General features: G+C 69.9%; 53 protein-coding genes and 1 pseudogene (1 of these 54 only partly in view). 29 read left to right on the top strand and 25 right to left on the bottom strand.

Annotation, left to right across the window (positions count from 1 at the left end):
* Both ACFVH0_RS31090 and ACFVH0_RS31085 read right to left on the bottom strand, forming a co-directional pair.
* Positions 1-96: the start of a DUF397 domain-containing protein gene (locus tag ACFVH0_RS31090; protein ID WP_124717024.1), read on the bottom strand. It extends 105 nt beyond the left edge of the window; the window shows 96 of its 201 coding nt (coding positions 1-96); the start codon lies at positions 94-96; its stop codon lies beyond the left edge, outside the window.
* 10 nt (positions 97-106) lie between these two features.
* Positions 107-955: a helix-turn-helix domain-containing protein gene (locus ACFVH0_RS31085; protein WP_385825610.1), complete on the bottom strand. Its 849-nt coding sequence runs from the start codon at positions 953-955 to the stop codon at positions 107-109.
* Between the two features lie 257 nt (positions 956-1,212).
* On the opposite strand from ACFVH0_RS31085, the gene ACFVH0_RS31080 reads away from it, so the two are divergent.
* From ACFVH0_RS31080 to ACFVH0_RS31070, 3 genes are all read left to right on the top strand, one after another.
* Positions 1,213-1,680: an ATP-binding protein gene (locus ACFVH0_RS31080; RefSeq protein WP_385825608.1), complete on the top strand. Its 468-nt coding sequence runs from the start codon at positions 1,213-1,215 to the stop codon at positions 1,678-1,680.
* A gap of 71 nt (positions 1,681-1,751) precedes the next feature.
* Complete coding sequence (locus tag ACFVH0_RS31075; protein WP_317863764.1) at positions 1,752-2,141, top strand: hypothetical protein; 390 nt, start codon at positions 1,752-1,754, stop codon at positions 2,139-2,141.
* On the top strand, positions 2,141-2,728 hold the full coding sequence (locus ACFVH0_RS31070) for a TetR/AcrR family transcriptional regulator (protein ID WP_385825606.1): 588 nt from the start codon (positions 2,141-2,143) through the stop codon (positions 2,726-2,728). Before ACFVH0_RS31075 ends, ACFVH0_RS31070 begins: the two co-directional genes overlap by 1 nt.
* Positions 2,729-2,794: 66 nt before the next feature.
* Here ACFVH0_RS31070 and ACFVH0_RS31065 read toward each other — a convergent pair whose 3' ends face one another.
* Positions 2,795-4,153: an acyltransferase gene (locus tag ACFVH0_RS31065; protein ID WP_385825605.1), complete on the bottom strand. Its 1,359-nt coding sequence runs from the start codon at positions 4,151-4,153 to the stop codon at positions 2,795-2,797.
* A gap of 151 nt (positions 4,154-4,304) precedes the next feature.
* Here ACFVH0_RS31065 and ACFVH0_RS31060 point away from each other — a divergent pair, with 151 nt between their 5' ends.
* Positions 4,305-4,721 (top strand): hypothetical protein, encoded by a 417-nt coding sequence (locus ACFVH0_RS31060; protein WP_385825603.1) that lies wholly within the window; start codon positions 4,305-4,307, stop codon positions 4,719-4,721.
* An 86-nt stretch (positions 4,722-4,807) separates the two neighbouring features.
* Here the strand turns inward: ACFVH0_RS31060 and ACFVH0_RS31055 are convergent, their stop codons facing one another.
* Both ACFVH0_RS31055 and ACFVH0_RS31050 read right to left on the bottom strand, forming a co-directional pair.
* On the bottom strand, positions 4,808-6,016 hold the full coding sequence (locus tag ACFVH0_RS31055) for an MFS transporter (RefSeq protein ID WP_385825601.1): 1,209 nt from the start codon (positions 6,014-6,016) through the stop codon (positions 4,808-4,810).
* 258 nt (positions 6,017-6,274) lie between these two features.
* Positions 6,275-7,108 carry a C40 family peptidase gene (locus ACFVH0_RS31050; RefSeq protein WP_385825599.1) on the bottom strand — a complete coding sequence of 278 codons (834 nt, stop codon included), beginning with the start codon at positions 7,106-7,108 and terminating at the stop codon, positions 6,275-6,277.
* 817 nt (positions 7,109-7,925) lie between these two features.
* On the opposite strand from ACFVH0_RS31050, the gene ACFVH0_RS31045 reads away from it, so the two are divergent.
* The 15 genes from ACFVH0_RS31045 to recQ all read left to right on the top strand — a co-directional run bounded on the left by ACFVH0_RS31045 (position 7,926) and on the right by recQ (position 26,098).
* The gene (locus tag ACFVH0_RS31045) at positions 7,926-8,285 is read left to right on the top strand and encodes an NADH-quinone oxidoreductase subunit A (protein WP_003992243.1); all 360 of its coding nucleotides are present in this window, start codon (positions 7,926-7,928) and stop codon (positions 8,283-8,285) included.
* 18 nt (positions 8,286-8,303) lie between these two features.
* The gene (locus ACFVH0_RS31040; RefSeq protein WP_030926341.1) at positions 8,304-8,858 is read left to right on the top strand and encodes an NADH-quinone oxidoreductase subunit B family protein; all 555 of its coding nucleotides are present in this window, start codon (positions 8,304-8,306) and stop codon (positions 8,856-8,858) included.
* Complete coding sequence (locus ACFVH0_RS31035) at positions 8,855-9,580, top strand: NADH-quinone oxidoreductase subunit C (protein WP_385825597.1); 726 nt, start codon at positions 8,855-8,857, stop codon at positions 9,578-9,580. The genes ACFVH0_RS31040 and ACFVH0_RS31035 overlap by 4 nt, the downstream gene beginning before the upstream one ends.
* Entirely contained in the window at positions 9,580-10,956 is a 1,377-nt protein-coding gene (locus tag ACFVH0_RS31030) for an NADH-quinone oxidoreductase subunit D (RefSeq protein WP_385825595.1), read from the top strand. Before ACFVH0_RS31035 ends, ACFVH0_RS31030 begins: the two co-directional genes overlap by 1 nt.
* Positions 10,957-10,985: 29 nt before the next feature.
* Positions 10,986-11,759, top strand: coding sequence for an NADH-quinone oxidoreductase subunit NuoE (gene nuoE / locus ACFVH0_RS31025; protein WP_385825635.1), 774 nt, complete (start codon positions 10,986-10,988; stop codon positions 11,757-11,759).
* Entirely contained in the window at positions 11,756-13,141 is a 1,386-nt protein-coding gene (nuoF, locus tag ACFVH0_RS31020) for an NADH-quinone oxidoreductase subunit NuoF (protein WP_385825593.1), read from the top strand. The genes nuoE and nuoF overlap by 4 nt, the downstream gene beginning before the upstream one ends.
* The gene (locus ACFVH0_RS31015) at positions 13,138-15,645 is read left to right on the top strand and encodes an NADH-quinone oxidoreductase subunit G (RefSeq protein ID WP_385825591.1); all 2,508 of its coding nucleotides are present in this window, start codon (positions 13,138-13,140) and stop codon (positions 15,643-15,645) included. Before nuoF ends, ACFVH0_RS31015 begins: the two co-directional genes overlap by 4 nt.
* Positions 15,642-17,045, top strand: a complete 1,404-nt coding sequence (gene nuoH, locus ACFVH0_RS31010) for an NADH-quinone oxidoreductase subunit NuoH (protein WP_385825589.1) — start codon at positions 15,642-15,644, stop codon at positions 17,043-17,045. Before ACFVH0_RS31015 ends, nuoH begins: the two co-directional genes overlap by 4 nt.
* Positions 17,038-17,703 (top strand): NADH-quinone oxidoreductase subunit NuoI, encoded by a 666-nt coding sequence (gene nuoI / locus ACFVH0_RS31005; protein WP_385825587.1) that lies wholly within the window; start codon positions 17,038-17,040, stop codon positions 17,701-17,703. Before nuoH ends, nuoI begins: the two co-directional genes overlap by 8 nt.
* A complete protein-coding gene (locus ACFVH0_RS31000; protein WP_385825585.1) occupies positions 17,700-18,527 on the top strand; it encodes an NADH-quinone oxidoreductase subunit J in 828 nt (275 codons plus the stop codon). The genes nuoI and ACFVH0_RS31000 overlap by 4 nt, the downstream gene beginning before the upstream one ends.
* Positions 18,524-18,823 (top strand): NADH-quinone oxidoreductase subunit NuoK, encoded by a 300-nt coding sequence (gene nuoK, locus ACFVH0_RS30995; RefSeq protein ID WP_093543641.1) that lies wholly within the window; start codon positions 18,524-18,526, stop codon positions 18,821-18,823. The genes ACFVH0_RS31000 and nuoK overlap by 4 nt, the downstream gene beginning before the upstream one ends.
* Before the next feature lie 14 nt (positions 18,824-18,837).
* Entirely contained in the window at positions 18,838-20,733 is a 1,896-nt protein-coding gene (gene nuoL, locus ACFVH0_RS30990) for an NADH-quinone oxidoreductase subunit L (protein WP_385825584.1), read from the top strand.
* A 5-nt stretch (positions 20,734-20,738) separates the two neighbouring features.
* Positions 20,739-22,310 (top strand): NADH-quinone oxidoreductase subunit M, encoded by a 1,572-nt coding sequence (locus ACFVH0_RS30985; RefSeq protein ID WP_385825582.1) that lies wholly within the window; start codon positions 20,739-20,741, stop codon positions 22,308-22,310.
* Positions 22,307-23,971 carry an NADH-quinone oxidoreductase subunit NuoN gene (gene nuoN / locus ACFVH0_RS30980; protein ID WP_376629759.1) on the top strand — a complete coding sequence of 555 codons (1,665 nt, stop codon included), beginning with the start codon at positions 22,307-22,309 and terminating at the stop codon, positions 23,969-23,971. The genes ACFVH0_RS30985 and nuoN overlap by 4 nt, the downstream gene beginning before the upstream one ends.
* 162 nt (positions 23,972-24,133) lie before the next feature.
* A complete protein-coding gene (gene recQ, locus ACFVH0_RS30975; RefSeq protein ID WP_385825633.1) occupies positions 24,134-26,098 on the top strand; it encodes a DNA helicase RecQ in 1,965 nt (654 codons plus the stop codon).
* 30 nt (positions 26,099-26,128) lie between these two features.
* Here recQ and ACFVH0_RS30970 read toward each other — a convergent pair whose 3' ends face one another.
* The 5 genes from ACFVH0_RS30970 to ACFVH0_RS30950 form a co-directional block, all read right to left on the bottom strand.
* The gene (locus tag ACFVH0_RS30970; RefSeq protein ID WP_385825580.1) at positions 26,129-26,749 is read right to left on the bottom strand and encodes a Uma2 family endonuclease; all 621 of its coding nucleotides are present in this window, start codon (positions 26,747-26,749) and stop codon (positions 26,129-26,131) included.
* A gap of 108 nt (positions 26,750-26,857) precedes the next feature.
* Positions 26,858-27,544: a GPP34 family phosphoprotein gene (locus ACFVH0_RS30965; protein ID WP_259928608.1), complete on the bottom strand. Its 687-nt coding sequence runs from the start codon at positions 27,542-27,544 to the stop codon at positions 26,858-26,860.
* On the bottom strand, positions 27,541-28,770 hold the full coding sequence (gene fahA / locus ACFVH0_RS30960) for a fumarylacetoacetase (protein ID WP_385825578.1): 1,230 nt from the start codon (positions 28,768-28,770) through the stop codon (positions 27,541-27,543). The genes ACFVH0_RS30965 and fahA overlap by 4 nt, the downstream gene beginning before the upstream one ends.
* A gap of 148 nt (positions 28,771-28,918) precedes the next feature.
* Entirely contained in the window at positions 28,919-30,913 is a 1,995-nt protein-coding gene (locus ACFVH0_RS30955; RefSeq protein ID WP_385825576.1) for a CocE/NonD family hydrolase, read from the bottom strand.
* A gap of 8 nt (positions 30,914-30,921) precedes the next feature.
* Positions 30,922-32,421: a peptide MFS transporter gene (locus ACFVH0_RS30950; RefSeq protein WP_385825574.1), complete on the bottom strand. Its 1,500-nt coding sequence runs from the start codon at positions 32,419-32,421 to the stop codon at positions 30,922-30,924.
* Between the two features lie 156 nt (positions 32,422-32,577).
* Here ACFVH0_RS30950 and ACFVH0_RS30945 point away from each other — a divergent pair, with 156 nt between their 5' ends.
* The 6 genes from ACFVH0_RS30945 to ACFVH0_RS30920 all read left to right on the top strand — a co-directional run bounded on the left by ACFVH0_RS30945 (position 32,578) and on the right by ACFVH0_RS30920 (position 38,335).
* The gene (locus ACFVH0_RS30945) at positions 32,578-33,588 is read left to right on the top strand and encodes a polyprenyl synthetase family protein (RefSeq protein WP_385825572.1); all 1,011 of its coding nucleotides are present in this window, start codon (positions 32,578-32,580) and stop codon (positions 33,586-33,588) included.
* 217 nt (positions 33,589-33,805) lie between these two features.
* Positions 33,806-35,074: an outer membrane lipoprotein carrier protein LolA gene (locus ACFVH0_RS30940; protein ID WP_385825570.1), complete on the top strand. Its 1,269-nt coding sequence runs from the start codon at positions 33,806-33,808 to the stop codon at positions 35,072-35,074.
* A gap of 106 nt (positions 35,075-35,180) precedes the next feature.
* Entirely contained in the window at positions 35,181-36,164 is a 984-nt protein-coding gene (locus ACFVH0_RS30935; protein ID WP_385825568.1) for an ATP-binding cassette domain-containing protein, read from the top strand.
* Positions 36,151-37,038 (top strand): ABC transporter permease, encoded by an 888-nt coding sequence (locus ACFVH0_RS30930; RefSeq protein WP_385825566.1) that lies wholly within the window; start codon positions 36,151-36,153, stop codon positions 37,036-37,038. The genes ACFVH0_RS30935 and ACFVH0_RS30930 overlap by 14 nt, the downstream gene beginning before the upstream one ends.
* Positions 37,039-37,253: 215 nt before the next feature.
* Complete coding sequence (locus ACFVH0_RS30925; protein ID WP_385825564.1) at positions 37,254-37,847, top strand: TetR/AcrR family transcriptional regulator; 594 nt, start codon at positions 37,254-37,256, stop codon at positions 37,845-37,847.
* Between the two features lie 41 nt (positions 37,848-37,888).
* Entirely contained in the window at positions 37,889-38,335 is a 447-nt protein-coding gene (locus tag ACFVH0_RS30920; protein ID WP_385825562.1) for a hypothetical protein, read from the top strand.
* On the opposite strand, the gene ACFVH0_RS30915 is transcribed toward ACFVH0_RS30920, so the two are convergent.
* Positions 38,314-39,174, bottom strand: coding sequence for an HAD family hydrolase (locus ACFVH0_RS30915; protein WP_385825560.1), 861 nt, complete (start codon positions 39,172-39,174; stop codon positions 38,314-38,316). The genes ACFVH0_RS30920 and ACFVH0_RS30915 overlap by 22 nt on opposite strands.
* Positions 39,175-39,478: 304 nt before the next feature.
* Here ACFVH0_RS30915 and ACFVH0_RS30910 point away from each other — a divergent pair, with 304 nt between their 5' ends.
* Positions 39,479-40,408, top strand: a complete 930-nt coding sequence (locus ACFVH0_RS30910; protein WP_385825559.1) for a nitroreductase/quinone reductase family protein — start codon at positions 39,479-39,481, stop codon at positions 40,406-40,408.
* 36 nt (positions 40,409-40,444) lie between these two features.
* The gene (locus tag ACFVH0_RS30905) at positions 40,445-40,834 is read left to right on the top strand and encodes a VOC family protein (protein ID WP_385825631.1); all 390 of its coding nucleotides are present in this window, start codon (positions 40,445-40,447) and stop codon (positions 40,832-40,834) included.
* A 44-nt stretch (positions 40,835-40,878) separates the two neighbouring features.
* Here the strand turns inward: ACFVH0_RS30905 and ACFVH0_RS30900 are convergent, their stop codons facing one another.
* From ACFVH0_RS30900 to ACFVH0_RS30865, 8 genes and pseudogenes are all read right to left on the bottom strand, one after another.
* Entirely contained in the window at positions 40,879-41,745 is an 867-nt protein-coding gene (locus tag ACFVH0_RS30900) for an urease accessory protein UreD (protein WP_385825557.1), read from the bottom strand.
* Positions 41,742-42,437: an urease accessory protein UreG gene (gene ureG, locus ACFVH0_RS30895; RefSeq protein WP_385825555.1), complete on the bottom strand. Its 696-nt coding sequence runs from the start codon at positions 42,435-42,437 to the stop codon at positions 41,742-41,744. Before ureG ends, ACFVH0_RS30900 begins: the two co-directional genes overlap by 4 nt.
* A gap of 25 nt (positions 42,438-42,462) precedes the next feature.
* The gene (locus tag ACFVH0_RS30890) at positions 42,463-43,137 is read right to left on the bottom strand and encodes an urease accessory protein UreF (protein ID WP_385825553.1); all 675 of its coding nucleotides are present in this window, start codon (positions 43,135-43,137) and stop codon (positions 42,463-42,465) included.
* Positions 43,138-43,249: 112 nt separating this feature from the next.
* A complete protein-coding gene (locus tag ACFVH0_RS30885; RefSeq protein ID WP_385825551.1) occupies positions 43,250-45,250 on the bottom strand; it encodes an urease subunit alpha in 2,001 nt (666 codons plus the stop codon).
* A complete protein-coding gene (locus tag ACFVH0_RS30880) occupies positions 45,247-45,516 on the bottom strand; it encodes an urease subunit beta (protein WP_385825629.1) in 270 nt (89 codons plus the stop codon). Before ACFVH0_RS30880 ends, ACFVH0_RS30885 begins: the two co-directional genes overlap by 4 nt.
* A 240-nt stretch (positions 45,517-45,756) precedes the next feature.
* Positions 45,757-46,050 (bottom strand): annotated as a pseudogene (locus tag ACFVH0_RS30875) (urease subunit gamma); the annotation flags it as partial.
* Between the two features lie 748 nt (positions 46,051-46,798).
* Positions 46,799-47,278, bottom strand: coding sequence for a hypothetical protein (locus tag ACFVH0_RS30870; RefSeq protein WP_385825549.1), 480 nt, complete (start codon positions 47,276-47,278; stop codon positions 46,799-46,801).
* A 135-nt stretch (positions 47,279-47,413) separates the two neighbouring features.
* On the bottom strand, positions 47,414-47,863 hold the full coding sequence (locus ACFVH0_RS30865) for a VOC family protein (protein ID WP_385825547.1): 450 nt from the start codon (positions 47,861-47,863) through the stop codon (positions 47,414-47,416).
* Positions 47,864-47,885: 22 nt separating this feature from the next.
* Between ACFVH0_RS30865 and ACFVH0_RS30860 the strand changes: the two genes are divergently transcribed.
* Positions 47,886-48,521 (top strand): CGNR zinc finger domain-containing protein, encoded by a 636-nt coding sequence (locus ACFVH0_RS30860; protein WP_385825545.1) that lies wholly within the window; start codon positions 47,886-47,888, stop codon positions 48,519-48,521.
* A 13-nt stretch (positions 48,522-48,534) separates the two neighbouring features.
* Here ACFVH0_RS30860 and ACFVH0_RS30855 read toward each other — a convergent pair whose 3' ends face one another.
* The 3 genes from ACFVH0_RS30855 to ACFVH0_RS30845 form a co-directional block, all read right to left on the bottom strand.
* Positions 48,535-50,091, bottom strand: coding sequence for an FAD-dependent monooxygenase (locus ACFVH0_RS30855; protein ID WP_385825543.1), 1,557 nt, complete (start codon positions 50,089-50,091; stop codon positions 48,535-48,537).
* 70 nt (positions 50,092-50,161) lie between these two features.
* Positions 50,162-51,142 carry an EamA family transporter RarD gene (rarD, locus tag ACFVH0_RS30850; protein ID WP_385825541.1) on the bottom strand — a complete coding sequence of 327 codons (981 nt, stop codon included), beginning with the start codon at positions 51,140-51,142 and terminating at the stop codon, positions 50,162-50,164.
* A gap of 118 nt (positions 51,143-51,260) precedes the next feature.
* Positions 51,261-52,121 (bottom strand): SDR family oxidoreductase, encoded by an 861-nt coding sequence (locus ACFVH0_RS30845; RefSeq protein ID WP_385825539.1) that lies wholly within the window; start codon positions 52,119-52,121, stop codon positions 51,261-51,263.
* 206 nt (positions 52,122-52,327) lie between these two features.
* Between ACFVH0_RS30845 and ACFVH0_RS30840 the strand changes: the two genes are divergently transcribed.
* Entirely contained in the window at positions 52,328-52,672 is a 345-nt protein-coding gene (locus ACFVH0_RS30840; protein WP_385825627.1) for a winged helix-turn-helix transcriptional regulator, read from the top strand.
* A gap of 11 nt (positions 52,673-52,683) precedes the next feature.
* Here the strand turns inward: ACFVH0_RS30840 and ACFVH0_RS30835 are convergent, their stop codons facing one another.
* From ACFVH0_RS30835 to ACFVH0_RS30825, 3 genes are all read right to left on the bottom strand, one after another.
* Positions 52,684-54,639, bottom strand: coding sequence for an APC family permease (locus ACFVH0_RS30835; protein ID WP_385825537.1), 1,956 nt, complete (start codon positions 54,637-54,639; stop codon positions 52,684-52,686).
* A gap of 111 nt (positions 54,640-54,750) precedes the next feature.
* Entirely contained in the window at positions 54,751-55,809 is a 1,059-nt protein-coding gene (locus ACFVH0_RS30830; protein WP_385825535.1) for a 2-oxoacid:ferredoxin oxidoreductase subunit beta, read from the bottom strand.
* Positions 55,802-55,986 (bottom strand): hypothetical protein (locus ACFVH0_RS30825; RefSeq protein ID WP_385825534.1); only part of this gene is annotated, 185 nt, incomplete at its 5' end. The genes ACFVH0_RS30825 and ACFVH0_RS30830, both read right to left, overlap by 8 nt.

Here is a 55,986-nt window from a genome sequence, read left to right as displayed (position 1 = left end):
CTTGATCGAGCCGTCGACGGGTGCCAGCTCGATGCAGCTCTGATTGTTGTCCGCTCCGGAGAAGGAGGACTTCTGCCAGTTGATTGCGTCGGTCATGCGGGTGGACTCACATTTCCTGTGCGATGTGTTGAATGAATTGTGCGGACTCCTTCGTGTCGAGGGAGACGGACTCGATGGAGTCGAGGAGGGCTCGATATCGCACCAGCTGGGCCTCGGCGTCCAGGAATCCCGCGTCGAAGGCGCTGTCCAGCTGAACGGTGTCGAGTGCCGGGATTTCGGCCCCGGCGTACAGCGTCGAGTGCACTGAGCCGGTGATCTGCCTGGTGAACGGGATGATGCGGATGGTCACGGACGGCCAGGTGGAAACCTCGTGCAGGAAGGCGAGTTGCGCCCGCATGGTCTCGGGCTCGCAGTACCGCATGCGCAGCGCGGCCTCGTGGATGAACGCCTCGAACGGGGTCGGCCTGGGGCGGTCGAAAATGTCGCGCCGTCTGGTGCGGTGCTCGACGCGGGCATTCAGTTCGTCGGTGGGAAGGTCGGAGATCCCGCTCCGGATGATGGCCCGTGCATACGACTCCGTCTGGAACACGCCGGGGATGTTGAGCATCTGGATGGCTCGGATGTAGGACGCCTTGTGCTCCAGCTCGGCCAGATCCAGGAAACCGGGCGAAAGTATTCCGCGGTAGTCGTCCCACCATCCCTTGGTGCGTTCCTCGGCCATCTCGGCCAGGGCGTCGACCAGGTGCTTGTCGGTGGCCGAGTAGTGAGCAGCGAGCCGGCGCACCCGCTCGCTGCTCACTCCGTACCGACCGGACTCGATGTGGCTGATCTGGGCTCGCTCGCCGCCCAGATACGCGGCCGCCTCGCTCCCGGACATTCCCGCACGCTCGCGTAGCTTGCGAAGTTCCGCACCCAACCGCCGCTGCCTGGCGGTCGGGTAGCTCCTCGGTGGCATGTGCCCTCCCCTTCGTGCGGGTACGAGTCTGCCGCCCAACGGTGCCACTGGTCCACTCGTATGGGTGCTACGGCCGTCCCATTGTTGCACCGTCCCATTGTTGTGCCCTAACGTCCCGTGGTGTCGAGCCGAGGCTCGACCGGACCGAAGTGCAGCCACCCGCAAGCGAGTTGAGCGCAAACGGGAGTCGGCCAATGCCACGGACCGTGCCCACCGCACGACGCCCCGGAGACCGTCTCACGCAGGGAGACCGCGCCATGACCCCCGTAATCGCTCCTCCGTCACCCACCCCCTACCTCCCCCGGCGCGGCGAGCGATACCGGCTCGTCGTGCCGAACGCCCCCACCGCCCCCAGGATCGTGCGGGACTTCGTGGCGACGGTGTTCTGGGCCGCCGGGCACGCCTCCCTCGTCGACGACGCCCGGCTCTGTGCGAGCGAGGTCGTCTCCAACGTGTACTGCCATACGGACTCGCCGCGGATCCGGGTGGAGGTCACCGTCGACCGCCGGCAGGTGACGGTGTGCGTGACGGACGACGAACCCGGCCACCTGCCCGTGCCGCCGCCCCCGCGCACCCCCGGCGCGGACGAGGGTGGCCGGGGGCTGTTCCTGGTCGACGCGCTCGCCGCCCGGTGGGGGTCCATCGCGTACGGGGCGCGGTCGCCGCACTCGAAGACCGTGTGGTTCACCCTCTCCGCCGTGAGCGCGGCTCACCCCTCCATTTGATTTGGACGACCGTCCAGGACTATCGTCCAAAGAGACGGAGACTCCCGCACGTACACATCTCGGAGAGCGTGATGAACCAATCCTTGCTGGCGACCGTGACCGCGGCACTCCTGGTCTGGGAGGCGCTTCTGCTGATCCCCATGGTTCCGGGGAAGCTGATCGATACGAGGGACTTCTCGCCGCTCCCTCGGTGGCAGTACAACAGCTTCAACGTGTTCCTGACCTCTCTCGGGCTCGCCAGCTTCGTGGTGGCCGGGTTCGCCATGGCCGGTCAGCACTGGGCCTTCGTGGCTGCACTGGTGCTGAGCCTCGGCTACATCGCGGTTTTCGCGGCCGACCTCGGCGCGGTCTTCCCCGTCGTGCCCGACCCCCTGCCGGTGCAGCTGCTCGTCCTCGAAGCGATCGCGCTGGCCTCGGCCGGTGTGATCGCCGTGATCGCGATCCAGGGGGTACGGCTGTGATGAGCGAGTCGACGAGCCCCGCGCGCCGGACGGATACGCGAGAGAAGATCATCGAAGCCGCTGCCTCCCTCATTCCCGAGCTGGGCTGGGGCGATGTGAGCAGTCGGCGGGTGGCGGAGCGCGCAGGCGTGAACACCGGAGTGATCCACTACCACGTGGGGAGCATCGGCGAACTCCGGCGCATCGCCGCGGTACGGAAGATCCGGACGTTCTTCCTCGACCGGATCGGCGAGGCGCTGGCGCAGGAGGATCCGGCCGTGGCCGTCGAAACCATGCTCCGCGCGCTGTCCGCCAACGATCCCCGTGATCCGGAACTGCTGCTGCTGTACGAGTCCCTCGTCGCCGCGAGCCGGGACGACGAGCTGCGTGCCGAGATCGCCGGCTTGCTGGCCGAGCTGCGGCAGCGGCTGTGCGACTGGTTCGCGGACCGGGGGATCGCGCATCCGCTCACCCTCGCCGTCACCCTCACGGCGGCGATCGACGGATACCTCCTCCAGCGGTCGCTCGACCCGTCCCTTGAGCCCGGCCCCCTCATCGAGGGACTGGTCGGCCTGGTCCGGCAACAGCTCGCAGCCGACGGCTCATGAGATGCAGAAGCGCGAGAGCCGCCTCGCGTACGGGGCGCGTGGGCGCCGTACGCGAGGCGGCCCTCATCAGCTGCCCTGCCGGGAGAGAACCCGGGCACCTTCATGGCGCACCACCGGCCGAACGGGCACGGTGCGAATGCCCTGCGCGGCGTCAGCCTTCGGAGCGCCCTTCTCCCGTACGACGAGCAGTCCGGTCAGTACCAGTGCCACGCAGAGCACCGGACCGAGCGGGTTTCCGGGGGAAATGAAACCCTGCGCGGCGAGGCCGAGGAGACCACCGGCGGAAAGCACGGCCGCGAGAACGACCTTGCCGAGGCTCATGTCCGATGCCCCACCGGAGGGGCGACGGAATTCGAACCGGCCGAAAATTCGAGTGAAGCTGACCAGGAAGAATCCCGAAACGCCGACCCACAGCGGTGCCACCGCGAACCACATGGGGCTGCCGGGCGTCGGCGTCGCGAATCCGAGTCCGACAATCGCGATTCCCGCCGTCATCACGAGCGCGGGCATGTGCCAGAGATACAGCGTCATGAAACGGGCTCCGCACCACTGAAGTACGGCGGTGGCCATGGGGCGTTCCGCGAATCGCGTAATTGCCGGCTTGAGCGTCAGCCAGAGTCCGAGCTGGCCGATGGTCAGCGACATCATCAACGCGGTCGGCGGGCTCATGTTGGAGACCGGGGCCCCGGGCATTCCGATCATGGATGCCGGATAGGGGCCGAAGAACACGGCGGCCGCGGTGAGTCCGAAGCCGACCGCGGCCAGACCCGACGACACCCACGCGTTCCGCATGCGCAGGCCGCCGTCGGCGTAGTGGAAGCCGAACTGGTGGGCCGCCAGCCAGACGAACAGCGCGTTCAGGAAACCGATCGCGGGGCTGAACTCGAAGCGCAGCACATCGACGACCAGGGCACAGGCGCCGAGGGCCCCGATCACACGCCAGCCGTACCGGCGGTACAACTTGAACATCACCGGAGTGAGCGCCACCACGAGCACATAGACGGCGAGGAACCAGAGCAGCTGGCCGGCTATCTTGCCCGCCATCAGCACCGGCTGCTCCGGCAACCCCGCACCGATCAACACGTGGGGCAGCAGGAGCCACACGGCTGCCAGGGGTATGACCGGCACCAGGAGCCGCGCGATTCTGCTCCGGAGCCAGGTGTTCACCGATTTCACGGATCGGAAAGAGAAGAAATTGGCGGCGCCGCCGGCGAAGAACACCATGGGCATGACCTGCGTCAGCCAGGTGACAATCCACCAGCCGGGGCTCGCGAGCGCATTCCCGGTGCTCAAATGCCCATTTTTGTAGGCCAGTACGGGCATGAGCCAGTGCTGGGAAATCACGGCCAGCACGCATAGCGCTCTGATGACGTCTATGAATGAATCGCGACCGCGACCGGGCGAATGAGCGTGGGTTTGCTGCATGTAAACAGCGTGACGTCAGCAGGCGATACGCACAGTGAAGTGGCCCCCCGAATTGGTCGGGGGGCCAGCACTTCGTGCCATGGTGGGGTTCTCCCTACCGGCCCTACGCTGGTGCGGTCCGACCGGGCAACTCCGTCACATGGAGGATCAAATGCGCGCACGCCTCGCCGCCGTCGTCACAACGGTGGTCCTTGGCTCCGGCATGCTGGTCAACGCACCCGCCGCTCACGCGGCCGACCCCGTAAGCGACTTCGACGTAACAGTAGGGAACACCTACACCCGAGGAACGATCACCTGGCACAACCGGTCAGTCACCATCGCCGGCGAACAGAAGTCGGTCTCTTCGACGAGCTGTCGGGGAACCACCGCCTTCACCCTCGATTCCAAGAGCAACCAGCTGGACCTCGCCTACACCTCCCCGACCTGCGGTATCAGCGAGACATTCATCCCGCTCGCCGTGCTGGCGGACGTCCCCGGCGGAGCCGCGGTCGTACGGGTCTGCCTCGACGACGGCTCGCTCCCGCCGACCTACTTCGAGTGCAAGCGCTACGGACGCCCGTCGAGTTGACCCGGTCCTGAAGGACTGGGCCCCGGGAGCCCGCCCGACCGTTTGGCGGGCGGGCTCCTGTGTCCGGGCACCCCTCGGAAGCCGTCTCAATCGGCGAATCGCCGCCCGGAGCACGGCCCCGCCACGACCAGCACCAGAGCCGCGGTCGCGCCGCCGAGCAGCATGACCGCCGACAAGGACATGTGGTCGAGGACGGCTCCGCCTGTCAGGGCGCCGATGGCGAAGGTCGCCTGGAAGGACGCGGTGAACAGGACGGACGCCGCTTCGGGTGCGTCGGGCGCGGCCCTGGCGAACCAGGTCTGCGAGCAGACCGGCACCGCACCGTAGGCGACACCCCAGACAACCAGCAGTGCGACGGCGCCGGCCTCCCACCTGCCCAGGACCGGGAGCAGGGCGGTCGCGGTGGCGATGAGTCCCGCGGCGAGGCGGACCGCGGTACGCGGGCGGCGCGTCACGAGTGCGCCGCCGACGAAGTTGCCGACGATCCCGGCAGCGCCGTAGACCAGCAGGAACACCGTGATCAGCGCCGGACCGGCGTGTGTGACCCGTTCCAGGAAGGGGGTGACATAGGTGTACGTCGCGAAGTGGGACATAACTATGAGAAAGGTGATGAGAAGAGCGAACCGGGTGCCCGGCCGGGAGAGCACGGTGCGCAGCAGGCTCGCGCGGGTGACCCGTGCCGGCGGCAGCGGCGGAACCACCATGAGCATCAGGGCCAGTACGCCCACGCTCAGCGCACCCATGACCACGAACGCCGTCCGCCAGCCGGCCAGGCCGCCGATGAACGTACCGGCGGGGACGCCGAGTACGGAGCCCAGCGGGACGGCCGAGAAGATCACCGCGGTCGCCCGGCCGGCCGACGCCGGGCGGACCAGCCGGCCCGCCAGCCCGGCCCCGACCGACCAGAAGCCGCCGATGGTGATCCCGACCATCACCCGGGAGACCAGGACGAGGCGGTAGTCGGTCGCGGCGGCGACGAGGAAGTCGGCCAGGGCCAGCAGGAGCATGAAGGCGCAGAGCATCAGGCGCCGGTCGACACGTGCCGTCGCCACCGTGACCAAGGGCGCGGAGACCGCTGCGAGGATTCCGGGCACGGTCATCATCAGTCCCGCCGTGCCGTCCGAGACGGCGAAGTCGGACCCGATCGACGTGAGCAGGCCGATGGGCAGGATCTCGGTGGTGACGATCGAGAAGATGCCCAGCATGACGGAGAGGACGGCGAGCCGGCCGCGTAAAGGGGTGCGGGGCGGGAGGGCGGTGCGTTCGGAGGGGCTGGTGGCCGCGGTGGGGTTCATGGCGGATGCCGTCCTGTGCTCGGTGACGCGAGGGCTGTTCGCCCCAGTTCACAAGCGGCGGTGGACGGTGTCCGGCAGGTTCGCGACGTCAACGCCGCCGGCCGGGGTCGACGTCGCTTTTCCGCCGGAGGCCGTTCACTTCTCGCCGGAGGACCGGAAACGGTGAAGGGCCGTCGCTCCCGAGCGGGGGAGTGACGGCCCTTCACCGGGCGCCGGAAAGGCGCTTGTGAATCCGTGAACCCAGAGGGTCGCGCCGAATCAGAGAACGCGGACCGCGCCCGACGGCGGGTCGTAGGACAGCGGACGCTGCACCACACCGGTGCTGGAGTTCTGCGCGCCGACGAACTGGCCGTTGCCCACGTAGATCCCGACGTGGTACGCGCTGCCCGCGCCGCCCCAGTACAGGATGTCGCCCGGCTGGAGGTTGCTCAGCGAGACCTGGGTGCCGGCGGTGGACTGGGACTGCGAGACGCGCGGCAGGTCGATGTTGACCGAACGGAACGCGGCCTGGACGAGGCCGGAGCAGTCCCACGAGTTGGGGCCGGTGCCGCCGGGCACGTACGCGTCGCCGACCTGGGCCTGCGCGAAGGCGATGACAGCGGCGGCGGAGCCGGTCGCGCTCGACGAGGAGGAAGAGGAGGACGTGGAGACGGCCGTACCGGCGTTGGAGCCGGAGGTCGCGCTGAGCGTCGTGCGGGCGGTGGAGCGGGAGGCGCGCTCGGCGGCCTCCGCCTTGGCCTTGGCGGCCGCCTCCGCCTTCTTCTTGGCCTCAGCCTTGCGGACCGCCTCGGCCTTGGCCTTCTTGGCGGTCTTGGCCGCGGTGGCGGCTGCGGCGTCCTCCTGGGCCTGCGTCTGCAGGTCCTGGGCGACCTGCTGCGTGGCCTGGGCGGACGCGGCGACGGCGGTGGAGAGCCCGGAGGTGATGGTGGGCATCTCGATGGTCTGGGTCACCGGCTCGGCCTGGGCCGGACCGGCGGCGCCTGCGACCGCGATGGTGCTGAGGACGCCACCGGCAACTCCGGCCCGCAGCGCCGTCTTCGAGGCGTTTCGGCGGGGCTTCCGGTGGCTGGGTATGTGAGCGGTGTGGGACATGGGTACTAGCGCTATCAGGGCCTCGGGGCTCCCATCAAGAAACGTGTGTTGCGACACAGTTACGTACGGAATCTATGAATCCGCTTTCCGGGAGCCCTTATTGACGCCGTAACGGGCAAAACGGTCATGCCTGATCACGGCTGTGATCACGGACTTTCGGCAATACGCCCGAATTGCCCGCCGCTTACCATCCGTTCACACCGATGGCCAAGCCCGCTTTTGTTGAAGCCCTGATGGAGTGACGCAGGTCACAGCGTGGCCGCGGGGTGAGGGGCGGTTATGCGCCATGCGCCCAAGGCGGCCCCGGGCGAAGGGAGATGTCCCGTTCACCCCGAAGATCGGAAATGCTCATACACGTCCACTTCGCTCCCCGAGACCCCCTCTCCCGGGTGAGGTTCGGACGGCCGGGAGGGCCCGGGCCGACCGGGAAGGGGTGGAATCCGCCCGGAGGTATCAAGATCGGGTGGATTCCTCTATCACCCCGGGTTGTCCATCGCCAATTTGCTTGGCACGGCCATCTCTTGATAGGGCAACAGCCGTTTGACCAGCGGTAACAGCATCGGATGTCACGTCTCGTGATCACTCGGCCGCTTCGCGTGTGAAGATCACCGCTCATCCGACTTCATGATCCTTCGTCAGGTGGTGGAGATCACAAAGGCGTTGTCGTACCCCGTGTCGCAGATCACAGGATGGCGGGCATAGGATGCGGGGCAGTCGGGCTTGTGAACTGCCTCACATGTGCACGATCTTGGTGAGGTGGTGAGCCGGTCGCCCGATGCGGTCCAACGGTCAAGGACGACTGGAAGGAGCGAGGAGCGTGAATGCCTACGCGCCCATCCTCGTGCTCGGCGCCCTCGGGGCAGGGTTTGCGATCTTCTCCGTGGTCATGGCCACGCTTATCGGCCCCAAGCGCTACAACCGGGCAAAGCTCGAAGCGTACGAGTGCGGTATCGAACCCACACCCACGCCGGCCGGAGGCGGCCGCTTCCCCATCAAGTACTACCTGACGGCGATGCTCTTCATCGTCTTCGACATCGAGATCGTCTTCCTCTATCCCTGGGCGGTCACCTTCGACGCCCTGGGGATCTTCGGGCTCGTGGAGATGCTGCTCTTCGTGCTCACCGTCTTCGTCGCCTACGCGTATGTGTGGCGTCGCGGCGGCCTGGAATGGGACTGAGGGGCTGAGGGGCACACCATGGGACTCGAAGAGAAGCTGCCCAGCGGCTTCGTGCTGACCACTGTCGAGCAGGCCGCCGGCTGGGTACGGAAGTCCTCCGTCTTCCCGGCCACCTTCGGCCTCGCCTGTTGCGCCATCGAAATGATGACGACCGGGGCCGGGCGCTACGACCTGGCCCGTTTCGGCATGGAGGTCTTCCGCGGATCGCCGCGGCAGGCGGATCTGATGATCGTCGCAGGACGGGTCAGCCAGAAGATGGCTCCCGTCCTGCGGCAGGTCTACGACCAGATGCCCAATCCCAAGTGGGTGATCTCCATGGGGGTTTGCGCGTCATCGGGCGGAATGTTCAACAATTACGCCATTGTTCAGGGTGTTGATCACATTGTCCCGGTTGATATCTATTTGCCGGGCTGCCCGCCGCGGCCCGAGATGCTGATGGACGCGATCCTCAAGCTCCACCAGAAGATCCAGGGCTCCAAGCTCGGGGTCAACGCGGAGGAGGCCGCCCGGGAGGCGGAGGACGCCGCGCTCAAGGCACTGCCCCTGATCGAGATGAAGGGGCTGCTCCGGTGAGCGAGAACCAGAACCACGACGAGCAGAACCACAACGGTGTGCCCGCGCCGCGCGCGGACACCGGCGAGGCCATCGGCGTACGCAAGGGCATGTTCGGCGCCAACAACGGCGGTGACACCTCCGGCTACGGCGGCCTCGTCCGCACCGTGACCCTGCCGGGCGCCACCTCCCGCCCGTACGGCGGCTGGTTCGACGAAGTCGCCGACGAGCTCGAAGGGGCCCTGGAGGAGCAGGACCTGCTTCCCGGGAACGCCATCGAGAAGACCGTCGTCGACCGCGGCGAGCTCACCTTCCACATCGCCCGCGAACACCTCGTCCGGGTCGCCCGGACCCTGCGCGACGACCCGGCGCTGCGCTTCGAGCTCTGCACGGGGGTGAGCGGCGTCCACTTCCTCGGCGACAAGGGCCGCGAGCTGCACGCCGTCTACCACCTGCGCTCGATCACGCACGGCCGGCTCATCCGGCTGGAGGTGTCGGCCCCGGACAGCGATCCGCACGTCCCGTCCCTCGTCGAGGTCTACCCGACCAACGACTGGCACGAGCGCGAGACCTACGACTTCTTCGGGCTCATCTTCGACGGGCACCCCGCCCTCACCCGGATCATGATGCCGGACGACTGGCAGGGCTTCCCGCAGCGCAAGGACTACCCGCTCGGCGGCATCGCCGTCGAGTACAAGGGCGCCCAGATCCCGGCTCCGGACCAGCGGAGGTCGTACTCCTGATGTCTACTCCCCACTCCCACCCGTCGCCCGGCCGCCACCCCTCATCGAGTCCCTCCGGGACGCCCCTTTCGGATGCCCGGGCCACGACCGAGGGGACTGTATATACAGTCACCGGCGGCGACTGGGACGAGGTCGTCGAGTCCGCGGTCAAGTCCGACGACGAGCGCATCATTGTCAATATGGGCCCCCAGCACCCGTCCACGCACGGTGTTCTGCGGCTGATCCTGGAGATCGACGGCGAGACCGTCACCGAGGCCCGCTGCGGCATCGGCTACCTCCACACCGGCATCGAGAAGAACCTCGAATTCCGGAACTGGACGCAGGGCACCACCTTCGTCACGCGCATGGACTACCTGACGCCGTTCTTCAACGAGGCGGCGTACTGCCTGGGCGTCGAGAAGCTCCTGGGCATCGAGGACCAGATCCCCGACCGGGCCAGCATCCTGCGCGTGCTCCTGATGGAGCTCAACCGGATCTCCTCGCACCTGGTGTGCATCGCCACCGGCGGCATGGAGCTCGGCGCCACCACGATCATGATCTACGGCTTCCGCGATCGTGAACTCGTTCTCGACCTCTTCGAGCTGATCACCGGCCTGCGGATGAACCACGCGTTCATCCGCCCCGGCGGACTCGCCCAGGACCTGCCGCCCGGCGCGATCGACCAGCTCCGCGAGTTCGTGAAGACCATGAAGAAGAACCTGCCGGAGTACGACAAGCTCGCCACCGGCAACCCCATCTTCAAGGCCCGCATGCAGGACGTCGGCTACCTCGACCTGACCGGCTGCATGGCCCTCGGCGCCACCGGCCCGATCCTGCGCTCCGCCGGACTCCCGCACGACCTGCGCAAGACCGACCCGTACTGCGGGTACGAGAACTACGAGTTCGACGTCCCCACCGCCGACACCTGCGACGCCTACGGCCGCTTCCTCATCCGCCTGGAGGAGATGCGCCAGTCGCTGCGGATCGTCGAGCAGTGCATCGACCGGCTCGCCCCCGGTCCCGTGATGGTCGCCGACAAGAAGATCGCCTGGCCGGCCCAGCTCGCGCTCGGCCCGGACGGACTCGGCAACTCGCTCGACCACATCAAGAAGATCATGGGCACCTCCATGGAGGCCCTGATCCACCACTTCAAGCTGGTGACCGAGGGCTTCCGGGTTCCGGCCGGACAGGCGTACACCGCCGTCGAATCGCCCAAGGGCGAACTCGGCGTGCACGTCGTCTCGGACGGAGGCACCCGCCCCTACCGGGTCCACTTCCGCGACCCGTCCTTCACCAACCTCCAGGCCATGGCGGCGATGTGCGAGGGCGGCCAGGTCGCCGACGTCATCGTCGCCGTCGCGTCCATCGACCCCGTGATGGGAGGCGTCGACCGGTGACCGAAGCACGTCAGGAAGTCAGTCTGGGGATGCCGCAGCTCCCCGCCCCCGCCTACCCGGCCGAGGTGCGCGCCAGGCTCGAAGCGGACGCGAAGGAGGTGATCGCCCGCTACCCCGGCAGCCGCTCCGCCCTGCTTCCCCTGCTGCACCTGGTGCAGTCCGAGGAGGGTTACGTATCCCGTACGGGCATGGCGTTCTGCGCCGAGCTGCTCGGCCTCACCACCGCCGAGGTCACCGCGGTCGCCACCTTCTACACCATGTACCGGCGCAAGCCGAGCGGTGACTACCAGGTCGGTGTCTGCACCAACACGCTCTGCGCGGTGATGGGCGGCGACGCGATCTTCGACCGGCTCAAGGAACACCTCGGCGTCGGCAACGACGAGACGACCGAGGACGGCAAGGTCACCCTCGAACACATCGAGTGCAACGCGGCCTGCGACTTCGCCCCCGTGGTGATGGTCAACTGGGAGTTCTTCGACAACCAGACGCCCGAGAGCGCGACCCGCCTGGTCGACGACCTGATCGCCGGGCGCACCGTCGAACCCACCCGCGGCGCCCCGATCTGCTCGTACAAGGAGACCGCCCGGATCCTGGCCGGCTTCCCCGACGAGCGCCCCGGCGCCGTCGAGGCATCCGGCGGCGCGGGCCCCGCCTCGCTGATCGGCCTCCGCCTGGCCAAGGGCGAGGAGCCGCACCCGCGCGTCGTCGCCCCGCGCGGCGAGCGCCCGCACGGCGAGTCCGGCCACGCCGCCCCGCAGGACCCGGACCGGCCGGCCGGCCCGACAGCCGAGGAGGGGGAGTGATGACGTTGGCGACCGAGATCGACGACAACGGAAGCGGCAACGGGAACGGGGGCAGCCCCGAGAAGCTGCTCGCCCCCGTCCTCTCCGCCTTCTGGGACGAGCCGGAATCCTGGACCCTGGACACCTACCGGCGCCACGACGGATACGAGGGCCTGCGCAAGGCCCTCGCCATGGCGCCGGACGACCTCATCGCCTACGTCAAGGACTCCGGCCTGCGCGGCCGCGGCGGCGCGGGCTTCCCGACCGGGATGAAGTGGCAGTTCATCCCGCAGGGCGACGGCAAACCGCACTATCTGGTTGTCAACGCCGACGAATCGGAACCGGGCACCTGCAAGGACATCCCGCTCCTGTTCGCCAACCCGCACAGCCTCATCGAGGGCATCGTGATCGCCTGTTACGCGATCCGTTCGTCGCACGCGTTCATCTACTTGCGCGGTGAGGTCGTCCCCGTGCTGCGACGTCTGCACGAGGCCGTACGAGAGGCGTACGAGGCGGGCTATCTGGGGACGAACATCCTGGGCTCGGGGCTCGATCTGGAACTCACGGTGCACGCCGGCGCCGGCGCGTACATCTGTGGTGAGGAAACCGCGCTGCTCGACTCTCTCGAAGGACGGCGTGGCCAGCCCCGGCTGCGACCCCCCTTCCCCGCGGTCGCCGGTCTGTACGCCTGCCCCACTGTGGTGAACAACGTCGAATCCATCGCCTCGGTTCCCGCGATCCTGAACCGGGGCAAGGACTGGTTCAAGTCGATGGGCAGCGAGAAGTCCCCCGGCTTCACGCTGTACTCGCTCAGCGGGCACGTCGCCGGCCCCGGCCAGTACGAGGCACCGCTCGGCATCACGCTGCGCCAGCTGCTCGACATGAGCGGCGGCATGCGCCCCGGCCACCGGCTGAAGTTCTGGACCCCGGGCGGCTCGTCGACCCCGATGTTCACCGACGAGCACCTCGACGTACCGCTCGACTACGAGGGCGTCGGCGCCGCCGGATCCATGCTCGGCACCAAGGCGCTCCAGTGCTTCGACGAGACCACCTGCGTGGTGCGGGCCGTCACCCGCTGGACCGAGTTCTACGCCCATGAGTCCTGCGGCAAGTGCACGCCCTGCCGCGAAGGCACCTACTGGCTCGTCCAGTTGCTCCGCGACATCGAGGCCGGCAAGGGGCAGATGGCCGACCTCGACAAGCTGAACGACATCGCCGACAACATCAACGGCAAGTCCTTCTGCGCCCTCGGCGACGGCGCCGCCTCGCCGATCTTCTCCTCGCTGAAGTACTTCCGCGAGGAGTACGAGCAGCACATCACGGGCAAGGGCTGCCCCTTCGATCCCGCCAGGTCGACCGTCTGGGCCGACGACAAGAACGCTCACCAGGGGGTGAACGCATGACAGTCACCACGAGTGCGCCCTCCGGGGGCGGCGAGGCGGCCATCCCGCCCGAGGACCTGGTCACGCTGACCATCGACGGCATCGAGATCAGCGTGCCCAAGGGCACCCTGGTCATCCGGGCCGCCGAACTCCTCGGCATCGAGATCCCGCGCTTCTGCGACCACCCGCTCCTCGACCCGGCCGGCGCCTGCCGGCAGTGCATCGTCGAGGTCGAGGGCCAGCGCAAGCCGATGGCGTCCTGCACCATCACCTGCACCGACGGCATGGTCGTCAGGTCGCAGCTCACCTCCCCGGTCGCCGAGAAGGCCCAGAAGGGTGTGATGGAGCTGCTGCTCATCAACCACCCGCTGGACTGCCCGGTCTGCGACAAGGGCGGCGAGTGCCCGCTCCAGAACCAGGCGATGTCGCACGGCGGCTCCGACTCCCGCTTCGACGGCAAGAAGCGGACCTTCGAGAAGCCCGTCCCGATCTCCACCCAGGTGCTGCTGGACCGTGAGCGGTGCGTGCTCTGCGCGCGCTGCACCCGGTTCTCCAACCAGGTGGCCGGCGACCCGATGATCGAGCTGATCGAGCGCGGCGCGCTCCAGCAGGTCGGCACCGGCGAGGGCGACCCGTTCGAGTCGTACTTCTCCGGGAACACCATCCAGATCTGCCCGGTCGGGGCGCTGACCTCGGCGGCGTACCGATTCCGCTCCCGCCCCTTCGACCTGGTCTCGTCGCCGTCGGTGTGCGAGCACTGCGCGGGCGGCTGCGCGACCCGCACCGACCACCGGCGCGGCAAGGTCATGCGGCGGCTCGCCGCCAACGACCCCGAGGTCAACGAGGAGTGGGTCTGCGACAAGGGCCGCTTCGGCTTCCGCTACGCGCAGCAGCGGGACCGGCTCACCACTCCGCTGGTACGCAACGCGGACGGCGTCCTTGAGCCCGCGGGCTGGCCCGAGGCGCTGGCCGCCGCGGCCGCCGGTCTGTCCGCCGCGCGCGGCCGGACCGGGGTGCTCACCGGCGGCCGGCTGACCGTCGAGGACGCCTACGCGTACAGCAAGTTCGCCCGGGTCGCCCTGGACACCAACGACATCGACTTCCGGGCCCGGGTCCACAGCAGCGAGGAGGCCGACTTCCTGGCCGCCCGCGTGGCCGGGCGCGGCCGGGACCTGGACGGGGCGGGGGTCACGTACACCTCGCTGGAGAAGGCCCCGACGGTGCTGCTGGTCGGGTTCGAGTCGGAGGAGGAGGCGCCCGGCGTCTTCCTGCGGCTGCGCAAGGCCAACCGCAAGCACGGACAGCGCACCTACGCCATCGCCTCGCACGCCACCCGCGGCCTCGACAAGGCGGGCGGCACGCTGCTGCCCGCCGCCCCCGGCACCGAGACCGAGTGGCTGGACGCGATCGCGGGCGGTGTCGGCCTCGACGGCGACGGAGCCGCGGCGGCCGAGGCGCTGCGGAGCGAGGGCGCCGTCATCGTGGTCGGTGAGCGGCTGGCCGGGGTACCGGGCGGGCTCACCGCCGCGGTACGCACCGCGACCGCGACCGGGGCCGCGCTGGTGTGGATCCCGCGCCGGGCCGGCGAGCGCGGCGCGGTGGAGGCGGGCGCGCTCCCGTCGCTGCTGCCCGGCGGCCGTCCGGCGACCGATCCGCGGGCCAGGGACGAGGTGGCGGCCGTCTGGGGCGTCGCCGAACTCCCGTCCCGCTTCGGCCGCGACACCGACCAGATCGTCGAGGCCGCGGCCACCGGCGAACTGGCCGCGCTGGTCGTCGCCGGGGTCCAGGCCGTGGACCTGCCGAACCCGGCACGGGCCCTGGAGGCCCTGGACCAGGTCGGTTTCCTGGTCTCCCTGGAGCAGCGGCCCAACGAGGTGACCGAGCGCGCCGACGTGGTGTTCCCGGTCGCCGCGGTGGCCGAGAAGTCCGGCACCTTCCTCAACTGGGAGGGCAGGGCGCGGATGTTCGAGGCCGCGCTGAAGCCGGAGCAGATGACGCGCGCGCTCGCGCCGGGCGACGCCCGGGTGCTGCACATGCTGGCCGACGCCCTCGACGTTCACTTCGCGCTGCCGGACCTGAAGTCCGTACGCCGTGAGCTGGACCGGCTCGGCGGCTGGACCGGGACGCACGCCACCGACCCGAACGAGCCGGCCCGGCCGCTGCCCAGGCCCGGCGACGGCGAGGCGGTCCTCGCGGGCCACCGGATGCTGCTCGACCTGGGCCGGCTCCAGGAGGGCGACGAGGCGCTGGCCGGCACCCGGCACGCCGCGGTCGCCCGGCTCTCCGCGGCCACCGCCGCCGAGACGGGCGTGAAGGACGGCGATCTGCTGGCCGTCACCGGCCCGGCGGGCAGCGTCGCATTCCCGCTGAAGGTCACCGACATGCCGGACCGGGTGGTCTGGGTGCCGCTGAACTCCGTCGGGCGGGGCGTTCCGGCCGACACCGGTGCCCGGCCCGGCGGTCTGGTCCGGATCGGACCCGCCGCAGCGGGTACTCCCGACGTCACACCGGAGGTGGGGGCGTGAGTGCCTTCGCTCAACTGGCAGCGGCACCGCACAGTGCCGTACTCGCCGCCGAGGATCTGTCGATGTTCGGCACCGACCCGTGGTGGCTCGTCGTCATCAAGGCGGTGTTCTGCTTCGCGTTCCTGATGGTGACCGTGCTCTTCTCCATCGTGTGGGAGCGCAAGGTCGTCGCCTGGATGCAGTTGCGCATCGGCCCCAACCGGCACGGTCCCTGGGGCATGCTCCAGTCGCTCGCCGACGGCATCAAGCTGATGCTGAAGGAGGACCTCGTCGTCAAGCGGGCCGACAAGGTCGTGTACGTGCTCGCGCCGATCGTCGCGGCCATCCCGGCCTTCATGGCGATCGCCGTGATCCCGTTCGGCCCGTCCGGCAACGAGGTCTCGATCTTCGGCCACCGCACCACGATGCAGCTCACCGACCTGCCGATCGCGATGCTCTACATCCTCGCGGTCGCCTCGGTCGGGATCTACGGCATCGTGCTGGCCGGATGGTCGTCCGGATCGACGTACCCACTGCTCGGCGGTCTGCGCTCCTGCGCGCAGATGATCAGCTACGAGATCGCCATGGGTGCCGCGTTCGCCTCGGTCTTCCTCTACTCCGGGTCGATGTCGACCTCGAAGATCGTGGAGGCGCAGCAGGACCGCTGGTTCATCCTGCTGCTGCCGGTCTCGTTCATCATCTACATCGTCACGATGGTCGGCGAGACCAACCGCGCCCCGTTCGACATGCCGGAGTCCGAGGGCGACCTGGTCGGCGGCTTCAACACCGAATACTCGTCGATCAAGTTCGCGATGTTCATGCTCGCCGAGTACGTCAACATGGTCACCGTCTCCGCGGTCGCCACGACCCTGTTCCTGGGCGGCTGGCGGGCCCCGTGGCCGATCAGCACCTTCTGGGAGGGCGCGAACCACGGCTGGTGGCCGATGCTCTGGTTCGTCCTCAAGGTCCAGCTGCTGCTGTTCTTCTTCATCTGGCTGCGCGGCACGCTGCCCCGGGTCCGTTACGACCAGCTGATGAAGCTCGGCTGGAAGGTCCTGATCCCGGTCTCCGTGGTCTGGCTGATGCTGGTCGCGACGGTGCGGGCGCTGCGCAACGAGGGCTACGACTTCACGAGGATCGTGCTGTACGTGGCCGGGGCCGTGATCGCGATCCTGCTGATCTCCTTCGTCGCCGACATCTTCCGCGACAAGAAGGGCCGGGCCGCCGAGGCGGAGGCCGGACCTGAGCCGGCGTTCGACCCGATGGCGGGCGGGTTCCCGGTGCCGCCGCTGCCCGGACAGACCCTGCCGCCGGTGCCGCGCCGCAGGCCGCGGGGCGAGCGGGAGCTCGTTGTCAGTGGCGGGCCGGATACTCAGAGTGACGGAAATTCGAGTGACGGAAAGGAGGCCGACGGTGTCTGAGTCACCAGAGTCCTCGGGGACTTCGGGAGCCTCGGGATCCTCGGGGTCCTCGGAGGAGAAGTTCCAGAACCCCGTCGCCGGCTTCGGCGTGACCTTCAAGGCCATGTTCAAGAAGCGGCTGACCGAGCAGTATCCGGAAACGCCGAAGGTGACGGCGCCGCGCTTCCACGGCCGGCACCAGCTCAACCGTCACCCGGACGGTCTGGAGAAGTGCGTCGGCTGCGAGCTGTGCGCCTGGGCCTGCCCGGCGGACGCGATCTACGTCGAGGGCGCGGACAACACCGAAGAGGAGCGCTACTCCCCGGGTGAGCGCTACGGCCGCGTCTACCAGATCAATTACGCGCGCTGCATTCTCTGCGGACTGTGCATCGAGGCCTGCCCGACCCGGGCGCTGACGATGACCAATGAGTTCGAGCTCGCCAACACCACCCGCGAGAGCCTCATCTACACCAAGGACGAGCTGCTCGCGGGCCTGGAGGAGGGCATGGTCGACACCCCGCACGCGATCTTCCCCGGGATGGACGAACAGGACTACTACCGGGGCCTCGTCACCGAGGCGGCGCCCGGTACGGAGCCCCAGGTCGCCATCTCCAAGGGCGAGAAGCCGGCCGACGGGCACAGCGAGAACAACGGCTCGGCGCAGGGGGTGGGCGCATGACCGGCCTGGCCGCCGCGGCCTCCCAGACCTCGACCGGCGAGGCCGTCCAGTTCTGGCTGCTCGGCATCGTCGCCGTGATCGGCGCGCTGTCCACCGTGCTGATGAAGAAGGCCGTGCACAGCGCGCTGAGCCTCGCCGGGACCATGATCATCCTGGCGGTGTTCTACCTCGCCAACGGCGCCTATTTCCTGGGCATCGTCCAGATCGTCGTCTACACCGGCGCGATCATGATGCTGTTCCTCTTCGTGGTCATGCTGGTCGGTGTCACCGCGGCCGACTCGCTGAAGGAGACCCTGAAGGGCCAGCGCTGGCTGGCCGCGGGCTGCGGTCTCGGCTTCGGCGTCCTGCTGGTCGCCGGCATCGGCAACGCCTCGCTCACCAGCTTCAACGGGCTCGGCACCGCCAACACCGAGCACGGCGGAAACGTGGAGGGGCTGGCCAGCCTCATCTTCACCAAGTACGTCTTCGCCTTCGAGATCACCGGCGCCCTGCTGATCACGGCGACGGTCGGCGCGATGGTGCTCACCCACCGGGAACGCACCGAACGGGCCAAGAACCAGCGGGAGATGTCCGAGGAGCGCGTACGCGGCAAGCAGCTTCCGCCGCTGCCCGCCCCCGGTGTCTACGCCCGGCACAACGCCGTGGACATCCCGGGCCTGCTCCCGGACGGCACGCCTTCCGAGCTCACCGTCATGCAGACGCTGCGCAACCGTGGCCAGATCCGCGATGTCTCGAACGAGTCGCTGGACCAGCTCAAGGCGCTGGAGCAGCGCTCCGAGGAACGGCTCGGCCGTGACAACGAAGAAGAGGAGGTCGCCAAGTGAATCCGGTCAACTACCTCTATCTCGCAGCCCTGCTGTTCACCATCGGTGCGGCCGGGGTGCTGATCCGGCGGAACGCGATCGTGGTGTTCATGTGCGTGGAGCTGATGCTCAACGCCTGCAACCTCGCGTTCGTGACCTTCTCCCGGATGCACGGCAATCTCGACGGCCAGATCATCGCCTTCTTCACGATGGTCGTCGCCGCCGCCGAGGTCGTGGTCGGGCTCGCGATCATCGTGTCGGTGTTCCGTTCCCGCCACTCGGCCTCGGTCGACGACGCCAGCCTGATGAAGCTGTAAGGGGACGTTGAATCGTGGAGAACCTGATCGCGCTGCTCGTCGCGGCGCCCCTGCTCGGAGCGGCGGTCCTGCTCTGCGGCGGCCGACGGCTGGACCGCGCCGGACACTGGATCGGCACCCTGCTCGCCGCAGCGTCGTTCGTCATCGGTGTCGTGCTCTTCCTCGACATGCTGGGGAAGGGCGCGGAGGACCGGGCGCTGCACCAGAAGCTGTTCAGCTGGATCCCGGTCGAGGGCTTCCAGGCCGATGTGGCCTTCCAGCTCGACCAGTTGTCGATGACGTTCGTGCTGCTGATCACCGGTGTGGGCACCCTGATCCACATCTACTCGATCGGCTACATGGCGCACGACGAGCGCCGGCGCCGCTTCTTCGGCTATCTGAACCTGTTCCTCGCGGCGATGCTGATCCTGGTCATCGCCGACAACTACCTGCTGCTGTACGTCGGGTGGGAGGGCGTCGGTCTGGCGTCGTACCTGCTCATCGGCTTCTGGCAGCACAAGCCCAGCGCGGCCACGGCCGCCAAGAAGGCATTCCTGGTCAACCGCGTCGGTGACATGGGCCTGTCGATCGCGATCATGCTGATGTTCACCACCTTCGGCACCTTCGCCTTCGGCCCGGTCCTCGAAGCCACGGGGGAGACGAGCGAGGGCAAGCTGACGGCGATCGGCCTGATGCTGCTGCTCGCGGCCTGCGGCAAGTCGGCCCAGGTACCGCTGCAGTCCTGGCTCGGTGACGCGATGGAGGGCCCGACCCCGGTCTCGGCCCTCATCCACGCCGCGACCATGGTGACCGCGGGCGTCTACCTCATCGTCAGGTCCGGCGCGATCTTCAACGCCGCGCCGGACGCGCAGCTGGTCGTCGTGGTCGTCGGAGCGGTCACGCTGCTCTTCGGTGCGATCGTCGGTTGCGCGAAGGACGACATCAAGAAGGCCCTCGCCGGCTCGACGATGTCGCAGATCGGCTACATGATCCTGGCCGCCGGGCTCGGCCCGATCGGCTATGTCTTCGCGATCATGCACCTGGTGACCCACGGCTTCTTCAAGGCCGGGCTCTTCCTCGGCGCCGGTTCGGTCATGCACGGCATGAACGACGAGGTCGACATGCGGAAGTTCGGCGGCCTGCGGAAGTACATGCCGGTCACCTTCATCACCTTCGGCCTCGGCTACCTGGCGATCATCGGCTTCCCCGGTCTGTCCGGCTTCTTCTCCAAGGACAAGATCATCGAGGCGGCCTTCGCCAAGGGCGGCACCGAGGGCTGGATCCTCGGCTCGGTGGCCCTGCTGGGCGCCGCGATCACCGCGTTCTACATGACGCGCGTGATGCTGATGACGTTCTTCGGCGAGAAGCGCTGGCAGCCCGACGCGGAGGGCCACGAGCCGCATCCGCACGAGTCCCCGAAGTCGATGACCATCCCCATGATCGTCCTCGCGTTCGGTTCGGTCTTCGCCGGATTCCTCTTCTCCTTCAACGACCGCTTCCTGAAGTGGCTGGAGCCGGTCACCGGCCACAGCCACGGACACTCCCCGGTCAGCGCCACGACCGTCACCGCCGCCACCATGGTGGTGCTCGTCATCGGCGTCGCCATCGCCTGGTCCATGTACGGACGCAAGCCCGTACCGGTCGTCGCCCCGCGGGGCTCGCTGCTCACCCGGGCCGCCCGCCGCGACCTCCTCCAGGACGACTTCAACCACGTGGTCCTGGTCCGCGGCGGCGAGCACCTCACCCGCTCCCTGGTGTACGTCGACCACACCCTGGTCGACGGCGTCGTCAACGGCACGGCGGCCTCGATGGGCGGGCTCTCCGGCCGGCTGCGCAAGCTGCAGAACGGCTACGCCCGCACCTACGCGGTCTCGATGTTCGGCGGTACGGCGGTTCTCATCGCCGCGACCCTGCTGATGAGGGCGGTCTGATCACCATGTCCTTTCCCCTCCTGACAGCGACGGCGGCGCTCCCGGCGATCGGCGCGGTCGCCACCGCCGCCGTCCCGGCCGCCCGGCGCACCACCGCCAAATGGCTGGCGCTGCTCTTCTCGCTGGCCACACTCGTACTGGCGGGCATCGCGCTCGCCCGCTTCGAGCCCGGCGGCGACCGCTACCAGCTCACCGAATCGCACGCCTGGATCAAGGACTTCGGCGTCCGGTACGAGCTGGGCGTGGACGGCATCGGGGTGGCGCTCATGGCGCTCACCGCCCTGCTGATCCCCTTCGTCATCCTGGCCGGCTGGCACGACGCCGACCCCCTGGAGACCAAGTCCTCGCGCTGGCGCCCGACCCAGGGCTTCTTCGCCCTGATCCTGATGGTCGAAGCGATGGTGATCCTCTCCTTCGAGGCCACCGACGTCTTCCTCTTCTACATCCTCTTCGAAGCCATGCTCATCCCGATGTACTTCCTCATCGGCGGCTTCGGGGACCGGGCACACTCCGGCAGCGACGAGAACGCGGCGGCGCAACGCTCCTACGCCGCAGTGAAGTTCCTGCTCTACAACCTGGTCGGCGGGCTCATCATGCTGGCCGCCGTGATCGGGCTCTACGTGGTCGCGGGGACGTTCTCGCTCTCCGAGATCGCCGAGGCCCGCGCCAACGGCTCGCTCTCCATGGCGACCAGCACCGAGCGCTGGCTGTTCCTCGGGTTCTTCTTCGCCTTCGCGGTGAAGGCCCCGCTGTGGCCGCTGCACACCTGGCTGCCCAACGCGATGGGCGAGGCGACCTCCCCGGTCGCCGTCCTGATCACCGCGGTCGTCGACAAGGTCGGCACCTTCGCGATGCTCCGCTTCTGCCTCCAGCTCTTCCCGGAGGCCAGCAAGTGGGCGACGCCGGTGATCATCGTCCTGGCGCTGATCAGCATCGTGTACGGGGCGCTGCTCGCCGTCGGCCAGCGCGACATCAAGCGCCTGATCGCCTACGCGTCGATCTCGCACTTCGGCTTCATCATCCTGGGCATCTTCGCGATGACCAGCCAGGGCCAGTCCGGCGCCACGCTCTACATGGTCAACCACGGGATCTCGACCGCCGCGCTGATGCTGGTGGCGGGCTTCCTGATCACCCGGCGCGGTTCTCGGCTCATCGCCGACTACGGCGGGGTGCAGAAGGTGGCGCCGATCCTGGCCGGCACCTTCCTGATCGGTGGTCTGGCCACCCTGTCGCTGCCCGGACTCGCCCCGTTCGTCAGTGAGTTCCTGGTCCTGGTCGGCGCGTTCAGCGCGTACCCGGCGGCGGGCATCGTCGCCACGACCGGCATCGTGCTCGCCGCGCTCTACGTCCTCGTCCTCTACCAGCGGACGATGACCGGCCCGGTGAAGGCCGAGGTCCAGGGCATGGCGGACCTCAAGGTCCGGGAGCTGGCGGTGGTCCTCCCGCTGATCGCGCTGCTGCTCTTCCTGGGTGTCTATCCGAAGCCGCTGACGGAGATCGTCAACCCGGCGGTGCAGCACACCATGTCGGACGTCCAGAAGAAGGACCCCCAGCCTGAGGTGGAGGCCGCCAAGTGAGCGCAACAGCTGTCCACAGCTTGTGGACAATGGCGGGCGGGGTGACATCGGCCGCCCCGGTCGAGAAGTTCAAGGCCCCGGTCATCGAGTACACGCAGCTGGCCCCGGTCCTCATTGTGATCGGTGTCGCCGTCGTGGGCGTACTCGTCGAGGCCTTCGTGCCGCGCCGGGCCCGTTATTACACGCAGGTCTTCCTCACGGTCGTCGCGCTGGCCGCCGCGTTCGCCGCGGTCGTCGGACTGGCGGCCGGCGGATACGGCACGACGAAGGCGCACATCGCCGCGATGGGCGCCATCGCGATCGACGGGCCGACGCTCTTCCTGCAGGGCACCATCCTGCTGACCTCGCTGGTCGCCGTCTTCACCTTCGCCGAGCGGCGGCTCGACCCCGCCGCGCACGGCAAGCACGTGGACTCCTTCGCCGCCCAGGCCGCCTCGGTCCCCGGCAGCGACAGCGAGAAGGCCGCGGTCAAGGCCGGATTCACCACCACCGAGGTCTTCCCGCTGGTCCTCTTCTCGGTGGCCGGGATGCTCGTCTTCCCCGCGGCCAACGATCTGCTGACGCTCTTCGTGGCCCTGGAGGTCTTCTCCCTCCCGCTCTACCTCCTGTGTGCCGTCGCCCGCCGCAAGCGGCTGATGTCGCAGGAGGCCGCGGTGAAGTATTTCCTGCTCGGCGCCTTCTCCTCGGCGTTCCTGCTCTTCGGGATCGCCCTGCTCTACGGGTACGCGGGCTCCGTCTCGTACGCGGCGATCGCGAACGTGGTCGACGGCTCCGTCACCCAGATCGACCCGGCGCTCGCCGACACCATGGGCAACGACGCGCTGCTTTTGATCGGCGGCGCGATGATCCTGACCGGGCTGCTCTTCAAGGTCGGTGCCGTCCCGTTCCACATGTGGACCCCGGACGTCTACCAGGGCGCCCCGACCCCGGTCACCGGCTTCATGGCCGCCGCCACCAAGGTCGCCGCGTTCGGCGCGCTGCTGCGCCTGCTGTACGTGGTGCTGCCGGGCCTCGCCTGGGACTGGCGCCCGGTCATGTGGGCCGTCGCGATCGTCACGATGCTGGGCGGCGCGATCGTCGCCATCACGCAGACCGACATCAAGCGGCTGCTGGCCTACTCCTCGATCGCCCACGCCGGATTCATCCTCGCCGGTGTGATCGCGACGACCCCGGACGGCATCTCGTCGGTCCTCTTCTACCTGGGCGCGTACTCCTTCGTGACGGTCGGCGCGTTCGCCGTCGTCACCCTGGTGCGCGACGCGGGCGGCGAGGCGACGCACCTGTCGAAGTGGGCCGGGCTCGGCCGGCGCTCGCCGCTGGTCGCCGCGGTCTTCGCGGTGTTCCTGCTGGCCTTCGCCGGTATCCCGCTCACCTCCGGGTTCTCCGGAAAGTTCGCCGTGTTCAAGGCGGCGGCGGACGGTGGCGCGGGCGGGCTGGTCGTGGTCGGTGTGATCTCCTCGGCGATCGCCGCGTTCTTCTACATCCGGGTCATCGTGCTGATGTTCTTCAGCGAGCCGAAGGCGGACGGCCCCACGGTCGCCGTCCCGTCGCCGCTGACGATGACGACGATCGCGGTGGGAGTCGCGGTCACGCTGGTGCTGGGCCTGGCCCCGCAGTATTTCCTGGACCTGGCGAGCCAGGCCGGAGTCTTCGTGAGGTAGCGCACTCCCGCACAACAGCGACCGCCGCCGGACGGGCTTGAGAAGTCAAGCCCGTCCGGCGTTGTCGTACGCGGCGCCTATCGTGGCAGGGGACGGCGGCAACACGGACGAAAAAGCGGGACGGACCCGGGGGACAGAGCGATGGGCACGACGGGCGGGACCATGGATGTGACCGAGAGCGACGCACGGCGGACGCTGCACAAGGTATTCGGGTACGACGCGTTCCGCGGCGAGCAGGAAGCGATCGTCGACCATGTGGTGGCCGGCGGCGACGCCGTCGTGCTCATGCCGACCGGTGGCGGCAAGTCCCTCTGCTACCAGATCCCCGCCCTGGTCAGAGCGGGTACGGGCATCGTCGTCTCGCCCCTGATCGCCCTGATGCAGGACCAGGTGGACGCGCTGCGGGCGCTCGGCGTGCGGGCCGGCTTCATCAACTCCACGCAGGATTTCGACGAGCGCCGATCGATGGAGGCCCAGTTCGTCGCCGGTGAGCTCGACCTGCTCTATCTGGCCCCGGAGCGGCTCCGCCTGGACTCCACGCTCGCGCTGCTCTCGCGCGGCGAGATCTCCGTCTTCGCGATCGACGAGGCGCACTGTGTCGCCCAGTGGGGTCACGACTTCCGCCCGGACTATCTGACCCTCTCCGTGCTCGGCGAGCGCTGGCCCGACGTGCCGCGCATCGCCCTGACGGCGACCGCGACCGATGCCACGCACCAGGAGATCACCCAGCGTCTGGGCATGCCCGACGCCAAGCACTTCGTCGCCAGTTTCGACCGGCCCAACATCCAGTACCGGATCGTGCCGAAGGCCGACCCGAAGAAGCAGCTGCTCTCCTTCCTCAAGGACGAGCACGCCGGGGACGCGGGCATCGTCTACTGCCTCTCGCGCAACTCGACCGAGAAGACCGCCGAGTACCTCTGCCGCAACGGCATCGAGGCCGTCCCGTACCACGCGGGGCTCGACGCGGGCACGCGCGCCGTCCACCAGTCCCGGTTCCTGCGCGAGGAGGGCCTGGTCGTCGTCGCCACCATCGCCTTCGGCATGGGCATCGACAAGCCGGACGTGCGCTTCGTCGCCCACCTCGACCTGCCGAAATCCGTCGAGGGCTACTACCAGGAGACCGGCCGCGCCGGCCGTGACGGGCTGCCGTCCACGGCCTGGATGGCGTACGGACTCCAGGACGTCGTCCAGCAGCGCAAGCTCATCCAGGGCGGCGAGGGCGACGAGGCGTTCCGCCGCCGCGCCGCCTCCCACCTCGACTCGATGCTCGCCCTGTGCGAGACGGTCCGCTGCCGCCGCGCCCAGCTCCTGACGTACTTCGGCCAGGAACCCACCGCGGCGGACTGCGGCAACTGCGACACCTGCCTCACCCCGCCCGAGAGCTGGGACGGCACGGTGGTCGCGCAGAAGCTGCTGTCGACCGTGGTGCGGCTGAAGCGGGAGCGCGGGCAGAAGTTCGGCGCCGGCCAGATCATCGACATCCTGCTCGGCCGCAAGACCGCCAAGGTCATCCAGTTCGACCACGACCAGCTCTCGGTCTTCGGCATCGGCGAGGATCTGGCCGAGGCCGAATGGCGGGGCGTCGTACGGCAGTTGCTCGCCCAGGGGCTGCTGGCGGTCGAGGGCGAGTACGGCACGCTGGTGCTCACGGAGGAGAGCGGCTCCGTGCTCGGCCGGCAGCGCGAGGTGCTGCTGCGCAAGGAGGCGCCGAAGCCCGCGTCGCGTTCCACGAAGGCCGAACGAAAGTCGAAGTCCCAGGCCGCCGTCGCCGAGCTGGCCCCCGAGGCCGTCCCGGTCTTCGAGGCGCTGCGGGCCTGGCGGGGCGCCCAGGCGAAGGAGCAGGGCGTCCCGGCGTACGTCATCTTCCACGACGCGACCCTGCGCGAGATCGCCACGGTGCGGCCGGACTCGGTGTCCGCGCTGGGCGGGATCAGCGGCCTGGGCGAGAAGAAGCTGGCGACGTACGGGGAAGGGGTGCTGGAGGTGCTGGCGTCACTGGGGGAGGCGGGGGCGGGTGCGGAGGCCCCGGCACAACCGGCCCCAGCACGCGGAGCCGCCCCCGCCCCGGCGGCTCCCGAAGCCGACCCGGAGTTCGGCTGGGACGAGGAGCCGCCCGAGTACGAGTGAGCGCGGGGCCGGGCGGCGCTGCGGACCGGTCTACTCCGGGTCCGGGTCCGGGTCCGCGGCCCGGCGGCGTGCGGTGATCGCGGTGAGGCCGAGATCGACGGGGAAGGGGACGGAGACCTTCATCCGGTCGTGGAAGATGCCGGTGGAGGTGTAGGCCCCGGTCGACGGCTCCAGCTCGAAGACGTAGACCACCACCCGGCCGTCGTGGTTCTCCACCCGCCAGTAGTGGGGGATCTTCGCCCGCGCGTACTTCACGGGCTTGGTCTCCCGGTCCCGGGTCAGGGATTCCGGGGAGACGACCTCGATGGCCAGCTGTACGGACTCGGCGGGGAAGCGGGTCTGGTTCGGGTCCTGGATGATCTCGCCGTCCACGACGATCACATCGGGTTCGGGCCGGTTGTAGCGGTCGATGTCGATGGTGAACTCGCGCACGACTTCGAATGCGTGCGGTGCCAGCGACTGCAGCTGCCATTCGAAGAAGCTGACCGCCCGCGAATGGAACAGGGTCTGCGGACTCACGAAAACAAGGCTCCCGTCGATCAGCTCCGTGTGCGGAGGCAGATTCGGGAGTGTGTCCAGGTCATCGGCGGTCCAGCCGCCCACGGGCGGAACCGCCCACCGCGGCTCGGGGGCCCCGGGTTCGACGCTCATCAGTGCTCCCATGACGCAGAGTCTCGTGGGACTTTCCAGCGTATCCGCCGGGAACGGGAGAGGGCTCCTTCGAACGTGTGAACGCCCGCGCGAAGCCGACCCGCCCCCTCAGTCGCCCCCGGAGCTCCCGCCGCCGCTGCTGTATCTCATCCTGCGGTTGCGGTTGGCCCGGTCCTGGCGGACGTTCCGGTGCACCGCTTCCGCGGTCCACTCCTCGGTCACCAGGTTGTACATCGACCAGCGCTGCCGCAGACCGCCCCGGGCCACCGCGCCCGACAGGCCGACCGCCGAGACCAGGGCGGCCAGGGTCCGGCTGCGCGGGTCAGGGAAGCCGGCGGCCTCGGCGGACGCGAAGCGGTCGCGGACGGTGAGCGGCAGGGCCGGGTCCGCCGCCGGGTGCCGGTGGTACGGCAGCAGGCCGAGGAAGCGGTGGGTCTCCCTGCGCAGGACCGAGCGGTGCACCAGGTGTTCCAGGCACAGTTCCTGGACGTACCGGCCGGTCTGCCGGACCCACCGCCGGGTGTCGGTGTCGCCCGCGGGCCAGCCCGTGCCCGGGGCCGACAGGCTCCCCAGGACCTGGGCGAGCAGCGGGTCCTGGGGAGCGAGCGGGTTCAGCACCCGTATCCGGCCACCCTGCCCGGTGACCCGGCCCTGGAACTCCAGTTCCTTCAGGACCGCGCCGGCCGTCCCGTACTCCAGGGAGCGACCGGAGCACTGCGGCTTGCCGCGCAGCGGGTCCAGCGCGAGCAGCAGCAGTTCCTCGGGGAGCGTGAGTTCCAGGGCGGGCTGGGTCATGACGCGGGCACGATCCGCCCCGTGACCTCGCCGAGGCCGACCCGGGTGCCGTCCGGCCCCGGCGCCCAGGCGGTCATCGTCACCGTGTCGCCGTCCTCCAGGAAGGCGCGCTTGCCGTCCGGGAGGTCCAGCGGGTCGCGGCCGTTCCAGGTCAGCTCCAGGAGGGAGCCGCGCTGTCCGGGCTCGGCACCGCTGACCGTGCCGGAGCCGTACAGATCGCCGGTGCGCAGCGAAGCGCCGTTCACCGTCATCTGCGCCAGCATCTGGGCCGCAGTCCAGTACATGGTGGCGAACGGCGGCTCGGCGACCACCTGTCCGTTGATCGCGACGGAGATCCGCAGGTCGAGGCCGCCGGCCTCGTCCTCGTCGGCGTCCTCCAGATAGGGGAGCAGCGGGAAGTCGCGGGCCGGGGGCGCGACGCGGGCCGACTCCAGGGCCTCCAGCGGTGTCACCCAGGCCGATACGGAGGTGGCGAAGGACTTGCCGAGGAACGGGCCGAGCGGGACGTACTCCCAGGCCTGGATGTCCCGCGCCGACCAGTCGTTGAGCAGGCAGAGCCCGAAGACATGGTCGCGGAAGTCGGCGAGCGGGACCGGGCGGCCCTGCTCGGAGCCCACGCCGACGACGAAGCCGACCTCGGCCTCGATGTCCAGCTTCACGGAGGGGCCGAAGACGGGGGCCGCGTCGGCCGGTGCCTTGCGCTGGCCGGAGGGGCGCACCACGTCGGTTCCGGAGACCACGACGGTGCCGGACCGGCCGTGGTAACCGATCGGTAGGTGCTTCCAGTTGGGCGTCAGCGCCTCGGCGTTCGGCCGGAAGATCTGCCCGACGTTGGTGGCGTGGTTCTCGCTCGCGTAGAAGTCGACGTAGTCCGCGACCGCGTACGGCAGATGGAGCGTCACGGTGTCGACCGGATGCAGCAGGGGTTCGATGTCCGCGCGGTGGGCCGGGACCGTCACCCACGCGGTCAGCGCCCGCCGGACGTCCCGCCAGGCGGTGCGGCCGGCCGACAGCAGCGCGGTCAGGTCCGGCTGCGCGAGGAGCTGCGCGTAGGGCGAGCCGAGCGCGTACGCCGCGGCTCCGGCGTCCAGTACGTGGTTGCCGATGCGGACGCCGACCCGGCGGTCCTCGGGGTGATCGGGGGTGGAGAACACTCCGTAGGGAAGGTTGTGCGGACCGAAGGGGTCACCCTCGGCCAGATCGAGCGGGCTGCTCTGCTCGGGCATGTGTTGCTGCCTCGCTTTCCAGGTCGCTTGGGGACACGTTACGTCGGCGCCGCCTGCTCGCGGGAGAGCCCCAACTGCCCGTGATGCCCGGAAAGTTCCGCCGTGCCCCGGTGTCCGGGGCACGGCGGTGGGCGGAAGCGCGGTGTTGTCAGCCCGCCGTGCGCGGGATCCGCTTCTCCCAGGTGCGGTGGAAGACGACCTCGCCGCCCTCCTTGCAGACCACCTCGTTGGAGGTGATGAAGTCGGTGTCGTCCGCACCGATCTCGGAGCGGGTCTCCACCCGTACGTCCCACGCCATCTCCGGCCGGTGCAGCCGGATCGCCCAGTCGGAGCGGGTACGTGCGGAGAGCGGATCGTTCTCCTGGATCGTGTACGTCTCCAGGGCGTCCTCGGTGAACTCAAGGCCGTCCGGGTAGACGCGGGTGCCGCCGTAGCGCGGGTCGACCTCCAGCCGCCATTCACCCTTGGCGACATCGCGGACCACCAGCCGCTCCGGGCGCTGTTCGTCGAGCGTCACCGGGTACACGACGCCGAGCGGCTCCGACTGCTCCGGCTCCTCGAACCGGATCGCCGGGTCCTCGACGGGCCGGCGCACCGGCAGTTCGACGAGGCTGCCGTCGGCGTCCAGGGTGAAGCCCACCGAACCGGCCTGCGGCCAGATCCACGGCCAGTACGAGGAGGAGATCGCGAGCCTGATCCGGTGGCCGGGCGGGAAGGTGTGCCCGATCCCGTTCAGCTCGAAGGTCACGTCCTCGGTGGTGCCCACCGGCCAGTCCTCCGCGCGGTCGCGGCCACCCCGGGCGGACAGGTTGAGCGCGCCCCGGGTCACCAGGGTGGAGGAGCCGTCCGGCGCGACGTCGCAGAGCCGGGCGATCGCCTGGCCGCGCGGCACGTCCATCCGGATCCGCAGCTTCACCCGGGGCCGGCCCAGGATCTCGATCGGGGCGTCCTCGACCGGGAACTCGAAGCAGACCGACTTGGCGTCCTCGTCGCGCTGGTCGGGCGGCAGGTCGGCGTCGTTGCCGAACGGGAAGAACCGCCCGGCGTCCAGCCCGGTCTGCTGCGGCGAGTCGACGATCTGCGGGCCGCCGCCGAGGGCGTACGCGACCGGCGCGACGTTCGGGGAAGGCCAGCTGTTCTCGCCGACCCAGCGGCCCGGCAGCGTCTCGTACACCGTCGCGGGACGGTGCGACTGGCTGATCCAGGCCCGCAGCAGCGGCTCGGCCATGACCCCGGTGTCCTTGTCCTTCAGGTGCTGGTCCCACCAGCGCAGCGTCTCCTGGAGGAAGCCGATCGACGGACCCGGCGGCAGACCGCGGTCCGGGTACTGGTGCGACCAGGGCCCGATCAGCCCGCGCACCCTGCCGGGGTCGAGGTGCTCGACCAGCCGCAGGACGGTGTCGCGGTACGGGTCGTGCCAGCCCCCCACCGCGAGGACGCCGGCCCTGATCGCGGAGTAGTCCTCACAGACGCTGCCGTGCTTCCAGTAGTCGTCGCGGGTCTGATGCGCCAGCCAGGTGTGGATGAAGGGGTCCACGGTCTCCAGCCGCTCCAGCCACATGTCCTTCCAGCCGTCGCCGACCTGCGCCGGGTCCGGCGGCCGGGAGACGAAGGCGAGCATGGTGGCCGCCCAGGCGTGCATGTCGACGCCGAGCACCGAGCCGCCCATGTAGTGGACGTCGTTGTCGTAGCGGTCGTCGGTCGAGCAGACGGTGACGATCGCCTTCAGCGGCTCCGGGGCCAGCGCGGCGATCTGGAGCGAGTTGAAACCGCCCCACGAGATGCCGAACATGCCGACCCGGCCGGAGCACCAGGGCTGCTGGGCCAGCCAGTGGATGACGGCGACGCCGTCGGCCAGCTCCGTCGCGTCGTACTCGTCACCCGGAAGGCCCTCGCTGTTGCCGTGTCCGCGCACGTCCACCCGGACGGAGGCATAGCCGTGGCCCGCGTACCAGGGGTGGCGCTGCCAGTCCCGCGGCGCCGTCCAGTCGCTCAGCCGGTAGGGCAGGTATTCGAGCAGCGCGGGCACCGGCTCGTCGGTGACGGGCCGCCAGATCCGGGCGTACAGCCGGGTGCCGTCCGGCAGCGGGATACGGACGTCCTCATGGGTGGTGTCGTACGGGAATGCGGTGCGGATGTGCATGGGGTACCTCAGTGGACGGGGTGCATGGTGCGTTTGAGCCAGGGTGCGGCGGCGATGACGGCCACACCGGCCACCACCGCGATCGCGCCATTGACACCGAAGTAGGCGGGGTTGGAGACCTCGCCGTACAGCTTCACGACCTGGGCCTGGATGCCGTTGGCGAGGGCCAGCGAGAGGAACCAGAGCGCCATCGTCTGGCTGGCGAACGCCTTCGGGGCGAGCTTGGTGGTCGCGGACATGCCGGAGGTCTCCAGCAGGATGTCGCCGAGACCGAGCAGCAGGTACGAGCCGACGATCCACCAGGCGGCCATCTTGTAGGTGTCGCCGGAGTGCCCGGAGGTCGGCAGCACCATCAGCAGGAAGGACAGCCCGCCGAGGATGACCCCGATCGCGATCTTGTTGGAGGCGTGCGGCTGGCGCGGCCCCATCCGGGCCCAGACGGCGGCGACCACCGGGGCGAGCGCGACCTCGAAGGCGCCGAGCGCGGAGGCGTACCAGCTCGCCGGGAAATGGAAGCCGAAGATCTCGGTACGGGCGTTGGTCGACGCGAGCAGCATCATCGTCGAGTACGCCTGGAAGAGGATGAAGTTGAAGACGACGGAGGCCAGGAACAGCACCACGTAAGGGCGCAGCCTGCCGCGTTCCTCCGCGGTGACCCGGGGGCTGCGGAACATCACCACGAAGTAGACGACCGGAGCGATCACCGAGATGAGGGTGAGCAGGTCGACGAAGCGGTCCATGGTCAGCCAGCCCGCCAGGGCCAGCGCGGTGGCGACGGCGGCGACCACGACGGCGCCGACGGCGATCAGCCGAATGGCGCGGCGCATGGGTGCCGGTGACAGGGCGAATTCGGCGCTGTGCTTTCGCCCGGCCAGGTGACGCCGGCCCAGTACGTACTGGATCAGACCGAGCGTCATGCCGAAGGCGGCGGCCGAGAAGCCCCAGTGCCAGCTCGCGTGGTCCCCGAGCCAGCCGGTGACCAGCGGGCCGAGGAACGCCCCGATGTTGATGCCCATGTAGTAGAGGGCGAAGCCGGCGTCGCGGCGCTCGTCGTCGGTGCGGTAGAGCTTGCCGACCATGGTGGCCACATTGGGCTTGAGCAGACCGGTTCCGGCGCTGATCAGACCCAGGCCGACCCACGTCATGGTGTCGGTGGGCACCGCCATGGCGTAATGCCCGCAGGCGATGAGGATTCCGCCGTACAGGACGGCGCGGTAGGAGCCGAGAATCCGGTCGGCCAGCCAGCCGCCCGCGACGGAGACCAGGTAGACCAGGGTGCCGTAGGCGGCCGAGACGGAGGCCGCGGTGCCCGGCTCCATGCCCATGCCGCCGTGGGCGACGGTGTCGGCGAAGTAGAGGACCAGGATCGCCTGCATGCCGAGGAACGAGAACCGTTCCCAGACCTCCAGGCCGGACAGGGTCATCAGCCCTCGTGGCTGGCCGAAAAAGGCATGGTCGTCTTCGGGCGGCGGCTGACTGGGTTCGGTGTCGGTGGCCGTGTGGGACAAAGGGATAACTCCTGATCGTATGAGCTGATCCCGAACATACCGGCGGTGGCGGGAAGGCGCCCACGGTGATCCAAAGGGGACCGGATACGCTGACTTGAGTGATGACAGCGACACATCGACATTCCGTGTGATCGTCAGCAGACAGGAGATCCCCTCGTGACCGTCGTCGAGCCATTCGGGCTGAGCGCGCGGGACCAGGCATTTGAGGCCGATGTCCAGGCCGGGTTGGCTGCTGTCGAGTCCGGGCTGCTCGATGCGACCAAGAGCAGCGTGCCCTTCATCACGGAGGCCGCGCAGCATCTCGTACGCGCCGGGGGCAAGCGATTCCGGCCGCTGTTGGCGATGCTGGCCGCCCAGTTCGGCGACCGGGACGCGCCGGGCGTCGTGCCCGCGGCCGTGGTCGTCGAGCTGACGCATCTCGCGACGCTCTACCACGACGACGTGATGGACGAGGCGGACGTGCGCCGCGGCGTGCCCAGCGCCAACGCGCGCTGGGGCAACTCGGTGGCCGTGCTGACCGGTGACTTCGTCTTCTCCCGTGCCTCGCGCATACTGGCCGACCTCGGCCCGGAGGCCGTACGCATCCAGGCGGAGGCGTTCGAGCGCCTGGTCACCGGCCAGATCCTGGAGACCGCAGGACCGGGCGAGGGCGTCGACCCGGTCGAGCACTACCTGGAGGTGCTGCGCGGCAAGACCGGCTCGCTGGTCGCGGTGGCCTGCCGCTTCGGCGCGATGATGGCCGGCGCGGACGAGTCCGCGGTCGACATCCTCACCCAGTACGGGGAGCGGCTCGGCGTCGCCTTCCAGCTCGCCGACGACGTGCTCGACATCGCGTCCGACTCCCACGAGTCCGGCAAGACTCCCGGCACCGACCTGCGCGAGGGCATCCCGACGCTCCCCGTGCTCCACCTGCGGGCGCAGGCGGCGGCGGACGGGAAGCCGGACGACCTGGAGCTCGTCGAGCTGCTCGACGGCGACCTCAGCGACGACGCCCGGCACGCCGAGGCGCTGCGCAGGCTGCGCGCCCACCCGGCGCTGGAGCAGGCCAGGCGGGACACCGTCCGGTACGCGGAGGAGGCGCGCGCGACGCTCACTCCGCTGCCCGAGGGCTACGCCAAGTCCGCGCTGCGCGAACTGTGCGACGCGGTGGTGCACCGCGCGGGCTGAGCCCCGTAGTGGCGCACCCCTGACGAACGGGGTAGGGCCGGTCCCGCGGTGTCATACCGAAGAGGTACGCGGAGTTGATCCCGGGGGCTGACGCTTCCGCGTCACCGGTTTGGTCAGATTGAGAACAACCACTCCTGACCAAACCGGGTGAGAATGGCGGCACGGAGTGGACGAGTGCAACCGGACGGAAGCCGCCGACCACGGAGGTAGGGCACAGATGGCACCGAACGACAGCGCAGAGACCAACGGCGGGACCAGGGGCACCGCCGCCGGCCGCCGCAAGGCGGCGCGCTACATCGTCCCGGTCGCGGTGGCGGGCGTCGCCGCGGCGACGATCGGGCTCGTCCCGGCGCTCGCGAGCAGCGGCGACCCCGATCTGCCGAAGATCAGCGCACAGGAACTCATCGAGAAGATCGCCGCTTCGGACACCGAGCAGCTCTCCGGCACGGTGAAGATCAGCACGGACCTCGGCATCCCCTCGCTCGGCGGACTGGCCGAGTCCTTCGCCCCGGGCGGCGCGGGCGGCAAGGGCAGCTCCAGCGCCGACCCGCAGGAGCGGATGACGGAGCTGGCGTCCGGTACGCACACCCTCCGGGTGGCCGCCGACGGCCCCGACAAGCAGCGCGTCTCGATCCTGGACGACACGTCCGAGTACAGCCTGATCCACAACGGCGACCAGGTCTGGGCGTACGACAGCAAGTCCGACCAGGCGTACCACGCCACCGAGGACCGGGCCGGGCAGGACGCCGGCCGGGACGCCGGGAAGAAGTCCGGGCACCCGGTTCCCGAGGGCGTGCCCACCACCCCGAAGGCACTCGCCGAGCAGGTGCTGAAGGCCGCCGGCCCCACCACGTCGGTGACGGTCGACGGCACCGCGCAGGTCGCCGGACGCGACGCGTACAAGCTGGTCGTCAAGCCGAAGCAGAGCGGCTCCACGATCGGTTCGGTGACGGTCGCGGTCGACGCGGAGAACGGCGTGCCGCTGAAGTTCACGATGCTCCCGAGCGGCGGCGGCAAGGCCATCGTCGACGCCGGGTTCACCAAGGTCGACTTCGCCAGGCCGGACGCCTCCTCGTTCACGTTCACCCCGCCCAAGGGCACCGAGGTGACCGAGGCCGACGACGCGAAGGCGCAGCACGGGGCCGGCAAGGGCCTCGGCGACCTGATCCCGGGCGCCGACGCCGCACAGCTGGGCGCCGGCGGGAAGGGCGCCGAGAACATGAAGACCATCGGCGAGGGCTGGAGCACGATCACCGAGATCGCCACTCCGGGTGGCACCGGAATCCCGTCGAAGGCGTCGGAGGACGCCCCGGCCGAGGCCCAGCAGTTCCTGGACGCGCTGGGCGACAAGGTCACCGGGAAGTTCGGCTCGGGCAGGGTCTTCAAGACCCGCGTGGTCAATGCTCTGATGACGGACGACGGCAAGGTGTACGTCGGCGCGGTCACGAAGGACGCGCTGGTCAAGGCGGCGAACAGCGCCTCCTGACACCGGGGCGCACCGCGCCCTCCCGCACCGCCGAGCCGCCCCGCCGTACGCTCCGTACGGCGGGGCGGTCCGCCAACGGGCCCTGCCCGACCCATGGGGAGTACGCATGACAGAGTCCGGGACCGTGACCGAACCGCGGACGGTCACCGAGCCCGGGGCCGTGATCGAGACACGGGGCCTGACCAAGCGGTACCGCGGCGGTCAGCTCGCCGTCGACGGCCTCGACCTCAGCGTCCCCGGCGGCAGCATCTTCGGCTTCCTCGGCCCCAACGGATCGGGCAAGACCACCACCATCCGGATGCTGATGGGCCTGATCGACCCGACGTCCGGCACCGCCCGGCTGCTGGGCCACCCCGTGCCGGGCGCCGCCCGCACCGTGCTCCCGCAGGTCGGCGCGCTGATCGAGGGGCCCGCGCTGTACGGGTTCCTGAGCGGCCGGGACAATCTGCTGCGGTACGACTCCGCCGACCCGACCGCCGATCCGCGCACCCGCCGGGCCCGGGTGGGGCAGGCGCTGGAGCGGGTCGGGCTGGCCGCGGCGGCCGGGAAGAAGGCCAGGGCGTACTCGCTGGGCATGAAGCAGCGCCTCGGTCTCGCCGCCGCCCTGCTCCAGCCGCGCCGGCTGCTCGTGCTCGACGAGCCGACCAACGGCCTGGACCCGCAGGGCATGCGGGAGATCCGCACCCTGGTCAGGGAACTGGCGGCGGACGGCACCACCGTCTTCCTCTCCTCGCACCTCCTCGACGAGATCGAGCAGGTCTGCACGCACGCCGCGGTGATGGCCGGGGGACGGCTGATCACCCAGGGCCCGGTCGCGGAACTGGCGGCGGGCGCCCGCGGCCGGCTGGCCGTCACCACCCCCGACCCGGGCGACGCGGCCCGGGTCCTCAAGGAACTGGGCGTCACCGGGATCACGGTCGACGGCGACCTGGTGAGCGCCGAGGCCCCGCCGGGCGACGTCGAACTCGCCGACCTCAGCGCGGCGCTGGTGCACTCCGGCGTACGCCTGAGGTCCTTCGGCGTCGAACGCGCCTCGCTGGAGGACGCCTTCGTCGCACTCACCGGAGAGGGTTTCGATGTCGCAGGCTGAAATCGCGCCCCCGGCGGCGCCCCGTGCCCGCAACCCGCTGTGGACCTTCGGGATCCTCCGCTCCGAACTGACCACCACGCTGCGCCGCTGGCGCACCCTCGCGCTGCTCGGCGTGCTGGCCGCCGTGCCCGTACTGATCGGCATCGCGGTGCGGATCGAGACGGGCGACGGCTCCTCGCCCGGACCGGGCGGCGGCGGGGGAGGCCCGGCGTTCCTCTCCCAGGTCACCAACAACGGACTCTTCCTGGTCTTCGCCGCCCTCGCGGTGACGCTCCCGGTCTTCCTGCCGATGGCCGTCGGGGTCGTCGCGGGCGATTCCGTCGCGGGCGAGGCGAACGCGGGCACCCTGCGCTATCTGCTGGTCGCCCCGGCCGGACGGACCAGGCTGCTGCTGACGAAGTACGCCTCGGTGCTGGTGTTCTGCCTGGTCGCGACCCTGGTCGTGGCGCTGTCCGCGCTCGTCGTGGGCTCGCTGCTCTTCCCCGTCGGGGAGGTCACCACCATCTCGGGAACCCGGATCGGCTTCGGCGAGGGGCTGCTGCGGGCCGGACTGATCGCGGTGGTGGTCGCGGCGTCGCTGACCGGGTTCGCGGCGATCGGCCTGTTCGTCTCGACCCTCACCAGCAGCGGCATCGCGGCCATGGCCGCCACCGTCGGGCTGCTGATCACCGTGCAGATCGTGGACACGATCCCGCAGCTGAGCGGGGCGCATCCGTATCTCTTCCCGCACTACTGGATGTCGTACGCGGACCTGCTGCGCGCCCCCGTCTACTGGGACGAAGTGGTGAAGAACCTGGGCCTTCAGGGCCTGTACGCGGCGGTGTTCGGCTCGGCGGCCTGGGCCCGGTTCACCACGAAGGACATCACCGTCTGACGCGGGGACGCCCCGATGCACGGGGTGCAACGCCCGCCCGTGCCGTCGGCCGGGCGAGCCGTCCCCCGATCGGCTCGTCGCGGCACGAACGGCACGAACGGTGCGAATTGACGGAACGACACGACACGGCACGTTCCGTTTCCGCCTGGGTATTGTTCGACCTCTGGCGACAGGCTGTCAACAAGGGCCGGTTCGAACGCGCTTATGCTCACCGAATGATCACATCGCCGAGTTCACTGCGCCGCAGCGAGAGATCACGGAGAGCGACCCTGGAGGCCGCTCTCGCACTGTGCACGGAGAAGGGGTACGGCCGGGTCACCATCGAGGCCATCGCGGCCAGAGCGGGCGTCAGCAAGAAGACGATCTACCGCTGGTGGCCGTCGAAGAGCGCGGTGATCCTGGAGGCGTTCACCGACGCGCTGGTCGGCACGACGCCGTTCGTCGACACCGGTGACATCGCCGCCGATCTGCGGGCCAATCTGAGCGGTGCGGTGAAGCTCATCTCCACGCCGCCGTTCGGCCCCGCGTACGCCGGGATCCTCTCCGAGATGCACCACGACGACGCACTCGCCCGGACCGTCCGGTCGAAGCTGGTCGACCCCCGCTTCGACGAGGCGGTCGCCCGCCTGCGCCGGGCCCAGGAACAGGGGCAGATCCCGCCGGACGCGAATCTCCCGCTGGCCGTGGAGATGCTGTACGGCCCGATGTACTACCGCCATGTCCTGCGCAAGCCGATCCAGGACGAGGAGGAGATCGCGGCCCTGGTCGCGCATGTGCTGCGGGCGATCGGGGTGCCGCCGGAGCCGTGAGGCCGGGGCGGCTGTCAGAGGGGCGTGCGAGCATGCGGCACATGGGAAATCTGTACGACTACTTCAGCGCACCGGACGACCCCGCGGCCCTGGCGGCCTTCGGCCGGGGCGTCGAGGAGGCCGGTCTCCCGCTGCTCCCGGTCAAGGGGATCGACCCGTACGTGCAGTTGGGCCAGGCCGAGAGCATGCTCACGGGCACGCCGTACGACGACGTCACCCCGCTCCCGCGCTTCAACCGGCTGCTCAGCCCGCCCGAGGACGAATCCCGCTGGCTGGTCACGCTCACGGACGAACTGCGCGACGCGCTCGTGGCCGCGAGACCCGGCGGGTTCGCCGAGGTGGCCGAAACCTGGTCGCGCATCGAGGAGTTCGGAGGCGACTGCCCGCCCGGCGAGCTGGCCGACTTCCTCGCGAGACTGGCGGACCTGGCCGAGGAGGCGCGGGCCCGCCCCGAGCCGCACCGGCTCTACTGCCTGATGTCGCTCTGAACGGCCTGCTGCCGTGCGGAGCGGCCCGATCCGGCCCCGAACACCCGCTCAAGCACCGCCGCGACCCCGTCGTCCTCGTTCGACGCGGTCACCTCGTCCGCCGCCGCCCGTAGTTCCGGGTGGGCGTTGGCCATGGCCACGCCGTACCCGGCGGTGCGGAACATCGGCAGGTCATTGGGCATGTCCCCGAAGGCGATCGCGGTGTCCGCGGCCACCCCGAGGTACTCGGCGGCCAGCGCGAGACCGGTCCCCTTGTCGACGCCGTACGGCTGGAGTTCGACCGTGCCGGGGCCGGAGAGCGTGACGGTGGCGAGATCGCCGACGGCCCCGCGGGCCGCCTCGGCCAGCGCGTCATCGGTCAGCTCCGGGTGCCGGATGAGCACCTTGACGACGGGCTCGGACCACAACTCGTGGCGGTGCCGGGTCCGTTGGGCGGGCAACGTCGGATGGGGCATCGCATAGCCCGGCTCGATCAGGGTCCGGCCCGCGGCCCCGTCCTGGTCCACGGCCGCGAAGACCCGCCCCACCTGGGCCTCGATCTTGCCGAGCGCGGTGTCGGCCGCCTCCCGGTCCAGGGTGAGCGCCCGCACCAGCCGCCCGGCCCCGGCGTCGTACAGCTGGGTTCCCTGCCCGCACACCGCCGGCCCCCGGTAGCCCAGTCCGGCGAGCAGTCCGCGTATCCCGGGGACGGGCCGCCCGGTGACCACGAGATGCCGGGCCCCGGCGCGGGCGGCCAGGGCGAGCGCGGCGCGGGTGCGGGCGCTCACGGTGTCGTCGCGGCGCAGCAGGGTGCCGTCCAGGTCGGTGGCGACGAGGGCATATGCGGGTGGGATGGGCATGGCACAAGACTAAGAGCGTCCGGAGCACGGACGGGCGCGCGTTGACAGGCCCCCGCCGGGGTGCGTGTAATGAACCCGGTGTCGCGTGACGCCGGCCAAAGAGCAGTGGGCCGGCCGGTGCTCGGGCGAACACCCTTCACCGAGGGGCCCGTCATGAGTTCATACTCCGCGCCCTGCAACTGACGCACACGTCCGACGCGGCGGCGACCGTCCGTCGCACTCTTCCGTTCCGCATGCCCCGGCACCGTGCACCGTCATGGGCCCGCGCATCGCGCTCACTCGTTCCCACGGAGACACAGAACGCATGCCCACACCTTTCGATGAATCCGTCATCGAGGAGTTCCGCGCCAACGGCGGGAAGGTCGGCGGCCCCTTCGAGGGCGGCGACCTCCTCCTCCTGACCACCACCGGCGCGAGGTCGGGGAAGGAGACCACCACACCCCTCGGCCACGTACGCCACGGCGATGCGCTGGTGGTCATCGGCTCCAACCTCGGCGCCCCGCACCACCCCGCCTGGTACCACAACCTGCTCGCCCACCCCGTGGTCCGGGTGGAACTCGGCACTCGTACGTTCCAGGCCCTCGCGGTCCCCGCGCAGGGGGCTCGGCGCGAGGAGCTGTTCGCGCACGCCGTGAGAGCGGCGCCCGGTTACGCCGACTACCAGGCCCGTACCACCCGGCTCCTCCCGGTCGTGGTGCTGGAGCGCGCCGAGCCCGAGGGCTGGGAGCCGCCCCGCGACGTCACCACCCTCGCGGACAAGGTGATGGAGGTCCACACCTGGCTGCGGGGCCAGTTGCGCCAGGTGAAGGCGGAGGTGGACGCCCACTTCGCCGCACCGGCCGCCCACCGGGGCCCCGGCGCCCCGCCTCCTTTGGGCCTCGGGCTCCAGATCAGGCAGCGCTGCCTGGCGTTCTGCCAGTCGCTGGAGTTCCATCACACCGGCGAGGACGACCACCTGTTCCCCGGCATCGCCCGCCACCACCCGCACCTGACGGACACCTTCGCCCGGCTCGCCGAAGAACACCGCACGGTCGCCCGCGTCCAGGGCGAGCTGGTGGCCCTGCTGGCGGACATCGGCATCACCGACCCCGAGCGCTTCCACACCGAGCTGGACAGGATGTCCACGGAGCTGAACGCACACCTCGACTACGAGGAGGAACAGATCCTGCCCCTGCTGGCCGGTGTCCCGTGGCCACCGGCCGCGCCCCCGGCCCGACCGCTCGACCCGACCTGACCCGACCGACCGAAAGGCTGTGCCGTGCAAGCGAAAGTGAAAGTGAAGGACTTCGACCACCTGGTGCTCAACGTGCAGGACGTCGAACGCTCCCTGGAGTTCTACTGCGGGCCCCTCGGCCTGGAGCCGATCAAGGTGGACGAGTGGCGGGCGGGGAAGTTCCCGTTCCCGTCGGTGCGGGTCAGCCCGAGCATGATCATCGACCTGCTGGGCCGGCCGCGCCACGAGTCGAACGTCGACCACATCTGCCTGGTCGTCGAGCCGCTGGACTGGCAGGAGGTCATCGACGCGGGCACCTTCACGGTGCTGGAGGGCCCGGTCTCCCGCTCCGGCGCCCGGGGCGAGGCGCAGTCGGTGTACGTCCGTGACCCGGACGGCAACACCGTCGAACTGCGCTGGTACCCGCAGGACGCGGTGGGGGACTGACCGGCCGGGCGGAGGGCGGGAACGGCGGGCCCGAGCCCTCCGCACTACTTGCCGAGGGCGTGCACGAGTGCCTGGTCGAGCAGCTCCCGCAGAGCCGAGGAGGACGGGGCGACAGCGGTGGCGAACAGTGCCGGGCCGCCTGCCAGAGGTGCGAGAACCGCACAGCCGTCCTTGATCCCTTCGCGGAGCAGGACGGGGGCACGTCCGACATCCAGCTCCGGGTCCACGACGAGGAGTTGGCCGACGGCGCGGTGTCCGTCCAGGACCGAGGGGCCGTCCCACCCGGGCGCCGGGTCTCCGTAGGCGGTGTGCTGGTCGAGCAGCAGGCGGCCGGCGCGGTGGACCCGGATGCGGCTGACGAGGTGGCCCGGCTCCTCGTCGGCTCTGCCCAGGATCTGCTCCTCGCGCAACAGCAGTCGCGAGGTCGCGGCAAGGCTGACGGTGCAGGACTGGCGCAGATTGCTGCCGGCGGCGCTGATCAGCTGCTGTGGCAGCCAGCGCAGACAGGCGTGCTCCCCGGCGGTCAGCCGTACGTCGTAGGTGGCCGGCGCGGTGGTGGGACCGCGGAGGGCGAGCGTGGCGGCGGCCGTGGTGACCTCCAGTTCGGCTCGGTCCTCGGCAGTGATGTCGAGGGCGAGCCGGTCGCCGCCGAGCGGGGCGCTCATCGCACCGATGATCCCCACCGTGGCGGCCCGTCCGCCGGTGCGGATGCGGCGCAGATGGAACGGGCCGTCACTGCGCAGCTGCGGGAGCGTGGTGACGCGTCCGTTGTACGTGGCACGGATGCGGGCAGTGGCATGCACACCGTCCGGATATCCACAGGATGTGGCGGTGGCGGTGGCGGTGGCGGGGACGGGGACGGCGGGATCGAGCGGGGGAGCGGGCTCGGCGAGTCGGGAGCCGGAGCTCATGCCGCCGCCTTCGCGCGCCACCGGGCGAGGTGCCCGGTGATCCAGTCGGCGATCTCGCGGATGCCGTCGTCGGAGGTGAGGCTGGTGAAGACGACGGGAAGGGCGCCGCGTTGCCGTTCGGCGTCGGCGGCCATGGTGGCGAGGTCGGCACCGACATGCGGAGCGAGGTCGGTCTTGTTGACGACGAGAAGATCGGCGGTGGTGATGCCGGGTCCTCCCTTGCGGGGGATGTCGTCGCCGCTGGAGACGTCGATGACGAAGATCTGCACGTCGATGAGGCCCTTGGAGAAGGTGGCTGTGAGGTTGTCGCCACCGGACTCGACGAGCACGAGATCGAGGGGGTCGAGGGTCTCGTCGAAATGCTCGACGGCCTCCAGGTTGGCGGAGATGTCGTCCCGGATCGCGGTGTGCGGGCAGGCTCCGGTCTCCACCGCCGTGATCCGTTCGGGCGGCAGCACGGCCTCGCGCAGCAGGAACTCGGCGTCCTCACGGGTGTAGATGTCGTTGGTGACGACGGCGAGGGAGAGTCTGTCGCGCAGCGTGCGGCAGAGCGCGGCGACGCAGGCGGTCTTGCCGGAACCGACGGGACCGCCCAGGCCGACGCGGAAGGCGCGGCGGCTGCCGTCCGCGCGCAGCGGCTCGGCGCTGTAGGTGTGGCGGTGGGGCATGGTCACGGGATGATCGAGGTGCATGGGATCTCCAGGGGCAGGGGTGGGATCAAGAGGCGAAGAGCCGCACGGTCCAGGCGGCGTGCTGTTCCGCGGTGATGTCCAGCAGCGGAGAGGACGCCGACGGCAGGGCGTCAAGACCTTCGGTCTCCACGCGGGCCGCCGCGCCGGCGGCGTTCGCAGCGACGGCGTCGGCCTCCGCGCTCAGGCATGCCAGCAGCCACGAGGCGGCGAGCGGATCGAGGCCGAGCAGGCGCACCGCTGCGGTGGCCGGACCGCCGACGGCCTCGTACGCTGCGGCGCAGGCGGCGTCCCGAGGGGTGAGTCCGGCGGCCCGGGCGGCGATGCCCTGGACAATGGGCTGATGGGCGCCCCGGGGCCGCTCGGCGGCCAGGCGGTCGAGTTCGGCGGACGGGAAGGTGGCGCGTGCCGCGCGCATCATCTGCCGCCCGAGCTTGCGGGCCACGGCGCGCAGCGCGGGAACGGGGGTCCGTGCGTCGGCGGCGTCGTCCAGCATCAGGGGGTCGCATCCGGCGGCGGCCGCGGCAGCCAGGCCGGCCGTGGTCAGACCGGTGGTGTGCAGGCGCCCGCGGCAGAAGGCTTCGAGGCTGTGGATGTCATGTACGGCGTTGTGGGCGACCGCGGCTTCGACGCCGCCGGAGTGGGCGTACCCGCCGGCGGGGAAGCGTCCGTCGGCCAGCAGGAGCAGTGCGGCACGGCTCATGGGCGATCCGGCTGCCTTTCGCGGGGTCGGATGGTCCGGTGGTCCCGGCAGGCGCGAGTGCCTGCCCGGACCACCGCTGCGGTGGTGGCTTCACCGGCCGGAGGGAGGCCGGTCAGAAGAGGAAGTACCGCTGAGCCATGGGGACTTCAGTGACGTAGGACCGCGGCACGGTCGCTCCGTTGAGTTCCGTGCGGGCGTCCCCTGTGGTCGCACCGCCGATGGTGACCTCGAAGCTGTTGTGGTCGACATGGAGGCTCTCCGGCACCGTGTCGTTCAGCTTCATGTCGGCCTTGGTGACGTCCCGGATGTTCGTCGAGATGTCCATGAACTTCTTGCCGAGGCCGAGTCCACCGGTCGCCACCCCGGTGGCGTTGCCTTCGCTGTCCTGGACGGTGACGACTCGCGGGTTCAGCGCGTCGGCCACGCCCGGCGCCACGAAGTTGTACGAGTTGCTCAGGGGGGAACGGCCGGTGGAGCCCCAGACCGCTCGCGGCAGGAAGGGCTGCGGTGTCGTGATCGATGCGTTGGCGTCGCCCACCTGCGCGTAGGCGAGCTGCCCGCCCTTGAGGACCATGTGCATCTTGACGCCGAAGAACTTCGGCTCCCAGAGCACCAGGTCGGCGAGTTTCCCGGTCTCCACGGAACCGACGTGACCGTCGATGCCGTGAGTGATCGCGGGGTTGATCGTGTACTTGGCGACGTAGCGGCGCGCCCGGTAGTTGTCGTTCGGGATCAGCCTCTGCGCGTTGTGGGAGTGGTCGGCGTCGTCAGCGATCGGGCGGACCTTCGCGTTGGCGAGGTCCTCCTTCAGAGGGCCGTATCGGGATTTCATGACGTGTGCGGTCTGCCAGGTGCGCATGATCATCTCGCCGATGCGTCCCATCGCCTGGGCGTCGGAGGACATCATCGAGATGGCGCCCATGTCGTGGAGGAGGTCCTCCGCGGCCATGGTGGACGGCCGGATGCGGGAGTCGGCGAAGGCCATGTCCGCTGGAATGTCCGGATTGAGGTGGTGGCAGACCACCATCATGTCGACGTGCTCCTTGACGGTGTTCACCGTCAGGGGGCGGGTCGGGTTGGTCGAAGCGGGCAGCACGTTCTTCTCTTTGACCAGTTCGATCATGTCCGGGGCGTGGCCGCCGCCCGCGCCCTCGACGTGGAAGATGTGGACGGAACGCTTCCTGCCGTCTCTCGTGAAGGCGTCGCGGGTGCTGTCCAGGAAGCCGGATTCGTTCAGTGAGTCGGCATGCAGGGCCAGTTGGACCTGACGGCTCTCGCACACGTCCAGCGCCGCGTCGATCACGGCGGGCGTGGCTCCCCAGTCCTCGTGGACCTTGAACCCGATGACGCCTGCGTCGACCTGTTCGTTCAGGGCATCGGTGTTCACCGTGCTGCCCTTGCCGAGCAGGCCGATGTTGACCGGGTACGCGTCCAGGCTTTCGAAGGCCCGGGTGATGTGCCACGCGCCCGGGGTCACGGTGGTGGCCGTGCTGCCCTCGGCGGGGCCGGTGCCGCCGCCGATGAGAGTGGTCACGCCCGAGGCGAGGGCCTCGTGGATCTGCTCCGGGCAGATGAAGTGGACATGGGTGTCCACACCCCCAGCGGTGAGGATCCGCCCGTTGCCGGAGATGACCTCGGTGCTCGGCCCGACCACGAAGTTCGTCGGCCGCACCGTCTCCGGCAGCTTGTCACCCGGGGGCGTACGGTCCGGCATCTCGAACTCGTCATCCGGGATCGGGTCCATCGTCTCGGGGTTGTACGCCTTGCCGATCGCGGCGATCGCACCGTCGCGGAGCCCGACGTCGGCCTTGACGACACCCCACCAGTCGAGGATCAGCGCACCGGTGACGACCGTGTCCACAGGCGTGCGGCCTTCGGTGTCCCCGTCTCTGGGGATGTGGGACATCCCCATCGATTCCCGGATCACTTTGCCGCCACCGAAGATCATCTCGTTACCGCTGTGCTCAGGACCGCCGCTCCAGTCCGCCTCGATCTCGACGGTCAGGGCGGTGTCGGCCAGGCGGACGCGGTCCTTGGCGGTGGGCCCGTACAGAGCGGCGTAATCGGCTCGCTTGAGCAGGTTGCCCGGCTGGGTGGATCTGTTGTCGCTCACCGGTGCGCCACCTCACGCGCTCCCTTGACCTGCCGATCCCCCTGGATCTCCACCAGTTCGACGCAGCACTCGTCGCCGGGCTCGAAGCGCACGGACGTACCCGCGGCGATGTTCAGCCGGCGCATCCGCGCCGCCTCGCAGTCCCTGAGTTCCTGGGGCGACTCCAGTTCCGGACCGGCGGGGACCTCGACCTTGAGGACCTTCAGCCCCGGGTTGACGTCGGCGAAGTGATAGTGGGAACCGACCTGGACGGGGCGGTCCGACATGTTCCTCACCCTGATCCTCGTCCTGCCCCCACCCGGCAGCGTGGTGGCGTCCTCCTGCAGGTCCGCGTTGAAGGCGATCGCCTTGTACCAGGACTCCGCGTCCCGGCACTTGTCACAGCACGACGGCGAATCGTTGCCACTGCCGCCGTCGCAGTCGACCGGGCAGCCCGGCTTGCGGGGCGGCCGGGGGTGCTCGACCTTGCCGGGGTGGACCTCGGGCTCCTCGGATGCTTCCGGGAAGGGATCGTGGATGGTGACCAGCTTCGTGCCGTCCGGAAAAGTGGCCTCCACCTGAACGTTCTTGATCATCTCCGGAACGCCGTCCATCACTTCGTCCCGGCTCAGTAACTGCCGGCCCGAGTCCATGACGTCACTGACTGTCCGGCCGGCCCGTGCCTGCTCGAAGACGTGCACCGTCAGCAGGGCCATCACCTCGGGGTAGTTGAGGAGCAGCCCGCTACTACGGCGCCGCTGCGCCACGTCAGCCGCCACATGGATCAGCAGGCGCTCCTGCTCATGCGGAGTCAAATGCACGATGAGCCATTTCTCTTGAACGGGCAGGGTCGGCGGTTGGGCCTGCGGAAGGACACGGAGCACGTCCTCGGGCGGCGCCCGTCGCTCACCGATCATGAGCGGCGGAGTTCATCGAGCAGGACATGTCACGGATCGCGTACACGATCGGGTGAAGTCGACTCGGGCGGTTCGCGGTCTCCGGCCTTCGGGCCGTATACGCCGAGGCTGCCGAAGCGTTCGGCCGGTGCGCCGCCCACGCGTACCTCAGGAGCGGTGCCCCGCTCCTCCTCGTCGTCCCGGACGAGGACTGCATGTACACGCTGTCCGTACGCCCCGAGCCAAGGGCGGAACGGGACATTCCGAAGTAACTTTCCGTATCGGATTCAGTTCAGTCCGTGACTGGCTGTTTCAGGTCGCAGCGTCATCGAAGACGTCTATCCGGAGCAAACGCCAGGGGCCACCGGAACGCCGCCGACCACGTCGCATCGGCGATCCTGAACGCCATCAACCCGCGCTGATCCGCACTGTCCGGACCGCCTCCGGTCCAGAACCCGGGGCGGTTCAGGGGTTGGGGGGTTCCGGCCTTCGCAGGTCCGGAGGGGCCGGTCTCCTGTTTTGGCGCCCGGGGTGAGGAGCAGTCCGTGTACGTCCCGGGCCCGGGTGGCAATGCCGTAGAGATGCGCCGGTATCCGCAGGACGTGGTGGGGAGGCGGCCGGCCGGGCGCGCACCGCGCCGGGCCGCCCGCCGCGAACGCGGGAGCGGCCGGGTTCACTTGCGGCGCAGCGCGGCGCGCACGTCCTCGCCGTCCGGGCTCTCGGTCTCGGCGAGGTTGACCGCCTGATCGACGAGCCACGCGCCCCGTTCGCCGGGAACGAGCCGCAGCACGGTGTTGATGCTCATGCCGCGTGCCGCCGTACCCGGCTCGACGGTCACCCGCACGCCGATGCCCGCCGGGTGCGGACCGAAGGTCTCGATCTCGACCGCCTCACCGGTGCTCACCTGTGCGTCGGAGTGGTTCCGGAGCCGGGGCGTACCGGTGATCTCCACGCACTCGGCGATGGTGTCCGCGCCCCGACTCCGGCGCAGACGTTCGGTCCGGGCCTCGTCGGCGGCCTTCCAGTCCTGATCCACCGAAGCCTGCTGATAGGCCCGAGCCGCCTCGATCGCAGCGGCTGCGGACTCCTTGTCTCCACCGCTTCCGGTGCCGTCGGCACTGTCGCAACCGGCCAGTGACAGGGTCACCGCCATCACGAGCACCCCAGTGGCGCGTCCCGCCCAAGGGGCCACGTCCTGTCCCCTCACCCCTGGCCGGCCCTTCACCCGGTGCCGTTCGGAGGATTGCAGCACAGGGCCGCCGCCCGGCCGCCCGCGCGCCCGTCGGTGTCACTGCACGCAGAACTCGTTGCCTTCCGGGTCGGTGAGCACCACCCACGTGCCGCCCTGCTCCGCCACCTCACGGAGCACCGTCGCGCCCAGCCCGACCAGGCGCTCCACCTCGGCCTCGCGGCGCTCCGGGCCCGCGTGCACGTCCAGGTGGAGTCGGTTCTTCGTCGTCTTGGCCTCCGGCACGCGCTGGAACAGGAGCCGGCGCCCCAGACCCGCCCCGCTCTCCTTGTCGTAGGGGTCGTCGGGGTGCCGGACCCCCGCGAGGTCGCGCCAGGCGCGGCGGTCGTGGGCGATGAGGGTGATGTCCTCGGGCACCGCGCCGAAGCCGAGCAGCCGCTCGATCAGGACGCTGTGGTCCTCGACGAGGTAGCCGAGGGCCCCACCCCAGAAGGTGGCCTGGGCGTGCGGGTCGGTCGAGTCGATGACGACTTTCCAGTCCAGAGTCATGGAAACCGTTCATAGTGGTTACATGAGCGAGTCGTCAACGGGCGTGCCGGGGCTGGTCCTTCGTACGCGGGAGGGCCGCCCCTACCGCTTCGATCCCGGGGCCCTGTGCCTGGAGCTGCTGCCCACCGGCGGGTACGCGCGGTACGCGGCGTACGAGGTGCTGCACACCCCCGGGGATCTGGTGCGCTGGGCGGGGGAGAGCCGGCTGCCGGGCGGTCTGTCGCCGGTGGTGAGCGCGGAAGAGCTGGCGCTGGCACACGAGTTGCGCGCCGCGCTGTGGAATCTGGCCGGCGACCGGGCGCACGGCCGTGCCCTCGCCCGGTCCGATCTCGCCGTGGTGAACGCCGTGGCGGCCGAGCCGCCGCTCGTCCCCCGTATCGACCCCGGCAGCGGATCTCTCGCCATGGCCCCGGACGCCACCGGAACGGCTCTGCTCTCGACGGTCGCCCGTGACGCGGTGGAGCTCTTCACCGGCCCGTACGCCGACCGCGTCCGCGAATGCGGCTCCGACAGCTGCAAGTTGCTCTTCGTCGACACCTCGCGGCCGGGCAGGCGGCGCTGGTGCGCGATGGAGCGCTGCGGAAACCTCCACAAGGTACGGGCGCACCGCGCCCGGCTTGCCGCCGGCCCGGAGTCCGCGCGGCGCCCGCAGCCGTAGGGGCATCCCGCCGTCAGGCCGTACCGGCCAGGCGGCCGAGGTAGTCCCCGATCGCGCCGCTCTCCGCCGCCGGGGCGATCAGGGCCACGTGGTTGTCGGGGCGGATCAGGACGAGGAGGGCGGTGGCGGGGGCGACCCCGTACGCCGTGCGGGCGTGGCCCGCGTCGTCGGTCAGGTCGTGGGGAGCGCCGGCGTCCACGCCGTACGCGCGCACCGTGTCGCCGTACGCCGCTTCCGTCGCCCGCAGGGCCTCGGCCGTGTCCGGGCCGAAGCCCAGGAGGGTGAAGTGCGGGCCCGCGAACGCCTCGAACAGGCGGGTCGGCTCGCCCGTCGCGGCATTGCGGCAGGGGGCGTCGGGGGCGCGGTCGCCCGCCCGCAGGCGAGGGGTGGAGCCGGAGGCGGAAAGGGAACTCCAGGGGTGGCCGAGGCCCAGGCCCGTCGTGTCGGCGGACATCGCCGAGTCCAGGCCGCCGCCCGGCCGCCGGATCGCGTCCAGGGTCTCCCGCAGCCGCTCGGCGGTGATGTCCAGGGTCCAGGAGGCCACGGGCAGCCGCTCCTCCTCGTAGGTGTCCAGCAGGCCGGGGTCCGAGCGGCCGTCGACGACCCGGGCGAGCTTCCAGCCCAGGTTGTACGCGTCCTGGATGCCGGTGTTCATGCCCAGCCCGCCCGCGATGGAGTGCACATGCGCGGCGTCCCCGGCCAGGAACACGCGGCCCAGCCGGTAGCGGTCGGCCATGCGCTCGTTGACCCGGTACGTCGACAGCAGCGTGGCCCGCGTCAGCAGTTCGGCCGGCAGCCGGGTGTGCTTGGCGAACAGCCGCCGGAAACTCTCCAGCGAGGGCGGTACGGGGGCTCCCGCCGCGTCCCGTTCGGGCCCGGCCTGGAACCACCAGCCCGAGGGCGTACCCGGGATCGGGCACAGCATCACGGCGCCGTCCTCGTCGAACCACTGGTGCCAGATGCCGCGGTCGAGGCCGTCCGCCTCCACGTCCCCGCAGACCATCGTCTGCTCCTCGGCGGTCTTCCCCTCGAACGGGACGCCGAGCATCTTCCGTACCGGGCTGTGGCCCCCGTCGCAGCCCACCACGTACCGCGCCTCGATACTCCGGCCGTCGGTGAGCGCGACGGTCACGGAGTCGGGGCCCTCCGACAGGGCGACCGCCTCTGAGCCGAGTTCCACCCGCACGCCGTACTCCGCGAGACGGTCCCGCAGGATCTCCTCCAGCTGCCACTGGGCGATCAGCCGGCCATGGGCGTACGGGGTGTCCGGCGTCGGGCGCGAGGAACGGGACGGGTCGGCGTCGGCGACCGGCACCCCGTTCCGGTACTTGCGCATCGGCAGCGGTCCCGATCCGGTGGCCAGCACCCGGTCGACGACGCCCAGGTCCTCCAGCACCTCCAGGGAGCGGGGATTGGGGCCCTTCGCCCGCGAGCTGCGCGGGAAACCGGCGGACTTGTCGATGATGCGTACGCCGATGGAGCGGCGCGCCAGATCGCAGGCGAGCGTCAGACCGGTCGGACCCGAACCGACGATCAGTACGGGCGTGATGGCGGGCGGGGTCGCGGACATGCGGGCTCCTCGGTCGCGGTTCCGTGGACTCCCAGGAAAACGCAACTGAGTCAAGAAAGCAACTGGGTAACTAAATCTGTGCGTGCGGGGTGGGTTCGTCGGCCGGCGGATTCGGGCGCGATGCCTGCCGCTGTGCCGCCTGACGGGCTTCGCGCACCTGGATGCTCGACCGCCGAGCCGTCCGGAACGCGTCCCAGGTGAGCAGCGTGAGCGCCAGCCAGACCAGGGCGAAACCTGCCCACCGCTCCGGCGGCATCGCCTCGTGGAAGTAGACGATGCCGAGGGCGAACTGGAAGACCGGCGCCAGGTACTGCAACAGTCCCAGGGTGGAGAGCGGCACCCGGATCGCCGCCGCGCCGAACAGTACGAGCGGGACGGCCGTGACGAGGCCCGTCGAGGCGAGCAGCGCCGCGTGGCCGGCGCCACCGGAGACGAACGTCGACTCGCCCCGGGCGCCCAGCCACAGCAGATAGCCGAGCGCGGGCAGGAACTGCACCGCGGTCTCGGCGGTGAGCGACTCCAGGCCGCTCATGTTGACCTTCTTCTTCATCAGCCCGTACGTCGCGAAGGAGAACGCCAGGACCAGAGAGATCCACGGCGGCCGTCCGTAACCGATCGCCAGCACCAGCACCGCCGCGAAGCCGGTGCCGACCGCCACCCACTGCACGGGGCGCAGCCGCTCACCCAGGAGCAGGACGCCCATGGCGATGGTGACCAGCGGGTTGATGAAGTAGCCGAGCGACGCCTCGACGACATGGCCGTTGTTCACGGACCAGATGTACAGACCCCAGTTGACGGTGATCGTGGCCGCGGCCACCGAGATCAGGCCGAGCTTCCTCGGCTGCCGGATCAGCTCACCGATCCAGGACCAGCGGCGCAGCGCCAGCAGCGCGATGGCGACGACCGCGAGGGACCAGGCCATGCGGTGGGCGAGGATCTCGATCGCGCCGGCGGGCTTCAGCAGCGGCCAGAAAAGCGGGACGAGTCCCCACAATCCGTATGCGCCGATGCCGGACAGGAGTCCCGCCCGCTGTTCGTCGATCCCCTTCACGGGCCCTCCAGGCATGTCTGTGTCAACTGCACGAAGGTAGCTCCGGGAAGGGCCCCGTGTCATGCCCGTATCGCAATACGGTCATGACACGGGGCCCCTGGGGCGGGAGGAGGCGGTGTTACGCCGCTGCCACCGCGGCGGCCACCGTCTCGGCGAGCGGCGTCGTCGGGCGGCCGATCAGCCGGGCCAGATCACCGCTCGTGGTGGCGAGCAGGCCGCGCTCGATCGCCCCGTCGACGTCGACGAGGATCGCCGCGAAGCCCTCGGGCAGGCCGGCGCCGACCAGGATCTCCTGGTGCACTGCGGCCGGGACGTTCTTGTACTCGATCTCCTTGCCGGTGGTGGCGGCGACCGTGGCCGCGTACTCGGTGAACGACCAGGCGACATCGCCGCTCAGCTCGTAGACCGCGCCGATGTGGCCCTCGCCGGTCAGCACGGCGGCGGCCGCGGCGGCGTAGTCGGCCCGGGTGGCGGAGGCGACCCGGCCGTCGCCCGCGTTGGCGACGACGGCGCCGTGCTCCAGGACCGGGGCGAGGTTCGCCGTGTAGTTCTCGGTGTACCAGCCGTTGCGCAGGAAGGTGTGGGGCAGCCCGGAGTCGAGGATCAGCTGCTCGGTGACCTTGTGCTCGGCGGCCAGCTGGAAGTCGGCGTCGGGGCCGCCCAGTACGCCGGTGTACGCGAGCTGGGCGACGCCGGCCGCCTTCGCCGCGTCGATGACCGCGGTGTGCTGCGGCACGCGCCGGCCGACCTCGCTCCCGGAGATGAGCAGGACCCGGTCGCCGGCCCGGAAGGCGTCCTTGAGGGACTCCGGCCGGTCGTAGTCCGCGACGCGCAGCTCGATGCCGCGGGCGGCGAGCGGGGCGGCCTTCGCCTCGTCGCGCACGACGGCGGCGATCCCGCTCGCGGGCACGGTGGCCAGCAGCTCCTCGATGACGAGGCGGCCGAGTTCTCCGGTGGCTCCGGTGACGACGATGCTCATGGGGTTTCTCCTCCTGGGCGGAACTTGTGGCACTTGTGGCAGTTGTCCGTGTTCGGGCTCGTACGACTCACTGTAGGAGGTGCACTAACCAATCGAAAGTACCCACTTTGAAGTAAGGTACTGGCATGAACGTGAGTGCCCCGGGCCCACAGCCCGATGTGAACCGGCGGCCCGACGCGAATCGACGGCCCGACGTGAACCGGCCGATGTGCCCGTCCCGGCTGGTGCTGGAGCACGTCACCAGCCGCTGGGGCGTCCTGGTCCTGGCCGCTCTGCTGGACCGCTCGTACCGCTTCAGCGAACTGCGCCGCGAGGTGGGCGGCGTCAGCGAGAAGATGCTGGCCCAGACCCTGCGAACGCTGGAGCGCGACGGCTTCGTGCACCGGGACGCCAAGCCGGTGATCCCGCCGAGGGTCGACTACTCGCTCACCGAACTGGGCCGGGAGGCCGGCGAACAGGTGTGGGCGCTGGCCCGCTGGACCGAGCGGCGCCTGGAGGCGGTGCACACGGCGCGCGAGACGTACGACGCCCGGGAGGCGCACGCCTCGTAGGACCCGCGCGGTCAGTCCGGCTGAGGCGCGCGCCCCTCCTCCAGCGCGCGCAGCGCACGCGACACGTCGAACGGCAGGATCGTCACCGCCACGTGCGGCAACTGCCCCAGCGCCTTCGCCATCTGCTCGCCCGTACCCCGGTGCAGCAGCTTGCCGAGCACATTGGTGTACATCCGCCGCGGCACCAGCACCGTCAGCGAGGTCCTGCCGTCCTCGGTGGTGCGGGCGGCCAGCTCCTTCATCGCGTGGCGCAGCCGCCGGTCCGGGCATTCCACCAGCTCCAGAGAGACGGACGTGGCGGCCGTCGCCTCCCACCGGGCGGCCAGCCGCCTGCCGTACGCCTCGTCGATCGCGAAGTGCACGGCCCGGATCTCGTCCGGACGCAGCTCGTGCGCGTACCGCAGCGCCTTGATCGTCGCCAGGTCCAGCGTCTCGACGAGGACGAAGACCAGATGGCGCAGGTCCCGGGGCCGGTCGGCTCCCGGCGCCTGGAGGCTCTGCAGTGCCGCCGCCTCGCGCCGGTACTCGCGGTTGATCCGGATCAGCGCCCACACCCCGAGCGGGAAGACCACCACGACCAGCCAGGCGCCCTCGGTGAACTTGGTGATCGCGAAGATCAGCACGACGGCGGCCGAGATGACCGCGGCGAGCGCGTTGACCACGATCTTCACCCGGCGGTACGGCTCGCGGCGCCGCAGGTGGTACGCGGTGAGACCGGCCCCGGCCATGGTGAAGGCGGTGAACACGCCGATCGCGTACAGCGCCACCAGCCTGTCCACACTGGCCCCGGTGACCAGCAGCAGCGCCAGCGAGACGACGGTCAGCGCGATGATGCCGTTGGAGAACGCCAGCCGGTGCCCGCGCCGGGTCAGCAGCCGCGGCAGGAACCGGTCCTCGGCGACGAAGCTGGCGAGGAACGGGAACCCGGTGAACGGCGTGTTGGCGCCGGTGTAGAGGACCAGCGCGGTCGCCAGCTGGACGAAGACCAGCCCGGCCGTCCCGAGCAGCCCGCCGCCGAAGGCCAGATGGGCCTCCTGCGCGATGACCGTCGGGGTGCCGTCGACGTAGGGGACGGCATGGGTGAAGTGCGCCAGCGTGGAGACGCCGAGCACCAGTACGCCGAGCACACAGCTCATCGTGATCAGGGTGCGGCGGGCGTTGCGGCCCTGAGGTTCGCGGAACGCGGAGATGCCGTTGGAGATCGCTTCGAGCCCGGTGAGGGACGAGCCGCCGTTGGCGAACGAGCGCAGCACGATGAAGAGCGAGGCGCCGTACAGCCAGCCGTTGCCCGGGGTGCCGAGCGGTACGACCCCGGCGGCGTGCAGGTCGGCGTGCGGCAGCTCGCCGGTGAGCCCGCGCACCGCGGCGACGAGGAGGACGAGACCGACGGCGGCCATGAAGAGGTAGGCGGGCAGCGCGAAGGCCCGGCCCGCCTCGCGGATCCCGCGCAGATTCCCGTACGCGAGCAGCATGATGACCCCGACGGAGACCGGGATCTGGAGGTGGTCGAGGCCGGTGAAGTCGCCGCCGACCAGATGGGCGAGCGAGATCAGTGCGTTGGTGCCCGCCGAGACCTGGACGGCGACGGTGACGATGTAGTCGACGAGCAGCGCCACGGCGGCGATCTGCGCGACATCCGGACCGAAGTTCTCCCGCGCGACGACATAGGAGCCGCCCGCCCGGGTGTAGATCATGACGACATCGCTGTAACAGAGCGTCAGAAGCAGCAGCACCAGCAGGATCGCGCCCGTCACCGGCATCAGCAGGGTGAAGGCGGCGGCCCCGACGACGGGCACGAGGACCCGGAGCATCTCCTCGGAGCCGTACGCGGACGAGCTGATGCAGTCGGAGGCGAGCACCCCGAGCGCCGTCCGGTTGTTCAGCTTTTCCTCGCTGATGCGCTCGGTGGTGAGCGGCTTGCCGAGCAGACGCCGTTTGATGCGGTACGCGGGACGGTCCAGGGTCATGGCCACATCGTGCGCGGTGGCCACCCGCCGGCCCGGTACGCAAGCGCCGGACGGGCCGAAATTCAGCCCGTCCGGCGCTTGTGCGATCCGGCCCGATCCGTCGGACAGGCTCTAGCCGGTGACGGTCCAGGTGTCGTTGCCGGCGAGGAGTGCGGCGAGGTCGCCCTTGCCGTGTTGTTCGACGGCGGTGTCGAGTTGTTCGGCCATGAGGGTGTCGTAGACGGGGCGGTCGATGTCGCGCAGTACGCCGATGGGGGTCTGGTGGAGGGTGTCGGGGTCGGCGAGGCGGGAGAGGGCGAAGGCGGTGGTGGGTGAGGGGTTGTGGGCGTCGTGGACGAGGATGTGGGGCCGGTTTTCGTCGGTGACGGTCACGACCTGGAGGTCGCCGGTGTGCGGGTCGCGGACGACGCCCTTGGTGTTGTCCGTGCCGAAGAGGACGGGCTGTCCGTGTTCGAGGCGGATGACCGCGTCCTGGGCGCGTTCCTTGTCCTTGAGGGCTTCGAACGCGCCGTCGTTGAAGATGTTGCAGTTCTGGTAGATCTCCACGAGTGCGGTGCCGGGGTGGTCGGCGGCGGCGCGCAGCACGCCGGTGAGGTGTTTGCGGTCGGAGTCGATGGTGCGGGCGACGAAGGAGGCTTCGGCTCCGATGGCGAGGGAGACGGGGTTGAAGGGGGCGTCGAGGGAGCCCATCGGGGTGGATTTGGTGATTTTGCCGAGTTCGGAGGTGGGGGAGTACTGGCCTTTGGTGAGGCCGTAGATCCGGTTGTTGAAGAGGAGGATCTTGAGGTTGACGTTGCGGCGCAGGGCGTGGATGAGGTGGTTGCCGCCGATGGAGAGGGCGTCGCCGTCGCCGGTGACGACCCAGACGGACAGGTCGCGGCGGGAGGAGGCGAGTCCGGTGGCGATGGCCGGGGCGCGGCCGTGGATGGAGTGCATCCCGTAGGTGTTCATGTAGTAGGGGAAGCGGGAGGAGCAGCCGATGCCGGAGATGAAGACGATGTTTTCCTTCGCGAGGCCGAGTTGGGGCATGAAGCCCTGGACGGCGGCGAGGACGGCGTAGTCGCCGCAGCCGGGGCACCAGCGGACTTCCTGGTCGGACTTGAAGTCCTTCATGGACTGGGTGGCCTCGGCCTTGGGCACCAGGTGGAGGAGTTCGTTGGTGTCAGGCATCGATGGCCTCCTTGAGTGCCGTTGCGAGCTGTTCGGCTTTGAACGGCATGCCGTTGACCTGGTTGTAGCTGTGTGCGTCGACGAGGTATCTGGCCCGGATGAGGGTGGCGAGCTGGCCGAGGTTCATCTCGGGGACGATGATTTTGTCGTAGTGGCGGAGGATGTCGCCGAGGTTTT

The sequence above is a fragment of the Streptomyces sp. NPDC127117 genome (genome assembly GCF_042677325.1).
Taxonomy (GTDB): domain Bacteria; phylum Actinomycetota; class Actinomycetes; order Streptomycetales; family Streptomycetaceae; genus Streptomyces.
The sequence above is the reverse complement of the archived record's forward strand: the minus strand, read 5'-3'. Positions and strand labels throughout refer to the sequence as shown.

Bases quoted from the DNA above. Each gene is read 5' to 3' on its own strand.
- ACFVH0_RS30830 (WP_385825535.1), bottom strand. From the start codon at position 55,809: ATGCCTGACACCAACGAACTCCTCCACCTGGTGCCCAAGGCCGAGGCC.
- ACFVH0_RS30845 (WP_385825539.1), bottom strand. From the start codon at position 52,121: ATGAGCATCGTCGTCACCGGAGCCACCGGAGAACTCGGCCGCCTCGTC.
- ACFVH0_RS30965 (WP_259928608.1), bottom strand. From the start codon at position 27,544: ATGACCCAGCCCGCCCTGGAACTCACGCTCCCCGAGGAACTGCTGCTG.
- ACFVH0_RS31075 (WP_317863764.1), top strand. From the start codon at position 1,752: ATGAACCAATCCTTGCTGGCGACCGTGACCGCGGCACTCCTGGTCTGG.
- recQ (WP_385825633.1), top strand. From the start codon at position 24,134: ATGGATGTGACCGAGAGCGACGCACGGCGGACGCTGCACAAGGTATTC.
- ACFVH0_RS30860 (WP_385825545.1), top strand. From the start codon at position 47,886: ATGAGCGAGTCGTCAACGGGCGTGCCGGGGCTGGTCCTTCGTACGCGG.
- ACFVH0_RS31060 (WP_385825603.1), top strand. From the start codon at position 4,305: ATGCGCGCACGCCTCGCCGCCGTCGTCACAACGGTGGTCCTTGGCTCC.
- ACFVH0_RS31050 (WP_385825599.1), bottom strand. From the start codon at position 7,108: ATGTCCCACACCGCTCACATACCCAGCCACCGGAAGCCCCGCCGAAAC.
- ACFVH0_RS30940 (WP_385825570.1), top strand. From the start codon at position 33,806: ATGGCACCGAACGACAGCGCAGAGACCAACGGCGGGACCAGGGGCACC.
- ACFVH0_RS30890 (WP_385825553.1), bottom strand. From the start codon at position 43,137: ATGAGCCGTGCCGCACTGCTCCTGCTGGCCGACGGACGCTTCCCCGCC.
- ureG (WP_385825555.1), bottom strand. From the start codon at position 42,437: ATGCACCTCGATCATCCCGTGACCATGCCCCACCGCCACACCTACAGC.
- ACFVH0_RS30915 (WP_385825560.1), bottom strand. From the start codon at position 39,174: ATGCCCATCCCACCCGCATATGCCCTCGTCGCCACCGACCTGGACGGC.
- ACFVH0_RS30840 (WP_385825627.1), top strand. From the start codon at position 52,328: ATGTGCCCGTCCCGGCTGGTGCTGGAGCACGTCACCAGCCGCTGGGGC.
- ACFVH0_RS30930 (WP_385825566.1), top strand. From the start codon at position 36,151: ATGTCGCAGGCTGAAATCGCGCCCCCGGCGGCGCCCCGTGCCCGCAAC.
- ACFVH0_RS30880 (WP_385825629.1), bottom strand. From the start codon at position 45,516: ATGTCGGACCGCCCCGTCCAGGTCGGTTCCCACTATCACTTCGCCGAC.
- ACFVH0_RS30920 (WP_385825562.1), top strand. From the start codon at position 37,889: ATGGGAAATCTGTACGACTACTTCAGCGCACCGGACGACCCCGCGGCC.
- ACFVH0_RS30925 (WP_385825564.1), top strand. From the start codon at position 37,254: ATGATCACATCGCCGAGTTCACTGCGCCGCAGCGAGAGATCACGGAGA.
- ACFVH0_RS30910 (WP_385825559.1), top strand. From the start codon at position 39,479: ATGCCCACACCTTTCGATGAATCCGTCATCGAGGAGTTCCGCGCCAAC.
- ACFVH0_RS30870 (WP_385825549.1), bottom strand. From the start codon at position 47,278: ATGGCGGTGACCCTGTCACTGGCCGGTTGCGACAGTGCCGACGGCACC.
- ACFVH0_RS30900 (WP_385825557.1), bottom strand. From the start codon at position 41,745: ATGAGCTCCGGCTCCCGACTCGCCGAGCCCGCTCCCCCGCTCGATCCC.
- ACFVH0_RS31070 (WP_385825606.1), top strand. From the start codon at position 2,141: ATGAGCGAGTCGACGAGCCCCGCGCGCCGGACGGATACGCGAGAGAAG.
- ACFVH0_RS30835 (WP_385825537.1), bottom strand. From the start codon at position 54,639: ATGACCCTGGACCGTCCCGCGTACCGCATCAAACGGCGTCTGCTCGGC.
- ACFVH0_RS30865 (WP_385825547.1), bottom strand. From the start codon at position 47,863: ATGACTCTGGACTGGAAAGTCGTCATCGACTCGACCGACCCGCACGCC.
- ACFVH0_RS30935 (WP_385825568.1), top strand. From the start codon at position 35,181: ATGACAGAGTCCGGGACCGTGACCGAACCGCGGACGGTCACCGAGCCC.
- ACFVH0_RS30955 (WP_385825576.1), bottom strand. From the start codon at position 30,913: ATGCACATCCGCACCGCATTCCCGTACGACACCACCCATGAGGACGTC.
- ACFVH0_RS31030 (WP_385825595.1), top strand. From the start codon at position 9,580: ATGTCTACTCCCCACTCCCACCCGTCGCCCGGCCGCCACCCCTCATCG.
- ACFVH0_RS31000 (WP_385825585.1), top strand. From the start codon at position 17,700: ATGACCGGCCTGGCCGCCGCGGCCTCCCAGACCTCGACCGGCGAGGCC.
- ACFVH0_RS31015 (WP_385825591.1), top strand. From the start codon at position 13,138: ATGACAGTCACCACGAGTGCGCCCTCCGGGGGCGGCGAGGCGGCCATC.
- ACFVH0_RS31040 (WP_030926341.1), top strand. From the start codon at position 8,304: ATGGGACTCGAAGAGAAGCTGCCCAGCGGCTTCGTGCTGACCACTGTC.
- ACFVH0_RS31055 (WP_385825601.1), bottom strand. From the start codon at position 6,016: ATGAACCCCACCGCGGCCACCAGCCCCTCCGAACGCACCGCCCTCCCG.
- ACFVH0_RS31080 (WP_385825608.1), top strand. From the start codon at position 1,213: ATGACCCCCGTAATCGCTCCTCCGTCACCCACCCCCTACCTCCCCCGG.
- ACFVH0_RS30855 (WP_385825543.1), bottom strand. From the start codon at position 50,091: ATGTCCGCGACCCCGCCCGCCATCACGCCCGTACTGATCGTCGGTTCG.
- nuoE (WP_385825635.1), top strand. From the start codon at position 10,986: ATGCCGCAGCTCCCCGCCCCCGCCTACCCGGCCGAGGTGCGCGCCAGG.
- ACFVH0_RS31065 (WP_385825605.1), bottom strand. From the start codon at position 4,153: ATGCAGCAAACCCACGCTCATTCGCCCGGTCGCGGTCGCGATTCATTC.
- ACFVH0_RS30970 (WP_385825580.1), bottom strand. From the start codon at position 26,749: ATGAGCGTCGAACCCGGGGCCCCCGAGCCGCGGTGGGCGGTTCCGCCC.
- ACFVH0_RS30985 (WP_385825582.1), top strand. From the start codon at position 20,739: ATGTCCTTTCCCCTCCTGACAGCGACGGCGGCGCTCCCGGCGATCGGC.
- fahA (WP_385825578.1), bottom strand. From the start codon at position 28,770: ATGCCCGAGCAGAGCAGCCCGCTCGATCTGGCCGAGGGTGACCCCTTC.
- ACFVH0_RS31085 (WP_385825610.1), bottom strand. From the start codon at position 955: ATGCCACCGAGGAGCTACCCGACCGCCAGGCAGCGGCGGTTGGGTGCG.